The 57671-nt window shown below is 62.1% G+C and carries 46 protein-coding genes, 2 tRNA genes and 1 pseudogene (2 of these 49 running past the window's edge); 12 read left to right on the top strand and 37 right to left on the bottom strand.

What is annotated here, in order from left to right:
- Both AC1DD5_RS05120 and ffh read right to left on the bottom strand, forming a co-directional pair.
- Nucleotides 1-393 carry the 5' portion of an alpha/beta fold hydrolase gene (locus AC1DD5_RS05120; RefSeq protein ID WP_442017159.1) on the bottom strand. Its footprint begins 330 nt before the window's first position, so 393 of the gene's 723 nt are visible here — the first part of the coding sequence; its start codon is at nt 391-393; the stop codon falls past the left edge of the window.
- 108 nt (nt 394-501) lie between these two features.
- Nucleotides 502-2079: a signal recognition particle protein gene (gene ffh, locus AC1DD5_RS05115; protein ID WP_477520717.1), complete on the bottom strand. Its 1578-nt coding sequence runs from the start codon at nt 2077-2079 to the stop codon at nt 502-504.
- Nucleotides 2080-2250: 171 nt separating this feature from the next.
- Between ffh and AC1DD5_RS05110 the strand changes: the two genes are divergently transcribed.
- Nucleotides 2251-3651 (top strand): glucose-6-phosphate dehydrogenase, encoded by a 1401-nt coding sequence (locus tag AC1DD5_RS05110; protein ID WP_477520716.1) that lies wholly within the window; start codon nt 2251-2253, stop codon nt 3649-3651.
- Between the two features lie 110 nt (nt 3652-3761).
- Here the strand turns inward: AC1DD5_RS05110 and AC1DD5_RS05105 are convergent, their stop codons facing one another.
- Nucleotides 3762-4100 carry a P-II family nitrogen regulator gene (locus tag AC1DD5_RS05105; protein WP_442003949.1) on the bottom strand — a complete coding sequence of 113 codons (339 nt, stop codon included), beginning with the start codon at nt 4098-4100 and terminating at the stop codon, nt 3762-3764.
- A complete protein-coding gene (locus AC1DD5_RS05100) occupies nt 4097-5425 on the bottom strand; it encodes an ammonium transporter (protein ID WP_442003948.1) in 1329 nt (442 codons plus the stop codon). The genes AC1DD5_RS05105 and AC1DD5_RS05100 overlap by 4 nt, the downstream gene beginning before the upstream one ends.
- Nucleotides 5426-5649: 224 nt before the next feature.
- Here AC1DD5_RS05100 and AC1DD5_RS05095 point away from each other — a divergent pair, with 224 nt between their 5' ends.
- Complete coding sequence (locus AC1DD5_RS05095) at nt 5650-6870, top strand: MFS transporter (protein WP_477520715.1); 1221 nt, start codon at nt 5650-5652, stop codon at nt 6868-6870.
- Between the two features lie 65 nt (nt 6871-6935).
- On the opposite strand, the gene ftsY is transcribed toward AC1DD5_RS05095, so the two are convergent.
- On the bottom strand, nt 6936-8144 hold the full coding sequence (ftsY, locus tag AC1DD5_RS05090; RefSeq protein ID WP_477520714.1) for a signal recognition particle-docking protein FtsY: 1209 nt from the start codon (nt 8142-8144) through the stop codon (nt 6936-6938).
- A gap of 20 nt (nt 8145-8164) precedes the next feature.
- Nucleotides 8165-11746: a chromosome segregation protein SMC gene (gene smc, locus AC1DD5_RS05085; RefSeq protein WP_477520713.1), complete on the bottom strand. Its 3582-nt coding sequence runs from the start codon at nt 11744-11746 to the stop codon at nt 8165-8167.
- Nucleotides 11747-12112: 366 nt separating this feature from the next.
- On the opposite strand from smc, the gene AC1DD5_RS05080 reads away from it, so the two are divergent.
- Complete coding sequence (locus tag AC1DD5_RS05080) at nt 12113-16999, top strand: DUF4082 domain-containing protein (RefSeq protein ID WP_477520712.1); 4887 nt, start codon at nt 12113-12115, stop codon at nt 16997-16999.
- A 136-nt stretch (nt 17000-17135) separates the two neighbouring features.
- Here the strand turns inward: AC1DD5_RS05080 and AC1DD5_RS05075 are convergent, their stop codons facing one another.
- The 9 genes from AC1DD5_RS05075 to coaD form a co-directional block, all read right to left on the bottom strand.
- Nucleotides 17136-18173: a TolB family protein gene (locus tag AC1DD5_RS05075; protein ID WP_477518383.1), complete on the bottom strand. Its 1038-nt coding sequence runs from the start codon at nt 18171-18173 to the stop codon at nt 17136-17138.
- Entirely contained in the window at nt 18170-19489 is a 1320-nt protein-coding gene (locus AC1DD5_RS05070; RefSeq protein WP_477520711.1) for an MFS transporter, read from the bottom strand. The genes AC1DD5_RS05075 and AC1DD5_RS05070 overlap by 4 nt, the downstream gene beginning before the upstream one ends.
- 8 nt (nt 19490-19497) lie before the next feature.
- Entirely contained in the window at nt 19498-20202 is a 705-nt protein-coding gene (locus tag AC1DD5_RS05065; protein ID WP_477520710.1) for a hypothetical protein, read from the bottom strand.
- The gene (locus AC1DD5_RS05060) at nt 20199-20633 is read right to left on the bottom strand and encodes a hypothetical protein (protein WP_477520709.1); all 435 of its coding nucleotides are present in this window, start codon (nt 20631-20633) and stop codon (nt 20199-20201) included. The genes AC1DD5_RS05065 and AC1DD5_RS05060 overlap by 4 nt, the downstream gene beginning before the upstream one ends.
- 46 nt (nt 20634-20679) lie before the next feature.
- The gene (mutM, locus tag AC1DD5_RS05055; RefSeq protein ID WP_477520708.1) at nt 20680-21636 is read right to left on the bottom strand and encodes a bifunctional DNA-formamidopyrimidine glycosylase/DNA-(apurinic or apyrimidinic site) lyase; all 957 of its coding nucleotides are present in this window, start codon (nt 21634-21636) and stop codon (nt 20680-20682) included.
- 19 nt (nt 21637-21655) lie between these two features.
- Nucleotides 21656-22366 carry a ribonuclease III gene (rnc, locus tag AC1DD5_RS05050; protein WP_216923862.1) on the bottom strand — a complete coding sequence of 237 codons (711 nt, stop codon included), beginning with the start codon at nt 22364-22366 and terminating at the stop codon, nt 21656-21658.
- A gap of 23 nt (nt 22367-22389) precedes the next feature.
- On the bottom strand, nt 22390-22593 hold the full coding sequence (rpmF, locus tag AC1DD5_RS05045; RefSeq protein ID WP_011775139.1) for a 50S ribosomal protein L32: 204 nt from the start codon (nt 22591-22593) through the stop codon (nt 22390-22392).
- Nucleotides 22594-22626: 33 nt separating this feature from the next.
- Nucleotides 22627-23154: a YceD family protein gene (locus AC1DD5_RS05040; protein ID WP_224090813.1), complete on the bottom strand. Its 528-nt coding sequence runs from the start codon at nt 23152-23154 to the stop codon at nt 22627-22629.
- A gap of 183 nt (nt 23155-23337) precedes the next feature.
- A complete protein-coding gene (coaD, locus tag AC1DD5_RS05035; protein ID WP_477515146.1) occupies nt 23338-23820 on the bottom strand; it encodes a pantetheine-phosphate adenylyltransferase in 483 nt (160 codons plus the stop codon).
- 35 nt (nt 23821-23855) lie between these two features.
- Between coaD and AC1DD5_RS05030 the strand changes: the two genes are divergently transcribed.
- The gene (locus AC1DD5_RS05030; protein WP_477520707.1) at nt 23856-25106 is read left to right on the top strand and encodes an aminotransferase class I/II-fold pyridoxal phosphate-dependent enzyme; all 1251 of its coding nucleotides are present in this window, start codon (nt 23856-23858) and stop codon (nt 25104-25106) included.
- On the top strand, nt 25103-25912 hold the full coding sequence (locus tag AC1DD5_RS05025) for a spermidine synthase (protein WP_477520747.1): 810 nt from the start codon (nt 25103-25105) through the stop codon (nt 25910-25912). Before AC1DD5_RS05030 ends, AC1DD5_RS05025 begins: the two co-directional genes overlap by 4 nt.
- Here AC1DD5_RS05025 and rsmD read toward each other — a convergent pair.
- Genes rsmD through thiL form a run of 4 tightly spaced genes read right to left on the bottom strand, consistent with a single transcriptional unit; the run spans nt 25909 to nt 30905 of the window.
- Nucleotides 25909-26475 (bottom strand): 16S rRNA (guanine(966)-N(2))-methyltransferase RsmD, encoded by a 567-nt coding sequence (rsmD, locus tag AC1DD5_RS05020; RefSeq protein WP_442003936.1) that lies wholly within the window; start codon nt 26473-26475, stop codon nt 25909-25911. The genes AC1DD5_RS05025 and rsmD overlap by 4 nt on opposite strands.
- 54 nt (nt 26476-26529) lie before the next feature.
- On the bottom strand, nt 26530-28785 hold the full coding sequence (locus AC1DD5_RS05015) for an ATP-dependent DNA helicase RecG (RefSeq protein WP_477520706.1): 2256 nt from the start codon (nt 28783-28785) through the stop codon (nt 26530-26532).
- Nucleotides 28775-29836 (bottom strand): DAK2 domain-containing protein, encoded by a 1062-nt coding sequence (locus AC1DD5_RS05010; RefSeq protein WP_477520705.1) that lies wholly within the window; start codon nt 29834-29836, stop codon nt 28775-28777. The genes AC1DD5_RS05015 and AC1DD5_RS05010 overlap by 11 nt, the downstream gene beginning before the upstream one ends.
- Nucleotides 29837-29858: 22 nt before the next feature.
- The gene (thiL, locus tag AC1DD5_RS05005; protein WP_477520704.1) at nt 29859-30905 is read right to left on the bottom strand and encodes a thiamine-phosphate kinase; all 1047 of its coding nucleotides are present in this window, start codon (nt 30903-30905) and stop codon (nt 29859-29861) included.
- Between the two features lie 134 nt (nt 30906-31039).
- Between thiL and AC1DD5_RS05000 the strand changes: the two genes are divergently transcribed.
- Nucleotides 31040-31549: a DUF3515 domain-containing protein gene (locus AC1DD5_RS05000; RefSeq protein WP_442017147.1), complete on the top strand. Its 510-nt coding sequence runs from the start codon at nt 31040-31042 to the stop codon at nt 31547-31549.
- Between the two features lie 27 nt (nt 31550-31576).
- Here the strand turns inward: AC1DD5_RS05000 and AC1DD5_RS04995 are convergent, their stop codons facing one another.
- The 6 genes from AC1DD5_RS04995 to leuC all read right to left on the bottom strand — a co-directional run bounded on the left by AC1DD5_RS04995 (nt 31577) and on the right by leuC (nt 38202).
- The gene (locus AC1DD5_RS04995) at nt 31577-32716 is read right to left on the bottom strand and encodes a D-alanine--D-alanine ligase family protein (RefSeq protein WP_477520746.1); all 1140 of its coding nucleotides are present in this window, start codon (nt 32714-32716) and stop codon (nt 31577-31579) included.
- A complete protein-coding gene (locus tag AC1DD5_RS04990; RefSeq protein ID WP_477520703.1) occupies nt 32716-33768 on the bottom strand; it encodes an NAD(P)H-dependent glycerol-3-phosphate dehydrogenase in 1053 nt (350 codons plus the stop codon). Before AC1DD5_RS04990 ends, AC1DD5_RS04995 begins: the two co-directional genes overlap by 1 nt.
- Nucleotides 33765-34598, bottom strand: coding sequence for a lysophospholipid acyltransferase family protein (locus tag AC1DD5_RS04985; RefSeq protein WP_477520702.1), 834 nt, complete (start codon nt 34596-34598; stop codon nt 33765-33767). Before AC1DD5_RS04985 ends, AC1DD5_RS04990 begins: the two co-directional genes overlap by 4 nt.
- Before the next feature lie 11 nt (nt 34599-34609).
- Nucleotides 34610-35935: a UDP-N-acetylglucosamine 1-carboxyvinyltransferase gene (gene murA, locus AC1DD5_RS04980; protein ID WP_216923873.1), complete on the bottom strand. Its 1326-nt coding sequence runs from the start codon at nt 35933-35935 to the stop codon at nt 34610-34612.
- 206 nt (nt 35936-36141) lie between these two features.
- Complete coding sequence (gene leuD, locus AC1DD5_RS04975; protein ID WP_477520701.1) at nt 36142-36741, bottom strand: 3-isopropylmalate dehydratase small subunit; 600 nt, start codon at nt 36739-36741, stop codon at nt 36142-36144.
- A gap of 9 nt (nt 36742-36750) precedes the next feature.
- Nucleotides 36751-38202, bottom strand: coding sequence for a 3-isopropylmalate dehydratase large subunit (leuC, locus tag AC1DD5_RS04970; RefSeq protein ID WP_477520700.1), 1452 nt, complete (start codon nt 38200-38202; stop codon nt 36751-36753).
- Between the two features lie 167 nt (nt 38203-38369).
- On the opposite strand from leuC, the gene AC1DD5_RS04965 reads away from it, so the two are divergent.
- Together AC1DD5_RS04965 and AC1DD5_RS04960 are read left to right on the top strand one after the other, a co-directional pair.
- Nucleotides 38370-39089 (top strand): IclR family transcriptional regulator, encoded by a 720-nt coding sequence (locus AC1DD5_RS04965; protein ID WP_014922101.1) that lies wholly within the window; start codon nt 38370-38372, stop codon nt 39087-39089.
- Between the two features lie 27 nt (nt 39090-39116).
- Complete coding sequence (locus AC1DD5_RS04960) at nt 39117-39653, top strand: DUF1697 domain-containing protein (RefSeq protein WP_477520699.1); 537 nt, start codon at nt 39117-39119, stop codon at nt 39651-39653.
- A gap of 8 nt (nt 39654-39661) precedes the next feature.
- On the opposite strand, the gene AC1DD5_RS04955 is transcribed toward AC1DD5_RS04960, so the two are convergent.
- The 10 genes from AC1DD5_RS04955 to AC1DD5_RS04910 form a co-directional block, all read right to left on the bottom strand.
- Nucleotides 39662-41281: a GTPase gene (locus AC1DD5_RS04955; RefSeq protein ID WP_477520698.1), complete on the bottom strand. Its 1620-nt coding sequence runs from the start codon at nt 41279-41281 to the stop codon at nt 39662-39664.
- Nucleotides 41278-43077: a dynamin family protein gene (locus AC1DD5_RS04950; protein ID WP_477520697.1), complete on the bottom strand. Its 1800-nt coding sequence runs from the start codon at nt 43075-43077 to the stop codon at nt 41278-41280. Before AC1DD5_RS04950 ends, AC1DD5_RS04955 begins: the two co-directional genes overlap by 4 nt.
- Nucleotides 43078-43210: 133 nt before the next feature.
- Nucleotides 43211-43283 (bottom strand) — tRNA-Glu (locus tag AC1DD5_RS04945).
- Between the two features lie 127 nt (nt 43284-43410).
- A tRNA-Gln gene (locus AC1DD5_RS04940) sits at nt 43411-43482 on the bottom strand.
- A 137-nt stretch (nt 43483-43619) separates the two neighbouring features.
- A complete protein-coding gene (locus tag AC1DD5_RS04935; RefSeq protein WP_442003925.1) occupies nt 43620-44348 on the bottom strand; it encodes an HAD family hydrolase in 729 nt (242 codons plus the stop codon).
- A 12-nt stretch (nt 44349-44360) separates the two neighbouring features.
- A complete protein-coding gene (gltX, locus tag AC1DD5_RS04930; protein ID WP_477520696.1) occupies nt 44361-45881 on the bottom strand; it encodes a glutamate--tRNA ligase in 1521 nt (506 codons plus the stop codon).
- Nucleotides 45882-46002: 121 nt separating this feature from the next.
- A complete protein-coding gene (locus AC1DD5_RS04925; protein WP_477520695.1) occupies nt 46003-46779 on the bottom strand; it encodes a fumarylacetoacetate hydrolase family protein in 777 nt (258 codons plus the stop codon).
- A gap of 39 nt (nt 46780-46818) precedes the next feature.
- A complete protein-coding gene (locus AC1DD5_RS04920; RefSeq protein ID WP_477520694.1) occupies nt 46819-47655 on the bottom strand; it encodes an MBL fold metallo-hydrolase in 837 nt (278 codons plus the stop codon).
- 299 nt (nt 47656-47954) lie between these two features.
- Nucleotides 47955-49067 (bottom strand): branched-chain amino acid aminotransferase, encoded by a 1113-nt coding sequence (locus tag AC1DD5_RS04915; RefSeq protein ID WP_442017137.1) that lies wholly within the window; start codon nt 49065-49067, stop codon nt 47955-47957.
- Between the two features lie 117 nt (nt 49068-49184).
- Complete coding sequence (locus AC1DD5_RS04910) at nt 49185-50237, bottom strand: 3-isopropylmalate dehydrogenase (RefSeq protein WP_442017136.1); 1053 nt, start codon at nt 50235-50237, stop codon at nt 49185-49187.
- A 123-nt stretch (nt 50238-50360) separates the two neighbouring features.
- Here AC1DD5_RS04910 and AC1DD5_RS04905 point away from each other — a divergent pair, with 123 nt between their 5' ends.
- The 4 genes and pseudogenes from AC1DD5_RS04905 to AC1DD5_RS04890 all read left to right on the top strand — a co-directional run bounded on the left by AC1DD5_RS04905 (nt 50361) and on the right by AC1DD5_RS04890 (nt 55647).
- Nucleotides 50361-51545: a sensor histidine kinase gene (locus tag AC1DD5_RS04905; RefSeq protein ID WP_442017135.1), complete on the top strand. Its 1185-nt coding sequence runs from the start codon at nt 50361-50363 to the stop codon at nt 51543-51545.
- 3 nt (nt 51546-51548) lie between these two features.
- Nucleotides 51549-52262: a response regulator gene (locus tag AC1DD5_RS04900; protein WP_477520693.1), complete on the top strand. Its 714-nt coding sequence runs from the start codon at nt 51549-51551 to the stop codon at nt 52260-52262.
- A gap of 105 nt (nt 52263-52367) precedes the next feature.
- Entirely contained in the window at nt 52368-53162 is a 795-nt protein-coding gene (locus AC1DD5_RS04895; protein ID WP_442017133.1) for an ABC transporter ATP-binding protein, read from the top strand.
- Nucleotides 53163-53165: 3 nt separating this feature from the next.
- Nucleotides 53166-55647 (top strand): annotated as a pseudogene (locus AC1DD5_RS04890) (ABC transporter permease).
- A 119-nt stretch (nt 55648-55766) separates the two neighbouring features.
- On the opposite strand, the gene metG reads toward AC1DD5_RS04890, so the two are convergent.
- Complete coding sequence (gene metG, locus AC1DD5_RS04885) at nt 55767-57326, bottom strand: methionine--tRNA ligase (protein WP_477520692.1); 1560 nt, start codon at nt 57324-57326, stop codon at nt 55767-55769.
- A 103-nt stretch (nt 57327-57429) separates the two neighbouring features.
- Nucleotides 57430-57671, bottom strand: the final stretch of a protein-coding gene (locus tag AC1DD5_RS04880; RefSeq protein ID WP_224090846.1) for an ABC transporter ATP-binding protein. The gene runs 514 nt beyond the window's last position; only the last 242 of its 756 coding nucleotides appear in the window; its start codon lies off the right edge, out of view; it ends in the stop codon at nt 57430-57432.

Genomic DNA, 57671 nt, shown 5'->3' with positions numbered 1-57671 from the left:
GGCGTCCTTAACCTTGCTCCGCACATCAAACAGCGGCTCCATGAGCGAACGATGGAATGTCGTGGCAGGCAGCTCGGCCGTCAAGGATAAACAAGCCGGTTCAACAAGTGTCAGCGAGTGCACCAGGTCCGGGCGTTCAACTGCTGCGAGCATGGCAGAAATTGCACCTTGCTCATGCGCCACCACATGGCCTCCACCAGAATCCACCAGCGAAGCCACTACGATGCCTACATCCGCAGCGACGTCGGATTCCAACGGTTCAGCCACGGGATCAAAGCCGTGCCGGCGGAGGAAAAGTGCGTCATACGACAGGGCCATACCGTGCTGCTTGGGCCATGCCGAGGCGCCAAAGCTCCCCAGTCCGTGGACGAAGACTACGCGCTGCTTGTGCATGGATTCACCCTAGTCCAGAGCTCTGACATCCCAGCCAAAAAGCAGTTGGCGCCGTTATGGACATTCACAACGGCGCCAACTGTCACAGTATTGATTCGGAGGTTCCGCTTACTTACCCAGGAACTTCTCGAAGCCCTTGGGGAGGTTCAGCGTGGACGGATCGAAGTCCGGAGCGCCCTGGCCAAACGCCGCACCCGTCGGAGCTGCCGAGGCCGCGTTGGCACGCTTGGCCTCAGCCTCGCGGAGTTCCTGGGCTGCCTTTGCGGGGTTGCCGGAGCGCGCCTTCTTCTTGGGAGCGTTCTTGCCACCCTTGCGGCCGCCGCCTGGGCCGCCCATTCCAGGCATGCCCGGCATGCCGGGCATGCCGCCCTGGGCCATCTTTTTCATCATTTTCTGGGCTTGGGCGAAGCGCTCCAGGAGGCCGTTGACCTCCGAAACGTGCACACCTGAACCCTTTGCAATGCGGGCCCTGCGGGAGCCGTTGATGATTTTGGGAGCAACGCGCTCATGCGGAGTCATGGACCTGACGATCGCCTCAACGCGATCGATTTCACGTTCGTCGAAGTTCTCCAGCTGCTGGCGGATGTTTTGGGCACCCGGCATCATCATGAGCATCTTCTTCATGGAACCCATGTTGCGGATCTGCTGCATCTGGGCCAGGAAGTCGTCCAGGGTGAAGTCTTCCTGGTCGGCGAACTTCTTCGCCATCCGGGCAGCTTCGTCCTTGTCCCAGGCCTTCTCAGCCTGTTCGATCAAGGTCAGGACGTCACCCATGTCCAGGATGCGCGACGCCATACGGTCCGGGTGGAAGAGTTCGAAGTCGTCCAGGCCTTCACCAGTGGACGCGAACATGACTGGCTTACCCGTGACCGACGCAACCGAAAGTGCGGCGCCACCGCGGGCATCGCCGTCGAGCTTGGACAGCACGATGCCGGTGAAGTTGACGCCTTCGTCAAAGGCCATGGCCGTGTTGACGGCGTCCTGGCCGATCATGGAGTCGATGACGAACAGGACTTCGTTCGGGATGATCGCCTGACGGATCCGGCGTGCCTGATCCATCATCTCGGCATCCACGCCGAGGCGGCCGGCGGTGTCAACGATCACGACGTCGTGAAGCTTCTGGCGCGCTTCTTCCACACCTGCGCTGGCGACCGCCACAGGGTCACCAGCAGGGTGATCCAGCTCCGAGGTTGCTCCCGGGTGCGGCGCGAAGACGGGAACGCCTGCGCGCTTGCCGACAACCTGAAGCTGCGTTACGGCGTTGGGCCGCTGGAGGTCGCAGGCAACCAGCATGGGGCTGTGGCCTTGCGCCTTCAGCCACTTTGACAGCTTGCCGGCGAGGGTGGTCTTGCCTGCACCCTGGAGGCCGGCCAGCATGATGATGGTGGGGCCGGTCTTGGCCAAGCGGATGCGCCGGGTTTCACCGCCGAGGATCTCCACGAGTTCCTCGTTGACGATCTTGACGATCTGCTGGCTCGGGTTCAACGCACCGGAAACCTCGGCACCAAGAGCCCGCTCACGGATGCGGGACGTGAATTCGCGGACCACCGAAACGGCAACATCCGCGTCCAAGAGGGCACGACGGATCTCCCGGACGGTGGCATCGACATCAGCCTCGGAGAGGCGGCCCTTGCCACGGAGGTTCTTGAAGGTTGCTGTCAACCGGTCAGAGAGTGAATTGAACACGCGCCGTGCACTTCTTTCGATGGTCTGCGATTGGCGGCCAGTGCGGCACGCCAGAGTCTTGACTTGTTCTTGCCCCAACAAATTTGTCTCAACCCCAACAAATCTGCGTCAACCAAGGGACTCGACTATCTAGGGTACCAAGTCGCACCTGCAAGATGGCATGCTGGCACAATGACCAGCAAAACAACTGTAAAAACGTTGCTTATCCTTGGCGCCTCCGGTGACCTGACCGGCAGGCTGCTCCTCCCCGGACTGGCAGGGCTGCTCGCTACCGGTCGGGCGCCCGGGTTGCGGCTGGTGGGAGCCGGGTCCGACCCCTGGACGTTGAAGCAATGGCAAGAACGGGTCGAGGAAGCATTTGCGGCCGCATCAGAGGCCGCCGATGCAAGCGGGCGCAACGCTTTGGCAGCTGTGGCCGGATCCACCGAGTACCACCAAGTGGACGTGACTGCCGATGGGCCCCTGGCGGACCTCCTGGCACACTTGGAAGGGCCGATAGCTATCTATTTCGCCCTGCCGCCCCACATCAGCCAGAAAGCCTGTGAAGTCCTGCGCCGCGAGCAATTGCCCGCAGGTACTCGCCTGGTGATGGAAAAGCCCTTCGGTTCCAGCCTTGAATCTGCACGTGAGCTTAACGCGACACTCGCCGCCCTGGTGCCCGAGGACCACATCCACCGGGTGGACCACTTCCTGGGCAAGGCCACTGTCCTGAACATTCTTGGCTTGCGGTTCGCCAACCGGTTCCTTGAGCCTGTGTGGAACCGCGACCACATCGAAAAGGTGGAAATCGTCTTCGACGAGGACCTCGCGCTTGAAGGACGGGCACGCTACTACGACGGCGCCGGTGCGTTACGTGACATGATCCAAAGCCATTTGCTGCACATCATGGCCTTCATCGCTATCGATGCACCAGCCAGCATCCATGAACGTGACCTCCGTGACGCTGTGGCCACGGTCCTGAGGGCCAGCAGCATCAAGGCCCCTTACCACGATTCAACGCGCCGGGCCCGTTATACGGCAGGAACCCTCGGGGCACGGACGGTGACCGATTACACCGCCGAGGAAGGCGTCGATCCTTCCCGCAATACCGAGACGCTGGCCGAAGTCCGCGTAGACATTGATAACTGGCGGTGGAAAGGCGTTCCCTTCCTCCTTCGCTCCGGTAAAGCCATAGGGAGCCGAAGGAAGGAAGCCGTGATCACCTTCCGCCCGGTACCGCACCTGCCCACCGGATTCTCTGGCGTGGACTCCCCCAACCAACTGCGGATTGGATTCGGGCCGGACGTCCTCCAACTCGACGCCGACGTGAATGGTCCAGGCGACATCTTCACACTGGACCGGGCCAGCCTCGTCGCAGAGCTCAACGCGGCAGACATGCTTCCCTACGGTGAAGTACTTGAAGGCGTGCTCACGGGCGATCCCTTGCTCTCCGTCCGGGGTGACACAGCCGAGGACTGCTGGCGGATCGTTGAGCCCGTCCTTCGCGCCTGGGAACGGGATACGGTCCCCTTGGAGGAGTACGACGCCGGTAGCGCCGGGCCGGCGGACTGGCCCACCGCCGTCGAAAATTAAGACGGTCCGCGACGGCGCAGCAGCTACGCACAAAGCGGGCCGGGTACCTTGGCTGGTACCCGGCCCGCTTTCGCGTCAGGAGTGTGATGTCAGGATTGTGACCTCAGGACTTAGATGGCGGCAGAGCCGCGCTCCCCGGTCCTGACTCGAACTGCTTCGTAGACGTCCACGGTCCAGGCTTTGCCGTCTCCGGCTCGTCCGGTATTCGAGCTTGCGATCAGGACATCCAGGATGTCGTCTGCTTGCTCGTCTGTGGCAAGAACCTCAATGCGAATCTTTGGCAGCAGGTCCACGTTGTATTCGGCCCCGCGGTACACCTCGGTGTAGCCGCGCTGCCGGCCGTAGCCGCTTGCCGCGCTGACCGTCAGGCCCTGGACCCCGTACGCTTCCAGGCCTTCCCGGACTGCTTCAAGCTTTTCCGGACGGACAATCGCTGTGATGAGCTTCATGCCTGGACACTCTCCTTGCCTGATACTGCTGCTTCGGAATCGGCCGGTGCCTTGCCGGTGATGAGGTCATGAAGGGGCTGGAAGCTGCCGCCGTGTCCGCCGATGCCGAATTCGTAGGCCGTTTCAGCGTGGAGGCTGAGGTCCGCCCCGGCAATCTCCTGGCGTTCGCTGATACGGAAGCCCATGAGCTTGTGGATGGGGAAGGCGATGATGAACGTCATGACCCCGGTGAAGATGATCGAGCCAAGCGCCGCGAGGCACTGTGCAACCAGCTGGGTGGTTCCACCGCCGTAGAACAGACCGGCGGGGCCCTGGGTCGGGGTAGCGAGGAAACCGATGGCTACTGTGCCGATGACGCCGGACACCAAGTGCACGCCCACCACATCCAAGGAGTCGTCATATCCGAGCTTGAACTTCAACCCGACAGCGAGGGCAGAGGCGACGCCGGCTACGACGCCGAGGGCAATGGCGCCGAGCGGGGAAACGTTGGCGCAGGCAGGGGTGATGGCAACGAGTCCGGCAACGACACCCGAAGCTGCTCCGAGGGAGGTGGGGTGGCCGTCACGGATGCGCTCTACGATCAACCAGCCGAGCATGGCTGCTGCCGGTGCGGCGAGGGTGTTGATCCAGATGAGGCCAGCCTGCTCCACGGTAGCAGCTGCACCGGCATTGAAGCCGAACCAGCCGAACCAGAGGATTGCCGCACCGAGCATGACCAGGGGTACGTTGTGCGGACGGTGGTTGGGGTCCCTGCCGAAGCCCTTGCGGTTGCCGATGATCAGAACGAGGATCAGGCCCGCAACACCGGCGTTGATGTGCACTACCGTTCCACCGGCGAAGTCGATGACCGGTGCAAACGTCTGGCCGAACCAGCCGTCCTTGGAGAAGAGCCCGCCGCCCCACACCATGAAAGCCATGGGTGCGTATACCAGCGTGGCCCAGATCAAAGTGAAAAGGGTCCACGCCGAGAACTTTGCACGGTCCGCAATCGCGCCGGAGATCAAAGCCACGGTGATGATCGCGAAGGTTGCGGCGTAGCCAACGTGAAGGAGGTCCGCGGGATCCGTGAAGTTGTGCAGTCCGAAGTGGCTGAACGGGTTCGCGAAGATCTGGAAGAAATTGTCCGTGTTGCTGGTGGACATTGACGCGCCCCACAGCACCCAGACAATTGTCACCGTGCCGATGGCGATGAAGCTCATCATCATCATGTTCAAGGCGGCCTTGGCGCGGGTCATGCCACCATAAAAGAATGCCAGGCCCGGGGTCATGAACAGCACTAATGCTGAAGCGACCAGGAGCCAAACGAGACCGGCGGTGAAGTCCATGTCTGCGTCCTCTCTGCTTAAGATGCGGGCTAAGCCGCCTGTGCCAACGCATTTGCGTTCTACATAAGAGTTTTGCGGCGCAGTGTTTCGCCTGCGCAGGTTTTACATTGCAGGCTCGTTACAACAACCTCCCCAACGTAAATGGTGCATATCACCGTTGTTACGGATATGTTTCATGCGTCACACTTCCCCGCAAATACACAGAATTGAAGGACCCGCACCACATGACTGAGTCGCCCAGATCCGTTGAAGATCCAAGGATCCGGCGGGAGAAGGAACCGCTGCCCCGCGACATCAAGGTGATGTTGGCTGCCGCGTTCTTAATTGCGCTGGGCTTCGGGCTGGTAGCACCGGTACTCCCTCAATTCGCCACCACCTTCGACGTCGGAGCCACCGCTGCCGCCATCATTGTCAGCATTTTCGCTTTCATGCGGTTGGTTTTCGCCCCGGCAGGGGGCTCGCTCATCGGACGCTTCGGCGAACGGAACGTGTATGTGTCCGGCCTGCTGATCGTTGCCGCTTCCACTGCCGCCTGCGCTTTCGCCCAGAACTATTGGCAGCTGCTGGTTTTCCGGGGGCTCGGCGGAGCGGGTTCGGTCATGTTTACAGTCGCCGCCATGGGGCTGCTCATTCGTTTGGCACCGCCGGAACGAAGGGGCCGTGTTTCGGGCGCATACGCGTCGGCCTTTCTGATTGGGAGTGTCCTGGGCCCGGTTGTTGGTGGCCTGCTGGCTGGCTTCGGCCTTCGGGTACCGTTCCTTGCCTACGCGGCGGCCTTGCTCGTTGCAGCACTGGTGGTCCGTACAATGCTCAGCGGCGAGGGTACGCCCGGACAGGATGCCACCCACGCTCCGCCCATGACGTTGAAGGAGGCGCTGGCGGATTCCGCGTACCGGGCGGCTGTGTTTTCCAGTTTTGGTAATGGCTGGGTGACTTTTGGTGTGCGGATGGCCACGATTCCGCTCTTTGCCGTCGCGGCACTTCAGTCGCGACCGGAGACCGCGGCATGGGCTTTGGCCGTCTTTGCTGTAGGCAATGCCCTCGCTTTGACGTTCTCCGGGCGCCTCGCCGATGCCTGGGGAAGGAAGCCCCTGCTTATTCCCGGCCTTGTCATCACTGGCCTCGCCACTGGAATCATCGGTTTGACGACGGATCTTCCGGCATTCTTCGCCGCTTCCGCCGTGGCCGGCTTCGGTTCCGGCTTGCTGGGCCCGGCGCAGCAGGCTGCTGTCGCTGACGTCATTGGCCGTGGGCGCTCCGGTGGCAAGGTGCTGGCAGTCTTCCAGATGGCCGCAGATACCGGAGCCATCATCGGGCCCGTCGTGGCTGGAATCCTCGCCGATCGCTTCGGCTACGGACTTGCATTTGCTGTCACCGGCGGAGTGCTGCTGCTTACGGCCATGGCATGGCTCCTTGCGCGCGAACCCCTTAAAAGCAAAAACTGACTGACAGTAGTGGTTGCTTTGATCACTCAAAACAACCACTACTGTCAGTCAGTTGGGCGCCGGCGCTAGTTAAGCAGGGCGTCCACAAAGCCCTCAGCATCGAACGGTGCGAGGTCGTCGGGACCTTCGCCGAGGCCGATGAGCTTGACGGGCACACCGAGGGACTTCTGGATAGCGACCACAATGCCGCCCTTGGCCGTGCCGTCCAATTTGGTCAGCACAATGCCTGTGATGTTGACCACTTCAGCAAAGACGCGTGCTTGGTTCAGACCGTTCTGACCCGTGGTGGCGTCCAGGACCAGCAGGACCTCGTCCACCTCGGCCAGTTTCTCGATGACTCGCTTGACCTTGCCGAGTTCGTCCATCAAGCCGGTCTTGTTCTGCAGGCGTCCGGCGGTATCCACCATGACGACGTCGACCTCCTGGTCGATGCCCGCTTTGACAGCTTCGTAGGCAACGGAGGCAGGATCGGCGCCATCGATGTCTGACTTAACGGTGGGTACGCCGACACGCTGGCCCCATGTGGCCAACTGCTCAGCAGCTGCGGCGCGGAAAGTGTCCGCAGCACCGAGGAGCACGTCCTTGTCCTCGGCCACCAGCACGCGCGCCAGCTTGCCAACCGTTGTGGTCTTGCCCACACCGTTGACACCAACAACAAGCACGACGGCGGGTCGGTCACCCTTGCGCTCGATGTTGAGGGAACGGTCCATGGTGGGATCCACGAGCTTGATGAGTTCTTCACGGAGCATGGCCTTGACATCCTCGGGACTGCGGGTGCCCAGCACTTTCACGCGTTCCCGGAGGGCATCAACCAACTGCATGGTGGGCTCGGTGCCGAGATCGGCAAGAAGCAGTGTCTCCTCAACCTCGTCCCACACGTTCTCATCGATTTTGTCGCCGGACAGCAGAGCCAGCAGACCCTTGCCCAGAATGTTGTTCGATTTCACCAAACGGGCGCGGAGGCGAGTGAGGCGGCCTTCCACAGGCGCCGGTGTCTCTACTGCGATGGTCTCCAACCCGGCGGCGTCATCCGGAACATCGGCACCTTCGACTCGTCCGTCGAAGGTTGGGGCAGGAGGTGCTGTAACGGCGTCCGGCCGGTCCTCCACAAGGGTTCCGCTGCCTGCGGCCGATGACTGAACGGGGTCATTGGCGTCCCGCGTTCCAGGGTAGTTGGCGCCGGACTTCCGGGCCTTCATCAGTACCGGCACCAGCCCGCCGACCACGACGAGCGCAGCGAGAATGGACAGAATTATGGGTAGGAAATCGTTCACTCCCCTACCTTCTCATAAAGCTATGCCCCGGCACCGAGCCGTTGGCTGATGACGGTGGACACCCCGTCGCCACGCATCGTGACGCCGTAGAGGGCATCCGCGACTTCCATGGTGCGCTTCTGATGCGTGATGACGATCAACTGACTGGACTCCCGAAGCTCTTCGAAAATCGTGATGAGCCGGCTCAAGTTGGTGTCGTCCAAGGCCGCTTCCACCTCGTCCATGACGTAAAAAGGCGACGGCCTGGCTTTGAAGATCGCCACCAGCAGTGCCACAGCTGTGAGTGACCGTTCGCCGCCGGAGAGCAAGGACAACCTCTTGATCTTCTTACCTGCCGGCCTGGCTTCCACCTCGATCCCCGTGGTCAGCATGTCGTCCGGATCCGTCAGGACCAGTCTGCCCTCGCCTCCGGGGAAGAGCCGTGCAAAGACGCGGTCAAACTGCGCTGAGGTATCGGCAAAGGCTTCGGTGAAGACCTGTTGGACGCGGTTATCGACTTCTTTGATGATGTCCAGCAAGTCCTTCCGGCTGGACTTGAGGTCCTCCAGTTGGGAACTGAGGAACTGGTGACGCTCCTCAAGGGCGGCAAACTCTTCCAGCGCCAGAGGGTTGACCTTGCCCAGTGCCGCCAATTCACGCTCGGCCTTTTTTAGCCTTTTCTCCTGCTCCGCCCGGTCGAAGGGAATTCCTTCCACGAGCGGTACACCCGCTTCGTCTACCGGTGCGCGGAGTTCCGCCCATTTGTCCGTGGTTGCGGCTGCCGGCTGTGGGACAGGTTGATCGGGGCCGTAATCTGCAATGAGCTGTTCGGCCGATAATCCGAGTTCCTCGATGGAGCGGGCCTCCAACGCTTCGATGCGAAGACGCTGTTGGGTCCTGGCCATCTCATCCTTGTGCACAGAGTCGGTAAGTTCGGCGAGTTCCTTTGCCAGCGACTCGTTCCCGGAGCGTACGCCGGACAGTTCCCTCTCCAGTTGCTCGCGTGCTTGCTCGGCAACGTCGCGTTCACGGGCCGCGAGATCCACTGATATATCGATGAAACGAAGCGCTTGCTCAACGGCCGACACCACTGCACCAGCACGTTGGGCTTGGGCGCGCCGCCTCTGCGCCCGGCGCGCGGCTTCTTCACGGGCCCGCCGCTCCGTAGCTGCTGCGCGTTCCAGGGAGGCCGCCCGGCCAGCGATGGCCCCCAATTGCTCTTCTGCCGTGCGCAGGGCAAGACGGGCTTCCATTTCGTTCGAACGGGCCAACCTCGCCTGCGCCGCGAGTTCATCCCGCTGGTCGGTGGAGGGTTCCTCGTCGGGAGCTTCCTGGGCGGCGGCGAGCCGCTCGGCCGCGACTTCAAGGTCCAACCTGGCTTCTGCAATGTTCGCTTCCGCGCGCGCCAGCGAAGACTCCAGGCGTTCGCTTTCACCGACCGCGCTTCGCAGAAGTGAGTTCAAGTGCCCCAGGCGCTCTGCCACGGCGGCAAGGCGGGCATCGGATTCATGCAGCCTTTCCAAGGCAGCATCGGCCCGGTCTTGCGCCTCGGCCCGGCGGGCTTCAGCGCCAGCCAGGGCAAACCGGCCCCGTTCCAATCGGGCAGTTACCTCCTGAAGTCCGGCAACAGCCTCGTCCACTGCTGCCTGGATCTCCAGCAGGGAGGGCGCGGTGGCTGAGCCGCCCTGGGCGGTCAGCGACGTGAAAACATCCCCTGCGCGGGTGACCACCTTGAGTTGGGGGTGCCCACCAATCAGCGCTGCAGCACCTGCCGGATCATCGACGACGGCGATCCCGGCCAGCAGGGCCAAGGCACCTTGGACAGCCGGTTCCGTGACCTTGAGGACGTCCACCGCCCATCTGCAGCCAGCCGGGAGCTGTAAGGAGGACGCTTCAGTAGCCCCAGGCCAAACGTCAGCCAACAGCAGCGCGGCCCTGCCGGCGTCGTCCGCTTTTAACAGTTGGATCGCGGCCACGGCGTCAGCGGAGTCCCCGACCACGAGCGCGTCCGAAGCAGAGCCCAGCGCCGCTGCTATCGCGGCCTCATAACCTGGCTCAATGGCCAGCATCCCGGCAAGCGGCCCCAGGATCCCTTGGACATCTCCGGAGAGCAGGCGCTCCGAGCCGTCCTTGCGGTTGAGACCCAAAAGGAGAGCGTCCCGGCGGGCGGTCAGGGCATCCCGTTGGCGAAGTGCTTCCCGTTCTGCGGATTTCAGCTCTTCGATCTCCGCCAGCGCGGCGTCCAGGGCCTCAGTGGCATTCTCGTACTCGGCGTCAAGGCTCTCTTCGCCGTCTTCAACCCCTGCAACCTGGGATTCGAGTGCTGCGAATTCGCTCTGGGCGTGGCGGCGTCGCTCGTTGCCCGCGGCCAATGATTCGCGGAGTCGGCCACGCTCCGCCTCCGCCGCTTCTGCCCTGGAGCGTGCGGCCGCGACCTGGCCCGCGAGCCTGGCGAGCCCTTCGCGGCGGTCAGCTGCTGCCCTTAACATGGCCGTCAGCCGTTTGTCCTCGGCGGCTGCGAGCGCCTCCGCAGAATCCTTCGCCACTGTTGCTTCCAGGAGGGCGGCCTGCTTGGCAAGGATGTCGTGTTCCAAGACGGCCTGTTCCCCGCGGACCTTCGCCGCCTGGCGCTCCAGCTGTTCGGGGTCCCGACCGGCGTCCGGCAAGGCTTCTGATGAGCCCAGCAGCCGTCGACGCTCGGCTGCCAGGGAACCCAGCGAGCGGAGCCGCTCACGGCCTGCTGACAGCTGGTACCAGTTGTCCCGTGCTGCATTGAGCCGGGGGGTTGCTTCGGCTGCTTGCTGCTCCAATGCGGCCTGGCGTCGCCGGCCATCGCCCAGTTCTGCCTCGACCACCTGCCGGCGTTCCTTGAGGGCGGCTTCGTCTGCGACATCCTGTTCCAGGCTCGATGTCAGTGCAACGAGGTCGTCGGCGAGGAGCCGGGCGCGGGCATCCCTGACATCGAATTGGACTGTTTGTGCACGCCGGGCGATTTCTGCCTGCTTGCCCAAGGGGGTGAGTTGGCGGCGGATCTCTGCGGTGAGATCGCCAAGTCGGGCGAGGTTGGCCTGCATGGCTTCGAGCTTGCGGACGGTTTTTTCCTTGCGGCGCCGGTGCTTGAGGATACCTGCGGCTTCCTCAATGAAACCGCGACGGTCTTCAGGCGTCGCGTGCAGGACCCGGTCCAGCTGGCCTTGGCCCACTATCACGTGCATCTCGCGTCCCAGTCCGGAATCGGACAAAAGCTCCTGGATGTCCAGGAGCCGGCAAGGCGCACCGTTGATGGCGTATTCGGAGCCTCCCGTCCGGAACAGTGTCCGGGAAATCGTGACTTCGCTGTACTCAATGGGAAGCGCGTTGTCCGCGTTGTCGATGGTCAGGGAAACGTGGGCGCGTCCCAGAGGGGGCCTGCCCGACGTGCCGGCAAAGATGACATCTTCCATTTTTCCACCGCGCAGCGTCTTGGCGCCTTGCTCGCCCATGACCCACGCCAAGGCATCCACGACGTTGGACTTGCCCGAGCCGTTCGGACCGACGACCGCGGTGACGCCGGGCTCGAAGTCGAACGTCGTGGCCGACGCAAACGACTTGAATCCGCGGACAGTCAGACTTTTCAAATGCAAGGTGGTTGGTTCTCCTGGATGGCCCGTTGTCAGCCCCTGCGGGCGGCTGTGTCTCCCTAAATCTACTGCCGTTTGGTCGAAATCCATGGATCTGTAACGGGAAAGCCTTGCGGCAGGGATGCTGCGCCCCTACACTCCTGCCAAGGGTTACTTGGCGGATTCGCTCCGGTGATCCGGCTTCTACCTGAAGGTCCCTCGGGTAAAGGCTGGATACGGTTCAGATATTCGGAAACGATCATCCAAGTGCAGAACCCGTATTCCATAACTGAAGATCTTGGTTTGACCCTGGCTGGGGAGCGGCAAGCAGGGACCGTGCGCTAAACGCGGACCCATATTCGCAATTGGCGTACCACTCCAGGAGTTCTGATGACCGGTCCTTCAGCTACCCGACCACAGCAAGTCCTCAAAGGTTTTCTCTTGCCTTTGGTGATTGCCATGGTTGCAGCTTTGCTGCCTCTTACTGCCCCGGCGGCCGTCGCAGCGGGACCATGCGACCCTGGAATGAATCCTGTGGTGTGTGAAAATTCCAAACCCGGAAGTCCACCCTCGGAGTGGGACATTGATGGTGCCGGTGACGACAGCATCCAAGGCTTCTCCACGGAAATCAGCGTCAATGTGGGGCAGGCAATCAAGTTTAAGATCGACACCAGGGCTCCGAGTTACACCATCGGCATCTACCGCACCGGCTGGTATGGCGGCAACGGAGCACGCAAGATCGCCGATGTCACGCCCTCGGCGTTCCGCCAAACCCAACCAGCTTGCCGGAGCGATCTCACAACGGAACTCTATGACTGCGGCACGTGGGCCGTTTCGGCGACGTGGCAAGTTCCTTCGACGGCAGTCTCCGGCGTCTACATCGCGCTCCTCACGCGGCCCGACACAGGTGGGCAGAGCCACATCACCTTTATTGTCCGCAACGACGGCAATCACTCCGCCGTTGTCTTCCAGACTGCCGACGAGACCTGGCAGGCCTACAACACGTACGGCGGTTCAGACTTCTACCAGGGCGCCAACAACGGCCGGGCCTATAAAGTCAGCTACAACCGTCCTGTAGCCACCCGGGACGGGATTGGTGGCCGCGACTTCTATTTCGCCAATGAATATCCCATGGTGCGCTTTCTGGAGCAAAACGGATACGACGTCAGTTACATCAGCGGCCTCGACTCGGACCGCAACGGAGCCGAATTGCTCAACCATAAGGTGTTCCTGTCCGTGGGCCATGACGAATACTGGTCCGGCCCGCAACGCGCCAATGTCACTGCTGCACGGGACGCGGGCGTCAACCTCCAATTCCTCTCCGGCAACGAAATGTATTGGCGCACCCGATTCGAACCGTCCAGTGTCGATGGTGCGGCGGGGAGGACGTTGACCTGCTACAAGGAGACCTGGTCAAACGCCAAGATCGATCCCACTGCCCAATGGACGGGAACCTGGAGGGATCCGCGGTTCGCCTCGCAGGCGAATGGTGGTGGCCTCCCGGAAAACGGCGTAACTGGGACGCTTTACATGTCTAATTTCACTGATCTTCCCGTGACTGTCTCCGCTGCGGAGGGAAAGACGCGCCTGTGGCGGAACACGTCCTTGGCCTCACTTGCAGCAGGCTCTTCGGCAGTGCTGGCTCAGCACACCATAGGTTATGAATCCGACGAAGACTTGGATAATGGCTTCCGCCCGGCGGGCCAGATCCAGCTGTCAACCACCACTGGAGCCGTCAGCGAATACCTCCAGGATTTCGGAAACACAACCAAGCCCGGCACCACGACACATCACCTGACCCTCTACCGGGCTCCCAGCGGCGCACTGGTGTTCTCTGCCGGCAGCGTCCAGTGGACGTGGGGACTGGACCAGGAACACGACGGCACCGGCGCCCCCGCCGATGCCCGTATGAGGCAGGCCCAAGTGAACCTGCTTGCAGACATGGGTGCCTCGCCGGCCTCCCTTGCTGCAGGGCTCGTTGCAACTGCGGCCAGCGGGGACAAAACCGGCCCGACTGTCACCATCAACGCACCAGCCGATGGTGCCTCACTGGCTCATGGAACCAACGTGACTGTCAGCGGAACTGCAACTGACGTCGGTGGTGTGGTTGCCGGCGTCGAAGTTTCAACGGACGGCGGTGCCACGTGGCACCCAGCCAGCGGTAAAGCGACGTGGACTTACAGCTACATTCAGAAGGGCCTTGCCACCGCGACAATTCAAGTGCGTGGCATCGACGACAGCGCCAACATCGGTGCTGTGGCGACCCGAAACCTCAGCCTGAACGGCCCTTACAGCGTCTTTGGGCAAACAGTCCCGCCAACGGTGGACTCCGGCGACGCCGGCGCGTACGAGATGGGTCTGCGGTTCTCTCCCTCCGTTGACGGATTCGTCACCGGTGTCCGGTTCTACAAGAGCACGGCCAACACCGGAACGCACACGGGATCCCTCTGGAGCGCTACCGGTACCCGCCTGGCTACCGCGACCTTCGCCAGTGAGACAGCGTCCGGTTGGCAGACTGTGCTGTTCAGCCAACCCGTCCCCGTGACTGCGGGCCAGAAATACACGGTCTCCTATTGGGCGCCCAAGGGGCATTACTCCACGAAGGACTTCCAGTGGGCCTACACCGGATTCAACGACCCCCCGTTGAAAGTGGCAGGTGGCTTCGGCGCTGAAGCGGCCGGTGTGTACAACACATCGCAGGGCTTCCCCACCTCGAGCTTTAACGGCGGCAACTACTTTGTGGACGCGGTGTTCAGCACCACAGACACCTCACCACTCACTGTTTCCGGACAAACACCCATCCCCTCTTCCTCGAGTGTCTCCGTTTCGACCACGGTGAGCGGTGTCTTCTCGAAGGCCGTCACTGCTGCCACCGTCCAATTGACCGTACAGTCCTCTGCCGGCGCGGTTGCGGGCACCACCACCTACGACGCCGTGGCCCGGAAGGCGACGTTCACACCGACGTCCCAACTGGCGTTTAGTACCCAATACACGGCGACGCTTGCCGCCACGGCTACCAACGGCGGGCAAGTAACCTCGGGAGGTACGTGGTCGTTCACGACTGCTGCCACCATTCCACCCCCAGGGTCCTGCCCCTGCAGCCTGTACAACGATAGTGTCACCCCCGGCATCGCCGAGATCCAGGACGGCGTTCCCTTGACACTGGGTGTCCGCTTCTCCAGCGTGTCCGCGGGGCAGGTGACAGGAGTCCGCTTCTACAAGTCGGCAGGAAACACCGGCACTCACACTGGTGCCCTGTACTCCTCCAGCGGACAACAGCTGGCGACAGTGACGTTCGCCAACGAGAGCAGTGCGGGTTGGCAGACGGCTATGTTCAGCCAACCTGTCCAAATGGCTGCCAACACGGAGTACATCGCCTCGTACAAGTCGCTGACGGGTGCCTACTCCGCTACCAGCAACGGCTTTGGCTCGGGTATGAGTGTAGGCCCCTTGCGGACAGTGTCCGATGCGGGCGCGTACTCGTATAGCACCGATTTCCCGAGCTCCCGCTCTACGGCCAGCTACCTCGTGGATGTCGTAGTCATGGTCTCCGCACCGCCATTTACTGTGGGTAACCAGTCTCCGCTGCCAAACGCCTCCAGTGTGCCGTTGGATACGACCGTCAGCGGTGTGCTCTCCGAGGCTGCCGTAACTTCCAGCGTCGCGCTTTCGCTAAAGACTGCAGGTGGCGCTGCGGTGGCCGGCGCCACAGCGTACGACCAATCAATACGCAAGGTCACGTTCACTCCCAGCGCCCCGCTGGCTGCCGGAACGAGCTACACGGCCACCGTAACCGCAACTGCCGTGTCCGGGACGCCGATCTCAGGAAATACCTGGACGTTCGCCACCGTCCCTGCACCGCGCACCCCGGGCGTATGCCCCTGCACGCTGTATCAGGACACCACCACCCCCACCACTCCCGAAGTGAACGACGGCGCGGCACTGGCCTTGGGCGTCAGGTTCAGCAGTGATACGGCGGGCCAGGTAACAGGAATCCGCTTCTACAAGTCTGGCGGTAACACCGGGACACACACCGGTTCCCTCTACACGACTGCCGGACAACAACTCGCCACTGTTACGTTCACCAACGAATCAAGCATGGGCTGGCAGACGGCAACCTTCAGTCAACCCGTCAACATCCAAGCGGACACTGAGTACGTAGCAGCCTACAAAGCTCCCACCGGCACGTACTCATACACTGCAGGCGGATTCGGTGACGGCTTTGCGAGCGGTCCTTTGCGGGTGGTTACCGATTCCGGAGCCTACTCGTATAGCGGCGACTTCCCGAATACGGCATCCACTGCCAGCTATATGGTGGACTTGGTCTTCGCTCTGGCTCCGCAGCCACTGAGCGTCACGGCCCAGGTGCCGGCACCTGGAGCAACCGGGATCCCTACTGATGTGAAACCCTCCATCACGTTCTCCACCGCCATCAACCCCAGCGCGTCCTTCACGCTCAACGCCAGCGGAGCGTCGGTAGCGGGAACAGCAGCATTGTCCGCAGATTCCAGGACCATCACCTTCACACCTGCAGCTGCACTGCCTGCCAGCACTGTGATCACGGCCACTGCCTCCAATGTAGCGACACCCCAGGGACAGACCCTTCCGCCAACCACCTGGCAGTTCACTACGGCGGCGGCAACAGTGCAGCAGAGCACCATCTTCGGTTCGCTCCTGCCGCAAGTTGCGGCGGCATCCGAGACGAAGTCCGTGGAGCTCGGAACGGCGTTCAGCGTTTCGCAAGCAGGCAACGTAACGGGTATCCGCTTCTACAAGGGCACCGGAAACACAGGTACGCACGTAGGATCGCTGTGGAACTCGGCTGGCACCCGACTGGCACAGGTGACCTTTACCAACGAGACCGCTACGGGATGGCAAACTGCTACATTGTCGGCTCCGGTGGCCTTGTCGACCGGCCAGACCTACGTGGTGTCCTACCGCGCACCCAACGGCCGCTACTCCTACACGTCTGGCTTCTTCAACCAGACCTGGACGAGTGGTGTATTTACGGCTTCTGGACCTAATAACGGCGTGTACCGATACGGTTCCGGAGGTGTGATGCCTGCGAACTCATTCAATGCCACGAACTACTTCGTGGACGTGGTGTACTCCACCAGTGCTGCTCCGGCACAAGCGCAGACACAGACGCAGACCACGGCGACAGCAACTCCAACTCCAACTCCAACTCCAACCCCGACAGCGACTCCCACACCCAGCCCATCCCCGACTCCCACCCAGTCAGGTGGTTTGGTCTGCGGCCTTCTCGGGATCTGCTGAGGATCTGTTGACGGATTAACACGCCTCCGAACTGCTAACGTCCGGCCCCCTGAACTCCAGGGCCGGACGTTAGCATTTAACGTCAGAGTTAACCTCAGCTATTGCACGGGCACAGCACGCCGCTCACCATCCACGGTCAGCGGACTACGCTGGGCGACCACGCGTGGGGGATAAACAGGCTCGGCTGTGATGCCGGATCAGTCGCCAGCTTCCAGATGTTGCTGTCGCCGGGGGTGTTTTCGTCGGCCAATCCATAAAGCACGTTTTGGTTGTCCAACCATTCGATTTGGTCATCCACGCTTCGCTTCTCCGAAAGGACAGTTTCCTGTCCTGTAGCCAAGTCAAGCAGTGCTACCTTCCAGTGCGCAGTCAACGGCCCGGCGTCGTTCTTTTTATAGGCAATCCGCGTGCCATCCGGTGAGATGGACGGGCACTCAACGTTATCGTGGACCGCAGTCAGGGTCTTGGCCGACAAGCTGCCGCGAACAAGCCAGATACGCCCGGCGGACGCCGCAGTGGCGTAGAAAACATCACTTTGCCCGGGTACGAACGTGACCCCCCAGATGTTTCTGTCCGTGGCCTGCAAGCGCTCGCCGTTGACTATCAGGGAGAAATCCTCCAGATTCCCCGAACCACCTGAACCACTTGCAGTGAAGTTGATTTCAGTAGCGGTGGAGAACCCTGCAGTCGCATAGGAATGGCCTGCGACGAAGACAGTGGTGGCAATCATGGTCCCGTCAGCACTGATCCGCGTTCGGCTCGGTATTCCAGGAACGGGCCACGCCCGCTGCTGTTGCCAGTCGCGATCCAGGACAGCGGCTTCGAAGGCGGTCACGAGGCCGCGGTTCGTTTTGAGGCAAATTACCGTGGACGCGGTGCCGTAGACCCTGTCGCAGGCCTGCTCGCTCACTGCGCGTGTGCCGTCGGGAGAGGACAACGGTACGGTAGCGGCATTACCGTAACCCTGTCCGCCGGCTGTGTTCCGAAAAAGGACGAACGGAACAGCCGGCAACGGCTGGCCGGCACTGACCCCTACAGACGGGGCGGCAGTGCGGCTCTCCTCAAATCGCTGATAGGCGCCCACGGCATAAATGCCCGCCCCAGCAAGCACAACTGCCGTTACCGCAAGGAGAATGCCCCACCGCAGCCTCCCGCCAGTGAAGGTAGCGCTCATTCGTTGCCCAGCTTGGGCCTGGCTCCAGGCAGGATGAAGACGACTGCCACTACTGCACATGCCAACAACGCTCCGGCGGCAACCATGGCTGTGGAGGCACCTACTGCGTACCAGAGGACGCCAAAACCGGCCGAGGCCGTCATCCTGCTCAAAGCAACCACGGTCTGTGCGGAGGCGATGCCTGTGGCCAGCTTGCCTGGAGGAGTCAACTGGCTGGCCAAGGCCGCCAGCACCCCGTCAGTTGCTGCGTAGAATCCGCCAAGAAGGATCAGGCAGCCCACAGTGCTCCATAGGCCACCGAAAGGCGCCGCAGCCAGGAAGTAGCAGGCAAGCAGGGCAATGTGGCCGCCCACGAAGACCGGGACCCTGCCCACGCGGTCGGCCAGCCGCCCCAGTGGAATCGCAAACGCCAGGAACACAATGTTGGTTCCGACGAAAAGCAACGGAAACCACTGCACCGCAAAGGAATCCCGGTCCTGCAGTACCAGGTAGATGAAACCGTCACCAATGGTGAGCAAGCCAAGGAGGCCCGCAGAGATCAATAACTTGCCCAGGCCCGGCTCCCGCAGGTGGCTCCACGAGAACGCGAAGAGCCGAGGCCGTTGCTTCCGGGAGTCGGCTGTTTGTTCGGCGCCGCTGGTGGCTTTGATCCCTCTCAGCCCATCCGCCCGAAGGTCCGGCACCACCAGCCCCAGAACTGCAACGCCGATGATCGCAAAAGCCAGGGACACCACAAAAACGGTGCTGAAGCCATTGGGGATCATCAGCAGCACGAGGAAGGCAATCATTGGCCCTGCGGCGGCCCCGATGTTGTCCAACATTCTGTGGACGCCAAAGGAACGGGCCAGGTGTTCGGGTTGCGCTGAAACAGTGATGAGCGCATCACGTGGAGCCGTCCGCATGCCTTTGCCGATCCTGTCTCCGGTCACAATCGCAGCTACCGCCCAGAACCCTCCTGCGAACAGGAAACCTATCCTGGCGAGCATGGACAACCCATAGCCGGCCAAGGCGATGCGTTTCGGATGTCCGCTGCGGTCCGCGGCCCAGCCCGCCGCGATCCTGACAATTGCACTTGCGCCTTGGTTAATGCCGTCGATGAATCCGAAGGCGATGGTTGAAAGGCCCAGGAAGCCTGTCACATACAGCGGGAGGATTGCCGTCACGGACTCCGATGACACATCCGTCACCATACTGACCAGGCCGAGCCACAAGATGACCGGGGACAAACGAAACGGCACCTCGCTGGATAGTGCCGTCGTGGCTCCCCGCAGTTTTTCCCGTTTGCCACCGCTGCGATCCGAAAGTGAGATGTACATACGCGCCCCTAGTCCGCCGTCGTGTGCAGGCTGCCCAAAAGCTGGAAGCGTGAAACGCCGGTTCCGGTCACCGAAACTGACACCGTCACTGTGTCCGTGCCACGCACGAACCTCGCGGCTAGAGCTCCGTCCGGCGCGGGCGCATCCTCGGACCAAAAGCCTTGCCCGACCAACGACTGGCGGAAAGCGCCCAGAACGTCTTCCTGAGACGTGCCCACGATCCCGTCCGCCGTCAGCTGCAGGACGTTGCCTGAACTAGAGATGCTGGTGGAGCCCACCGTGGTCCCGACTGGCAGGGTCACCACGCTGCTGGGCCAGCCCTCGACCACCGAGCCCTTCGCTGTGCCCGATTTCGGCAATGGACCAGTGATGAGTGGGGCCGGTGCAGACGGTACCGGGAGCCCGGTGGGCGTGGCTGTCACGGGCGGCAGGACCTCCAGCGGCTTGGCTGTTGTTCCGCCGTCGCCTGAACCGTTGCCCGAACCGTCCGCTGGGCTGCTTGTCGAGCTGCCCGACGTCGGACTGCCGGACGGAGACGCACTCGGGTTGCCGGAAGAGTTGCCATTCGACGGATCCCCGCCAGGGCTTGGCGATACCGAACTCTGGGCCGTTGCCGGTCCCGGTTTCGAAGCCATCTGGTCCAGGACGAGAGCTACGGCGGCGATCAGTACGGCGAGGCAGATGCCCGCTATCACCAGGCGCCGCGCCATCATGGCTTCCCCGGACTTGCTGCGCCGCCGAGGAGCTCGTTCGCCTTCGCCTCGAGCCCGTCATCGACGAAATCGTAGATGAAGGATGCCAACCAGATCACCACGGTCGCTGCTATCCAGCCGATAATGCCGTTGATGGTGAAACCATTGGAAAAGAGGCTTGTCACCACAAGGATTGCAAAGGTGGCCAGCAGCCCTGCGGCCACCGTCAGGGCCTTGCTGAGGACCCACGTACGCCTGTCCGCCTGCTGCGCGTGGCGGCGGTGGAAAAGGACCAGAATCAAGGGCTTGACCAAAAGCGTGGCCGCCGTGAACACCACGACGGCCCAAAGAAACCCGGCTCCCAAACGGACCCCGGGAAGAACTGACGCCACCCACAACGTGATGGCGTTGAAAACCAATGCGATGGCGATCCGAATCGCCAAGCTTTTCATGGGGACAGTCTGCCATTGCGATCCGGATTCCGGAACAGTTTTGGCCCTACCAACGCCCGTTTCGCGGCCGTGGCTGACAAACGGGACATGTGTAGGAAGACCGGTTCATGAATTGCTCACGTTTGATGATCGTGTGCAAGCCCGCTGCCTCGCAACGGCTGCACAGCTCACCTGCGCGTCCGTAGGCATTCAGCGAGCGGGCGAAGTATCCCGAATCACCGTTGACATTGACATATAAGGAGTCAAAGCTCGTTCCTCCCGCAGCCAACGCCGCATCCATGACCTCTTGTGCGGCCTGCACAAGCCGGTCGGCATCACCGCGTCGCAACGTGTCCGTAGGCCTTGCGTAATGGAGGCGGGCGCGCCAGAGGGCCTCGTCCGCATAGATGTTGCCGATCCCTGAAATCACCGACTGGTCCAGCAACGCCCGCTTCAGGCCTGTTTTTCGGCTCTTGACCTTGCGGTAGAACGTGTCGAAGGAAAAGTAGGGGTCCAGCGGGTCCCTGGCAATGTGGGCGGCTTCCTCGGCGATCTCGGGCAGGGGCGTTTCCCCCAAGCCTCCAGGGCCGCCGTCGGGAGTTGGCACCAGGGACGTCACGAACAGGCCGCCGAAAATGCGCTGGTCCACAAATCGCAGTTGCTCCGGCATGCCGTCCACCGGGCTAAGGCAGATTCTGACTTTGAGATGCTTCTCGTCAGGGACATCGGGGTCTTGCATGAGCAGTTGTCCGCTCATGCCCAGATGAGCCATCAGCGCTACCTTGGGTAGCGTGCTGTCAACGGAATCCGAGCTGTCCATGGCCAACGGCATCCAGAGAAACTTGCCCCGGCGGACGACGTCCATCACCGTGGCGTGCTCAAGATTCCCAATGAAGTCCTCTGTGCCAAGGCCATGCCTGCGGATCGAGCGGGGGTCAAGGACGTCAACCCCAGTAATGGTGCGGCCACGGACCCAGCGGGCCAGGCCACGGCGAACGACTTCTACTTCGGGAAGTTCAGGCATGGGATTTGTGGACTCGGCTTCAGGCGGAAGCAGGTCCAGCAGGAGCTTGGTCCAGGGCCGTCAGGGCACGCCAGGCGTCGGCGGCAGCTTCCTGCTCCGCTTCCTTCTTCGAATGGCCAGCGCCGCGACCATAGGGAGTCCCGCCGATGTTCAGGACAGCTTCAAACGTACGCGCGTGGTCCGGGCCTGAGCCTTCCACGGCGTAGTGGATTGCCCCGAGTTGGCGGCTGGCGGTCAGTTCCTGGATGCTGGTCTTCCAATCGGTACCGGCTCCAAGGGCGCCGGCGTCCTTCAGGAGAGGGCCCACGAGGCGCATTACCAGCTGGCGTGCCGTCTCGATGTCGTTGGAGAGGTACGTGGCACCAATGAGCGCTTCCATGGTATCCGCGAGGATCGAGGCTTTGTTCTTCCCATCGGTGAGCTTCTCGCCCTGCCCCAGGTAGATGAACTCGCCCACGCCAAGCTCGCGGCCAATGCCAGCGAGGGCACGAGTACTCACGACGGCGGATCGCCGCTTTGCGAGTTCACCTTCAGGCAGCGCGGGGTTCTCGCGGTAGAGCGAATCGGTCACAGAGAATCCCAGGATGGAGTCGCCGAGGAACTCAAGACGTTCATTGGTGGGAATCCCACCGTTCTCATATGCGTATGAGCGATGTGTCAGAGCAAGACGAAGCGTCTCGGTGTCAATGGAGACACCGAGACGCTTCAGAAGCTCTTCAGTTGAAGACATCCTTTGTCAGCCTATTGGGCAGATTAGGCGTCTGCTACCTTGCGGCCCTTGTATTCAAGGAACAGCGCGGTGCCGGCAGAGTCAGTGACGACCTTTGCCTGGTGCGGCAGGCTGTAAGTAACCTGACCGTTTTCGATGGTCTTGACCAAGTTGGGGGCAGTTGCCTTCCACTGGGCACGGCGGGCGCGTGTGTTTGCGCGAGACATTTTCCGCTTGGGAACAGCCACGGCTATCTCATTTCTCTCTTAGTCCAACACTTACTAATCAGTTTGCCGGTCAGTCTTAGCCAGATCAGCTAGGGCAGCCCAGCGAGGGTCAATGACCTCGTGGTGGTGCCCCGGCTCGTCTTCCAGGCGTGCTCCACATTCGGAACAAAGGCCCTGGCAGTCTTCCCGGCACACCGGCTGGAACGGCAGCATAGTGACAACTGCGTCCCGCAACACCGGCTCAAGATCGATCAGATCGTGCTCGACTCGACGTTGCTCTTCATCGTCTTCTTCGTCCGAAAGCTCAACGCCTTCATAGAAGAAAAGTTCTTGCACATTGACTTCAAGGTCATACGCAAGGGGATCCAGGCATCGACCGCATTCGCCGGTTACTTCGACGATTACGGATCCTGATACCAGAATTCCTTCGTGTACGGCCTCAAGGCGAAGATCCAGCTCGACATCCGAGCCTTCCTTCACGCCAATGAGCGCCACACCAAGGTCACTTGGCGCAGGTACATGTTCGTTGAGTGTCCGCATGGTCCCTGGACTGCGTCCAAGGTCCTTGACTACCAGCGCCAAGGGCGAACTTGCATCTCGCTTAATGAGAACTCCTGTAGAACATATGACCGACGTACCATCTTAGCCTGATCAAGCCTGAGGACTCAAACCGGCGCCGGGCGCGCGAAGAGCGCCATGGTTTCAGCTGGGATCCACCGCAAGAAGCTGCGAGGTACCTATCAAGACTACCCCCTTGCGGGAGGCTTACGTTCCAGACTCGCCAGCGAGGAGCCGCTTCAACACAGATTTCGGTACGAAATCGGAAATGTCGCCGCCCAATAGATTGACCTCTTTGATCAAGGTGGAGGAAAGGTGCACGTAGTGCGCTTCTGCCGGCAGGAAGACAGTTTCGACGCCGGTAAGCTGACGATTCATGGTGGCCATCGGCAATTCATAGTCAAAGTCCGAGGACGAGCGGAGGCCCTTGACGATGGCCGAAACACCCCGATGCCGGCAATACTCGGCCAACAGTCCCTCCCCCATTGGCTCAACGATGATGCCTCGCAGGGACGCCAGCGTCTCCCGGGCCATCTCCATCCGGTCTTCGAGGCTGAAGCGGTACTTCTTGGCGTAATTGGTGGACACGGCCACGATGACTTCGTCAAACAGCCCCGCTGCCCGCGCGATGACTTCGAGATGTCCGTTGTGGATAGGGTCAAAGGATCCAGGGCATACCGCACGTCTCATGACACGAACCTACCCCATAGCTTCACCGGGATACCATGGCTGACATGTCACCAGCAGGCAGCACTTTACCGCTCAACACAACGGCTCATGCCTCCACGCCATGGCAGCGGGCCGCCACTGGCGCCAACCTGCTTTCACCTGACGGAAATCTCGGAGTGACCATCTTCGAGGAGATGACCACCTTGGCAATCTCCTCCGGCGCCATCAACCTCGGACAAGGCTTCCCCGACGAGGACGGACCTGTGGAGATCAAAGCCGCAGCGCAGGCAGCCATCGCCGCAGGAGCCAACCAATACGCACCCGGCAAGGGCATTGCGGAGTTGCGGGGAGCCGTCGCGGAACACCAACGCCGCTTTTATGGGCTCGCTCCGGATCCGCAGACGGAAATCATCATTACGACGGGCGCCACGGAAGCCATAGCTGCGTCACTTCTGGCCTTCATCCAGCCCGGTGACGAAGTCCTCACCTTCGAACCGTTCTACGACTCCTACGGAGCCATCATCGGGTTGGCGGGAGCGCAACATGTCACCGCTCCCCTGCTCGCTCCGGACTTCCTTCCGGACCTCTCCAGACTGGAAGAGGCCTTCAGCAGACGCACCAAGGTGGTGCTCCTGAACAACCCGCACAATCCCACCGGCGCCGTTTTCCCCCAGGAGGTCCTGGCAAAGGTGGTTGAGCTGGCCACAAAGTACGACGCCATCATTGTCAGCGACGAAGTCTACGAGCACCTCACTTTCGGCGTAACGCATATTCCCGTCGCTTCCCTTCCTGGTGCTGCCCAACGGACCCTCACGATCTCATCCGCGGGAAAGACCTTTTCCTTCACAGGGTGGAAGATCGGCTGGCTCAGCGGACCCGAGGACCTGGTTGCCGCGGTCCGCACCGTCAAACAGTTCCTGACATACAGCTCGGGCACGCCGTTCCAGAGTGCCATCGCCGTGGGCCTTGCGCTTCCTGACACCTTTTACGCGGACATAGCCCAGACGCTGCGACGCAAACGTGACATCCTCTCCGAGGGCCTTCGCGCTGCAGGATTCGACGTCTTTACGCCGAACGGTACGTACTTCGTTAACGTCGACACAGAACCCCTGGGCATCAAAGACTCTGTGGACCTCGCCCGCCGGTTGCCCGCGCTGGTCGGTGTTGCCGCGATCCCGGTGCCCGTTTTTTGCCATCCGGAAGGAGCAGAACGGACCCGCAGCCTGTTGCGTTTCGCCTTCTGCAAGAAAACCAGTGTCCTGAAAGAAGCGGCCGAACGACTGGCCGCGCTTAAGGACCTGCTCTGAACCGCAACGACGCCGGCCGCAAGGACTCCGGCAGCCATCACGCCACGCGTTTCCTGCGGACCACAGGGCAGCACGCAACTGTTGATGCCGATACGCTCATTGAAGGCAGCTATATCCTCAGCATCGGTGGCGCTGAACAATCCCATGTGAATCTGGCCAACCCCGGGGAGATCTTCTACGAGTATCTTCGCAGGATCGGTCATGTGGTGGATCTGGCTGCAGAGCCGGGTGAGCCACTCTCCGTGCTCCATCTCGGCGCCGGCGCCCTGACCTTGGCCCGTTACATCCAGGCCACGCGGCCAGGTTCGGACCAGTATGCCGTGGAACTCGAACGCGAACTGCTGGACTTCGTCCTGCAAAAGCTCCCCATGCCGGAGGGCACGCGGCTGCACACGCACATAGGCGACGCACGCGAGGCACTGGCCGAACTTCCCGCGAACCTGAGGTTCGACGTCGTCATCCTTGATATCTTCTCCGGGCCAGAAGCACCAGCCCACATCGCGTGCAGGGAGTTCTACGAAGAGGCCGCTGCCCGCTTGGGACCAAACGGCCTACTGATTGTGAACGTAGGCGATGAACCGGCGCTAACGCTGGTACGAAGCCAGGTAGCAGCCCTCCGGCAGGCAATGGCGGACGTTATCGCATTTGCCGAGACGGGAATGTTCGCCGGGCGCTACCCCGGCAACATCATCCTGGTGGGCGCCCAAACGCCATGGCCGGCAGCGTGGACCAGCGCATTACTCGCGCGAGGCCCGCACCCGGCAACAGTTCTCCACGGCGTGGACCTGGACAGAATTTCGGACTAGGACGGTTCAGCGAACCATAGCTTGGTCTCGCCGTACTTCTTGTCAGCGAAACATTCCAGCGCTTCAGGCCAGGCTGGTTCGGGACTCCTGGAGGACCTCTCCACCACCACAACCGCCCCTTCATCCAGATGGGGCGACAATTTGGCCAGCACGGCACTCAATGCTGGTTCGTCCAGTGGATATGGCGGATCCAGAAACACCAGGTCCCACACATCGCGCCCCGTGGCGCGCTCCAGGAAAGACTCCACCTTGGATCGATGGACTGAGACTTTCTTGCCGCCCAGGATTTGGTTGACCAAGTCCGCGTTGCGCTGGCAAGAGTCGCTGGCCTTGGCATCGAATTCCACCAGATCCACGCTGCGGGCACCCCGGCTGGCGCTCTCCACACCCAGGGCTCCGGAGCCCGCATAGAGATCCAGCACCCGGGAATCGTCGATGACAGCCAAGGACTCCAGCCGGGAAAACAGTGCTTCCTTAACACGGTCCGTCGTGGGCCGCGTTGCGGTCCCGGGCACGCTCGTGAGCGGATTGCCGCCAGCAACCCCGGCAATAATCCGGCTCACAGCGCCTCTCCGCTGCCGACGCCCGACTGGTCGCCGATACCATCTGGGGATTCTCTAACCGCGTTCAAGGAACGCCTCCTTTTCAGGGTTCAAGTATTCTTCAATGGCCGCGGCCAGGACCGGTTGGTGTCCCAATGCCGGGTCCTGGGCCACCATGTCCTGTGCGTCTGCACGCGCACGGGCAATCAGATCTTCATGCTCCAGGACGCGCAGCAGCTTAAGCGTGGACCGCCCACCTGATTGTGAGGCGCCGAGGATATCGCCCTCACGGCGGAGTTTCAGGTCTTCCTGGGAGAGCTCGAACCCGTCAGTGGTGGACGCAACAGCGTCCAGTCTTCGACGGCTCGGGTGCCCTGGCTCCAAAGTAGTGACCAGCAGGCAAGTCCCCGGCAGACCGCCACGCCCAACCCGGCCGCGAAGCTGATGGAGTTGGGAAATACCAAAACGATCGGCGTCCAGGATGACCATCAGGGTGGCATTGTGAACATCGACACCCACCTCGATGACCGTGGTGGAGACCAGCACCTTGGTCTGGTTTGCCGCGAACGATGCCATGGTTTCGGTTTTAAGCAGCGGCTCCTGACGGCCGTGGAGGGGCGCCACGGGCACCCCGGCCATGGACGGCTCCTGCACCAGGCTTTCGACGACGGCTGTCACCGAAGCGAGCTCGCGGGCTGGACCTTCGTCCGAGAGTTCGGCATCACTTGGTTCCGCCTCTCCTGGGCTGAAGTCGCCGTCGTCATCGGACCCGATTTTGGGACATACAACGTAAACCTGATGGCCGGCGTCGACTTCTTCCCGCGATCGTTTCCAGATTCGATCCGCCCAGCCGGGGTTCTCCGCAAGCCCCACAACATGAGTGGAAATGGGTGCCCGCCCAGCGGGGAGTTCATCGAGGATGGAGGTCTCAAGATCGCCGAACACGGTCATGGCCACTGTCCGGGGAATTGGCGTGGCAGTCATGACCAGCAGATGCGGCGGACGCATAGCCTTGGCACGCAGGGCATCACGTTGCTCCACGCCGAAGCGGTGCTGCTCGTCGACCACGATCAAGCCCAGGTCCTGAAAGCTGGTTTTGTCGCTCAACAGAGCGTGGGTGCCGATCACGATGCCGGCGTTTCCTAAAGCGGCATCGAGCATGGCCTGCTTTCGCGCAGCCATAGGCATGGACCCGGTCAGCAGGGTCACCTGGACGCCAGCCTGTCCGGCTTCGGCCCCCAGCATGCCGGTACCACCAAAAATGTGATCGCGGGCCAGCGGCCCCAGGGTCCTGCGGATAGAGTCGAAATGCTGCGCAGCCAAAACCTCAGTGGGCGCCAGGAGTGCCGCCTGTCCCCCCGCATCAACCACCTGCAGCATCGCTCGCAGCGCGACAATAGTCTTTCCCGAGCCGACCTCACCCTGCAGGAGCCGATTCATGGGGGTGTCCTGGCCAAGTTCTTCGGAAAGCGTCTTTCCCACCGCTGTCTGGCCAGCAGTGAGCGTGAAAGGCAGGTTCCGGTCAAACTCTTCCAGCAGGCCGCCGCTGACCGGACGTCGGGCAGTGGCTTCCTCTGCAGCAAGCTGGGCACGGCGTCTCGCCAATGCCGCCTGCAGCACCAGCGCCTCCTGGTAGCGGAACCGTTCCTGCGCCCGCTGCCAGTCCTTGGCGGTCTCAGGCGAGTGGATCAGGCGATAAGCATCAGCCACGCTGAGCAGTCCGTCCCTGCTGACGATTGACTCCGGGAGCGGGTCCGCCAGGGCGTCGAGGTCCAGGGTTTGCAGCAACGCCGTAATCACTTTGTGGATGGACCAGCTTGTCAGCTTTGCCGTTGCGGGATAGACGGGGATAGGCATGGCCGCCAGCTTTTCCGGGTCCATGGAGCCATCAGCATCCGGATCCTCATCCAGCAACAGGAAGTCCGGATTAGTCAGCCCCAAGGCGCCCCCGTATCGGGTCACCTTCCCGGAAAACATTGCACGGCGCCCCGGAAGGAGCTCCGCCTTGGCCCGGAATCCATTGAAGAAACTGACTTTCAACGTGCCAGGAACGTGGCTTCCACCGGCTTCATCGGTCACCACGACGTCAGTGATGGAACCCCGCCGGGCACGCATTTGACGGGTGCTGTTGGACAGAACCCGCGCAATCAACGTGACTTCCTCGTCCAGGGGAAGGTTGCTGATGGGAGTAAGTTCGCCCCGGCTCAAATACCTGCGCGGAAAGTAGTTCAGAAGGGCGCCGGTTGTCTTGAGGCCAAGGTGCTTGTCAATGACGGACGCCGAACGCTTGCCGATCCTGCGTTCCAGAGGCAGTTCCAGCTCAGTATTCATGCCGTGACTGGCCCGGAATGCTGCTGGGTTCTGCAGATTGTGTTGCTTCCTGGTCCCGGGACCCGTCTTCAGAGTCACGAGGCAGGGCAAGCTGACTGACTGCAATGTCCGTTGGCTCCCCCAGAGACCGGATGAGCGCCACTGCCGGCGCGGGATCAGGTACGTGGACATGAACCCGCCAACGATAACTGGCTTCAGCAGTGGATTCGTCGTCGTCGTCGGGATGGTGGCCTGTATTGCCAACCTGGCTCATGATGACGGAATCACCCATCTCGTCCAGGCGTTGGCGCAGCACGGCCGCGTCCAATGGCGAAAGGCTGATGGTACACATGACTTCCACGCCGTCGTCGGCCGGCATCTGCTGGTGGATGTGCGGATCCTGCAACTGGTAGCCGTGGAGGCCATCAAGGAGCTCATCCTGAAGTTCTTCGCCGAGCACTGCGGAACGGAGACAGTCCAGCACCAGCAACATACCTACACCGCCGGCGTCCACCACATGCGCCGCCTGCAGGGGTGCGAGTTCATCCTCGGTGCGTACGACGGCTTGAAAGGCAGCTTCCACCACAGCATCCAAGGCGAGGCCCAGTGCGTGGTTGCTGTCATCACCATTCTGGGAAGAATCCGCCGCTTGGGCTGCATGGGCTGCTGCTTCAAGGACGGACAGCATGGTTCCGGAGACCGGTTCGCTCAGGGCCGACCATGCCCGGATCTGGGCCCTATTAAGGGCCGTGGCCAGCAGCGGCGCGCTCAGGCGCGCTTTTCCGGCAAGCGGCTCCGCCGCAGCGCACAGGAAAACAGCAAAAAGGGTCCCGGAATTACCCCTTGCCTGTTCCATGGCGGCCTGACCAGCGCGTGATAGCACAGCACCGACGTCGTTACCGGTCTCGGAAGCGTCAGGAGCGGTGCCAGCCAACGCGGACACAGCTGCGCGCGCGGTGAGGTAAAGGTTCGTTCCGGTATCGCCGTCGGCGACGGGGAAGATGTTGATCGCGTTCAGGCGGTCGCTATGGTTGCCAAGGACCACCTCTGTTTTGCCGAGCCAACGTTTCATGGCGTGCGCATTCGCGGCGATCTTAGTCTGCAAAATGATCCCATCCCACGGTGTCAGCAGCTTGCCCGGCAATCCGGACGCCGCTGCCTTGAGACTGGACAGCGGCTTGAACTGAGCCTATCGCAATGAAGCCCTGCGGCAGCTGAATTCCCGCTGGGAACGTAGCAAGCAGCCCATGGTCTTCTCCCCCGCCCAGAACCCACGGCATGGAATCAACGCCCAGCAAGGCGGCAGCTGGTTCCAGCGGAAGTGCGTGCGTCTTCAAAGCAAGGACGTCAAAGTCCAGGATGACGTCGCTGGCAGCAGCGAGCCTTCCGCCGTCGCGCAGCAACCCATCCGAAATGTCCATCATTGCTGTTACGCCCGAACGTGCGGCAAGCGGCCCGGCAGCCAACGGCGGCAAGGGCCGGCATTGGCTATCCAACAGGGCACGCTGCTCAGCTGAGAGGTCGGTTAAGGTGACATCGCTTTCCAACAGCGCCAGACCGGCGGCAGCACGCCCGAGGGTGCCTGCCACTGCCACAACGTCTCCCGGTTTCGCCCCTGAACGCACTACGGGCGCCCGTCCAGCCAAAGTACCGACGACGGCGACAGTCACCGCGATCTCCCGGCCACGGCCCAGGTCTCCCCCGGCGACGGAGCAATCAGGAACCCCCAGCCCGATAATTCCAGCGGTGAGGCCATCCGCAAAGTCCTCAACCCACTCCACTGGTGTAGCGGGCGGCATGGTCAGGCTCACCACCAGCGAGGTTGCTGTTCCGCCCATGGCGTTGATATCGCTAAGGTTCTGCGCCGCAGACTTCCATCCGACGTCGTATCCTGTGGTTCGATAGCCGTTGTTCCACTCCAGCCGGAAGTCCTGGTCCTGGGTCTGGGTATCGATCGAAATCAGTGCGCGGCCGTCCGGGACGGCAACCAGGGCAGCGTCGTCGCCAGGACCCAGCAGGACGCTGGGGCTGCTGTTCAGGCGGGGGAAGATCCGGGCAAGGAGCTCGGACTCCGAGAGATCCGCGACTGTTGGACATTCTTCGGATGGATGTTTTACGTCGGATGGCTGTTTTGGGGGCACGGCTCTACGCTATCGCGGCACACCGACAAAACAGTGACGCAGCCTGTACAGCACAGACCACCGGCAATGTGACGCTCGCAACGGGTGCACCAACCGCACGTCAGGCGGCAGCGTGGGCGGGATAGGCTGGACTGATGCACCGAAAGACCCTTCCGCGGAAAGCCGTGGCCTTCAGCTTGGCCGCAGCGTCCGTCCTCGCAGTATCAGCCTGCGCCCCCATTGTGGACGTCACGCCGGCAACCGACGCCGCCAATCCGGCCTGCGCCCCCATGATGGTGGCGCTCCCGGACAAGATCGGGGATGCCGCACTCCGCAAGACCAACAGCCAGGCCACTGCTGCGTGGGGCGATCCCTCCCAGATCATCCTGCGTTGCGGTGTCAACGTCCCTGGGCCAACCACTGACCGCTGCGTCAGCGTGAATGACATCGACTGGGTGATCAAAGAAGACGATGGCGTCTACACCCTGACTACTTTTGGACGCGAGCCGGCGACGGAAATCCTCGTGGATCCGGTCAAATTGGAAGCCGCCAACATCAGCTCCGCCACAGTCCTCACCGAACTTGCGGCCGCCGCTGGCAAGATCAAAGCCACGCGCCACTGCGTAGGCCAGGAAGACCTGCAGAACCTGCCGACCACCAAGTAGCGGGTGCTCTGCCGCTACTTGTTGGGGTTACCGCAGGCCCGTTTTGCGGGTCAGGGCCAAGTGAATGAGTTCGTCGATCAGCTCGGAATACGCCAAGCCGGAAGCCGCCCACATCTGCGGATACATGCTCTTGGGGGTGAAGCCTGGCATGGTGTTGATTTCGTTAATGATCAGCTCCCCCCCGGGCGTGTAGAAGAAGTCCACACGGCTCAGGCCCTCCGCCCCCACGGCGTCGAAGGCGGCAGCGGCCAATTCCCGGACGCGGGCAATGGCCTCATCCGGCATATCGGCCGGGCAACTCAGCGCAGCAGCACCGTCGTCGACATATTTGGCAGCAAAGTCGTAGAACTGGTGTTCGCCGATAGCCACCGCGATTTCGCCGGGCATGGACGTACGGGGCGCGTCTGTGCCCCGGCCTTGCAGGACAGCGCACTCGATTTCGCGCCCGACGATGCCGGCTTCGATGACCAACTTCAAATCGTGGCGGCGGGCTTCCTCGATGGCCGTATCCAGGCCCTCCAAGGAATCCACTTTGGAGATTCCCATGGAAGAGCCAGCGCGGGCAGGCTTGACGAAGACCGGGAAACCGAGCTTGTCCACCCGCTTGCGGACAGCCTCGGCATCCGTGAGCCATTCACGGTCCGTGACAGCGATGTAAGGACCCACTGCCAGTCCGGCGGCTTCAAAAACCACTTTCATGAAGTGCTTGTCCATGCCCACAGCCGAGGCCAGCACTCCGGCACCAACGTAGCGGGTGTCGGATAGCTCCAGGAGACCCTGGATGGTTCCGTCCTCGCCCCAGGGACCATGGAGCAAAGGAAAGACGACGTCCACGGAACCGAGTTCCTCGGGGATGGCATTCGGCGCGGTCACGATGAGCTGGTGCTCGCCGCCCACCTCTGCCAAGGTGACAGTCCGGTCCGACGGCGATACCTCAGGAAGCGCCGTCGAGCTCAAGGACCACTGACTGGTGTCCCCCGAGGCAAGGACCCATTGTCCGGACTTGGCAATTCCAATGGGCACGACGTCGTACTTGCTCTTATCAATGGCACCCATGACGCCTGCCGCCGTCACGCAACTAACAGCGTGTTCGCTGGAACGTCCGCCGAAAAGCACCGCCACACGGGGTCGGCGGCCGGTCACGGGGGTGGATTCTTCAGTCACAATCAGTAGTCGCCTTCGGACTTCAGCGCCCGGGCCAGCAATCGCGGCCCCAGGTCATCAACGGACATTTTGCCTTCAAGCACCGCCACAACGGCGGCCGTAATGGGCATTTCGACATTCAGTTTGCCCGCCAATTCATGCACGGCAGGACCGGACTTAATGCCTTCAGCGGTTTGAGTCATCTGTTCGGCCACCTGCTCGAGGCTCAGCCCCTCGCCCAGCAGCCTTCCAGCTGTGTGATTTCGGGAAAGGGCAGAGGAGCATGTCGCAACGAGATCGCCCAGCCCCGCGAGCCCCGCCATCGTGTGGGCCTCTCCACCCAGGGCCAGGGCAAGCCGGGACGTCTCGGCGAGGCCCCGCGTGATGACTGACGCTTTGGTGTTGTCACCCATCTGGCGCCCCTCGCAAATACCCACTGCCAAGGCAATGACATTCTTGACGATCCCGCCGATCTCCACGCCCACAACATCGGTGCTGGTGTAGGGACGGAAGTACGGTGCGGTGCAGCAGAGTGCGACTGCGGCGGCGGTATCGGCGTCACTGCAGGCAACTACAGACGCAGTGGGTTGTTCCCTGGCAATCTCCATGGCGAGGTTGGGTCCTGAGACCACCACCACACGTGATTCGGGGATGCCAAGCTCTTGGGCGATGACCTCGCTCATGCGTGCGTCAGTCCCCAGTTCGAGGCCCTTCATCAGCGACACGACAATAGCGTCCGGTGCGAGCAGGCGCTTCCATTCCCCCAACTGGGGCCGCAGTGATTGGGCCGGCACGGCCAGGACCACGAGGCCGGCATCCTGCAGGACCTCTGCAACATCCGTGGATGCGGTGACGGCGTGGGGAAGTTCGATGTCCTTCAAGTACTGCTCATTGCGGTGTTCCGCGTTGATCTGATCCACTACTCGGGCACGCCGCCCCCAAATCCGGATCCTCCGCTCCACTCCGGTAGTGGCGGCGGCATCTGCGAGGATCTTGGCGAACGTAGTTCCCCATGAACCTGCGCCGAGGACGGCCACGGTATCCGGAGCAGGGACAGGGCTTTCAATAACCGTCATTTGCCGCCCTCCGATTCCGGATCCTCAAGAGATACTTCGTTGGCAGCGGGTTCTGCAGCCTTTTCAGGCACGGCGCCCCGTGCAGTGTTTGAACCGCGCTCCACGAACCGGCCATGTTTGGCCTGCTTATGAACGGCCGGATCCCAGCGTTCTGCGGGCGGCTCCTCACCGCGGAGGGTTGCCAGGAGCGCGGTGACCGCCTCCATGATGACGTCGGTAGCTTCGGACAGCGTGGCCCGGTCCATGGGCCGGTCCGCGAAAGCGCTCAGATCCACAGGCTCACCTACCAGAACCCTGACGGTCTTTCGAGGAAAGACGTGGAAGCGCTTGGCGTACCGGGGGAAAACCTCATGGGCCCCCCAGTGGGCCATCGGAACAACCGGTGCACCTGTCTGCAATGCCAGCCGGGCAGCTCCGGTGTGCCCCTTCATCGGCCACAGGTCCGGATCCCGGGTCAGGGTTCCCTCGGGGTAGATAATGATGGCGCCTCCGGCGTCCACCACCTCTTTGGCGATTTGCAGAGAGCGGTTCGCTCCCGCCGTCGAGCGTTCAACCGGAATCTGGTTCGTCGCCCGCAGCAAGGCTCCCAACACAGGTGCTTTGAAGAGTCCCGCCTTCGCCAGGAAGTGTGGAGGACGCTTCTGGTTGTAGAGCATGTGCCCGATCACGACGGGATCAATTTCAGTGCAGTGGTTCGGTGCTGCGATGAATCCGCCCGCGGGGAGCTTCCCAGTGCCCTCCCACTTCTTGCCCATCAGGAGGTTCATCAACGGACGCGCCATGCCCGCCAGGAGCATGAACGTAGCCCGGCTCTTCGCCGATTCCTTCAAAGGTTCCCCCGCTACTTGGTGGTGATGATGTCGAAATCGGCGCCCAGGCCAGCGAGCTTCTCCGTAAAGCGCTCATATCCGCGGTTGATGATATCGATGCCCGTAACCCTGGAGGTGCCGGTCGCGGCCAAAGCTGCAATGAGGTGGCTGAAGCCGCCACGAAGATCGGGGATGTCAATCTCGGTCCCCCGCAGCGGCGTGGGACCGGAGATCACGGCAGAATGCAGGAAGTTCCGCTGGCCGAAGCGGCAGGGGACGCTGCCAAGGCACTCACGGTGGACCTGGATGTTTGCACCCATCCGGGCCAGGGCATCGGTGAACCCGAAACGGTTCTCATAGACCGTTTCATGCACAATCGACACGCCCTCCGCCTGGGTCAAAGCGACCACCAGGGGCTGCTGCCAGTCAGTCATGAAGCCAGGGTGAACATCCGTCTCCAGGACCAGCGGGGAAAGCTTGCCTCCGGGGTGGTAGAAACGGATGCCGTCGTCCCCAATATCCATGCCGCCCCCCACCTTGCGGTAGGTGTTCAGGAAAGTCATCATGTCCCGCTGGGAAGCGCCTTCAACAAAGATGTCGCCACGCGTGACCAACGCGGCCGAGGCCCAGGACGCCGTCTCGTTCCGGTCCGGAAGCGCCCGGTGGTTGTAGCCGCCCAGGTCCTTGACACCCTCGATACGGATGGTGCGGTCAGTCTGGACGCTGATGATGGCGCCCATCTTCTGCAGCACGGCGATGAGGTCTATGATCTCCGGTTCCGTTGCAGCACCGCTGAGTTCCGTGATGCCTTCCGCGCGCGTGGCGCTCAGCAACACTTGCTCGGTCGCGCCGACGGACGGATAAGGAAGGGAGATTTTAGCGCCATGCAGGCCGTTGGGCGCGGAGATGTGGATGCCACCAGGTCGCTTTTCCACGACGGCGCCAAACTGGCGCAGGACGTTCAGGTGGTAGTCGATAGGTCGATCGCCAATTTTGCAGCCACCAAGGTCCGGAATGAAGGCCTCTCCGATCGCGTGGATCAGGGGGCCGCACAGCAGGATCGGAATGCGCGAATCCCCGGCATGCGCGTCAATGGCCGTACTGGATGCCGTTTTGGCGTCTTTGGGATTCAAGGTCAGATCGCCCGTGGCGGGGTCCTTGACCACCGTCACCCCGTGGAGCTTCAGCAGGCTGGTAACAACCTCCACGTCCTTGATTTCCGGCACGTTCCGAAGCACTGATGGTTCGCTGCCCAGCAACGCCGCCACCATGGCCTTGGGCACAAGGTTCTTGGCACCGCGAACGGTCACTCGCCCTGTCAACGGGACGCCACCGCGGATTGTCAGAACACTACTCATCTATACCGGTTTCCTCACGACTACTCGCCCCCCATACTTACAAAGGCTCCAGCTAAGCATAGAAGCTCGGGTTACCTAACCGAAATGGAGCCACCGCGTGCCGGGCAGATCCGGTGCGCATCAATCCTCCTAAAAAAGGACCGGTGAGCCCACCCTAAGGGGCCCACCGGTCCTGGTTCCGCAGCATTCAGCCGCCGACGAATTCGTCAGCTTTTCGCCGGAAGTGTCTTCGGTTTGAAGGAAGGCCGCGTGGCCTCATAGGCGGTGATGTCTTCCTCGTGCTGCAAGGTCAGCCCGATGTCATCCAGGCCTTCCAGGAGGCGCCAGCGGGTATAGTCGTCGATCTCGAAGGGAGCCACGACATTGCCGCATTCCACGGTCTTGGAGACCAGGTCCACCTTGACCTCAGTGCCAGGGCTGTTCTCCAGGACCTTCCAGATGAGCTCGATGTCATCCTGGCCCACCTGGGCTGCCAGCAGTCCCTGCTTGCCTGAGTTGCCGCGGAAAATATCGGCGAAACGCGAGGACAAGACAGCCTTGAAGCCGTAGTCCTTTAACGCCCAGACAGCGTGTTCACGGGAGGAACCCGTCCCAAAGTCGGGCCCGGCCACGAGGACGGAGCCGGACTTAAAGGGGGCCTGGTTAAGGATGAAGGACTCGTCCTTTCGCCATGCAGCGAAGAGGGCGTCTTCGAAGCCTGTGCGCGTGATGCGCTTGAGGTAGACCGCGGGAATGATCTGGTCGGTATCCACATTGCTCTGGCGCAGCGGAACACCGATGCCGGTGTGGGTAGTGAATGCTTCCATGGGATCCTCCTAGACTGCGATTCCGGTCAGTGCGCCTGCCGAAGCCGGCTCAAGGTCCGAGGGCGAGCTCAACGTTCCGCGAACAGCTGTCGCGGCAGCCACCACGGGTGAGACAAGGTGCGTACGGCCACCCTTGCCTTGGCGGCCCTCAAAGTTGCGGTTGGACGTCGATGCGCAGCGCTCTCCCGGTTCCAGTTGGTCCGGGTTCATGCCCAGGCACATCGAGCAACCGGCGAAACGCCATTCGGCACCGAAATCCTTGAAGACTTTGTCCAGGCCCTCGGCTTCGGCTTCGAGGCGGACACGAGCGGAGCCCGGAACTACGAGCATGCGAATATCCGGGTCCTTCTCGCGGCCACGGATGATGTCAGCGGCAGCACGCAGGTCCTCAATACGGGAGTTGGTGCAGGAGCCCAGGAACACCGTATCCACGCGGATGTCTTTCATGGGTGTGCCTGCCTCAAGTCCCATGTACTGGAGGGCGCGCTCGGCGGCAGCCTTGGCATTTTCGTCGCCAAAGTCCTCGGGGGACGGAACCTTGGCTGAGAGCGAAATGCCCTGGCCGGGGTTGGTGCCCCAGGTGACGAACGGCTCCAGGGTGTTGGCGTCAAGGTCCACTTCGACATCGAACGTGGCGTCGGCGTCGGTGTGCAGCGTGTTCCAGTACTCGACGGCGGCGTCCCAGTCAGCGCCTTCGGGTGCATGCGGACGGCCCTGCATGTAGTCGTAGGTGACCTGGTCCGGAGCCACCATGCCTGCACGAGCGCCGGCTTCGATGGACATGTTGCAGATGGTCATGCGGGCATCCATCGACAGCGCCCGGATGGCGGATCCGCGGTATTCCAGGACGTACCCCTGTCCCCCACCGGTACCGATCTTGGCTATGACGGCCAGGATGATGTCCTTTGCGGTAACGCCAGGGCGCAGCGTCCCTTCAACGTTGATGGCCATCGTCTTGAAGGGCTTCAAAGACAGTGTCTGGGTTGCCATGACATGCTCGACTTCAGAGGTTCCGATGCCCATGGCCAGCGCACCGAAGGCGCCGTGCGTGGAGGTGTGCGAGTCGCCGCACACCACCGTCATGCCCGGCTGGGTAAGACCCAACTGCGGACCCACGACGTGCACGATGCCCTGCTCCTTGTCGCCGAGCGAGTGCAGGCGGACGCCGAATTCCTTGCAGTTGGCGCGCAGCGTTTCAATCTGCGTGCGGCTGGTGAGGTCCGCAATGGGCTTGTCGATGTCCAGCGTGGGAGTGTTGTGGTCCTCCGTGGCAATGGTGAGGTCGGCGCGGCGGAGCTTGCGGCCAGCCAGGCGGAGCCCCTCGAAAGCCTGCGGGGAGGTCACTTCGTGGACCAAGTGCAAGTCAATGAAAAGAAGGTCGGGCTGGGCATTGGCTCCTTCGCCTTCACCCTTGCGCACTACGTGTGCGTCCCAGACTTTCTCGGCCAGTGTCTTTCCCACGGCCTTGCTCCCTTCACTGAAAGTTGGATGTTCATCCACTGAACTGTTCTTCTAACCACTGAACTCATCTAACCCACTGAGCTCTTCTAACCACTGAAGCAGCAGGGCCACAAAATAAGCCAGTGAAACAACTTGCATCTCAGATATTGAGACGGCAATATCATTACATGGACAATTCTAGTGGAGTCGGTGTCATTGATAAAGCGGCCCAAGTACTCGATGCCCTCGAGGCCGGCCCGACGACACTCGCACAACTTGTAGCGGCTACGGGCCTTGCCCGGCCGACCGTTCACCGGCTCGCGCTGGCCCTGGTCCACCACCGCCTGGTCAGCCGCGACATCCAGGGACGGTTCGTCCTGGGCAGCCGCCTGGTGGAACTCGCATCCGCCGCTGGTGAAGACCGGCTCATCGCTTCCGCGGGGCCAGTGCTCATCCAACTGCGGGACGCTACCGGCGAGAGCGCCCAGATTTTCCGCAGGCAGGGCGATTGGCGCGTGTGCGTTGCCTCAGCGGAGCGGCCGATCGGCCTGCGCGACACCATTCCGGTGGGAACCCAATTGTCCATGAAAGCCGGCTCCGCAGCGCAGGTCCTCCTCGCTTGGGAAGACCACGACCGGCTGCTGGAAGGACTCCAGAACGCCCGCTTTACGCCCACCGTCCTGGCAGGAGTACGACGCCGGGGCTGGGGTCAGAGCCTGGGCGAACGCGAGCCTGGGGTCGCCTCGGTTTCCGCTCCGGTCCGTGGGCCATCCGGAAGGGTCATTGCGGCAGTTTCCATTTCAGGTCCGATTGAGCGTCTCACGCGCCAGCCGGGACGCCTGCATGCGGAGGTCGTCTGCAATGCCGCACGGGTACTGACCGAAGCCTTGCGCAAGAACAACGACTAGGGCTTCTGTCTTTGAAGGGGGACATCCATGAACACCTATGCCGTATTCCTCAGGGGCATCAACGTCAGCGGGATCAACATCAAGATGGCGGACCTGAAGTCAGCTCTTAAGGCCTACCCGTTCTCTGACGTCAAGACGCTTCTGGCGAGTGGAAACGTTGTCCTGAGGAGCGACTTGAGTATCAAGGATGTAAAGGGCCAATTCGAAAAGTGCCTTCGTGAATCCTTCGGCTACGACGCCTGGGTTGTTGTCCTCACTTCTTCACGGGTGGCCGAACTCGTGGATGCCTGCCCGTACCCCGCCGATGACAAGGCCACGCACAGCTACATCACGCTCACCTCCGACGAAGCCATGCTGGACGAACTCTTTGAGTCCGGAGAGGCCCTTGGTGGCGTGGAACAGGTGCGGCTTGGGCCGGAAGCTTCGGCGTGGCTTGCACCCGCCGGAGGCACCTTGGATAGTCCTTTCAGCAAACTGTCCGCCAAACCGCGGTACAAGGCCAGCACCACTACGCGGAACCTTCGGACCCTTATCAAGGTCAGGGACGCTGCGGCCGATCTCTAGATGTATCCCTATCCTGTGCGCGCGGTTTTTAATGCCGCGTTGAATGCGGCCAAGCGCGCAATCTCCACCTCTACCGGTTCCACGATGCGCTGCTCAGCTACGCCAGCTATTGCTGCCTTCAGTCGTTTGGCCACGCCTTTGGCGCGCAGACGCGCGGCCCAGCCGCCGATGATTCTGCCCAAGACTGCCAGAACAATCCCCAGAACCACTCCGCAGGCCACCATCAACGTAGGCCAGGGCCACCCCTCGGTCCGGGGCACCTCCGGGACGGGCATTTGGAAATAGCCGAGCGCCGCCAAGACCCCAAGCCAGCCGAGGCCGCCGACTGCCAGGAGAAGTGCCAGCCATTGAAGTGTGTTGAACAACAGCCACCAGAACGGGCGCTGCGACGTTTTGAGATTCGTCCCGGCGATGGCTTGGTCCAGGGCATCCGGCAGGTGCTCGCGGCCTTCCCTCGCCACAGCACGGATGGACGCCCGCCACGGGCCCGGTGCGCCTTCGGAAGCCTCATCCACAAAATCACGCACGGCGGCATCTGTCCTCGCCCGTTCAGGTGCACCCGCTACCGGCAAGGAAGTCCGGTTGAGCTCGGGCCTGGTGTCCTGCCTGCCCAGGTTCAGCCTCCGCAGGGGATCAGGCCGGAAGCGCAGCAACCAGCGCGTCACGGGCCATCCAGTCCTGCGCGCCGATTCCCTCTTGAAGGATCGCGCCACCGCGTCAACCACCAGAGGTACGTTGGCCGCCGTCGACAATTCATTCGCGAGTTTGGCTTTGGTGTTTGCCTTGACGCCGCGGGCCTCGCCGTTGCCTGACACCTGGGCCAGTTCCGCAGCAGACTTGGCGACGTCGGCAGCCAGGCGCTTAGTCGCGGCCTCCCGCTGGACCACGACGTCCCTGATAGCACTACGGACGGCGTCGACGCCGTCGCCAGTCAGGGCTGAGGCGCCCAGGACCCGAACATTATCCAGACCGTCGCGCTGCAGGATGCCTTTCAGGGAATGAAGCACATCAGCGGTGTCGGCGTGATTGAGCTTATCTATTTGGTTCAAGACAACAAGGGTGACTGCTCCATGGGAGGCCATCGGGCGCAGGAAGTCGTTGTGCACCGCGGCATCTGCATACTTCTGTGGGTCCAGCACCCAGACCAGGACGTCCACCATCCCGACCATTCGCTGGACTACCTCCCGGTTCTCCACTTTCGTTGAGTCAAAGTCGGGAAGGTCCAGCAGGATCAGGCCGCTCTCCGCAGTGGCCAGGCCGGGCATCCCAGGCAGGCTGTGCCGCTCCTGCACACCGAGCCAGTCCAGCAACGGCCCGCTGCCTTCCTCGCCCCAGATTCCTGCCAACGGCGCGGACGTCGTGGGCCGACGGGCTGCCGCGGTTGCGAGATTGCTGCTGGAAACGGCATTGAACAAGGATGACTTGCCACTTCCGGTGGCCCCGAAAAAGCCCACCACCGTGTGCCCTGCCGACAACGAGCGTCTGGACGTGGCCCGTTCAAGCACTTCATACACCGAATCCAGTTCCTGCTCGGGCAGCACCCCTTCAGCCAGTTCGCGTGCTGTATTCAGCGCTTCAAGCCGCCGCTGGAGTTGAGACGATTCCCGGACTTGGCTGTGCCGGCTCATGCGGCCCCAGCCAAGCGGCGGAGGGACTTGGCGTGGCGGGCGAGGTCCATGCCGCTATGCACGGTGTCAGCGTCAAGACCAGTGGCCTCCAGCCGGCCGAGGAACCTGCCCCGCTCCTCGTCGAGAAGGCGCTGGCAGTACGTATGGAGATCGGCCCTGGCCTGCTGGGCCAGCCGACGCACGGCATCTTCACCGAAGACAGCTTCAAGCAGCTTCTGTCCAACAACGGCCGTTCCACCGGCAATGCCTAGCTCCAATCCGGTCAAACCGGCAGTCATGGAGAAAACCACCACCATCAGTGCTGCGCCGAGCCCGTTCACACCGAAGGAGAGCCAACGGGCCTGCGTGCGTTTTTCCTGACCTTGCGTGCGGATCAGTTCCATGAGTCCTTCCTGCCAGGAGCGGATGGCGGCAGCGGCCTTCGCATCAAAGCCGGGACTGGTCCCTGAAAGATCAGCTGCACCCAGGAGCTGGCGGCCTGCCGTATCCGAGCGCCACCGCCTGTCGACGTTTTCTGCGGCATTGGCGGCCTCGTCAAGAATCACGGCTTGCAAACCTGTCTCGATCGCGGTCTCGACTTTCACAGCTGGGGCGGGCTCACCTCTGAAGAATGCTCCCATCCGGTCCCGCATGCGCCCTATGTTCTGCTCCAGTGCGCGGAAGAATTCACCCGTGCCCACAAAATCCTGCCATCGTGCCAGCACTTCCCCACGGAGCAGCGCACCGTCCCTGGTTGCATCCAGAATGCGCAGCAGGGCGTCGTCGTATTCGTGAACGCAGACGGAGCGCAGCTCGTGGGCCGCAGCATCCTGGGCCGCAGCCGCAGCTGCAATACGTTCAAACCGGTTACTCACGGCGTTAACGGCACCATTGAGCGTGCGGCGCGCGACCTCCGCTCGCCCGGCGGCATCCGCCGCCAGATTCGCAAGCCAAAGGCGCAAGCCGCTGACAGCTTCGGCCGGCAGCATTCCCAAATCGTCCAAATCGCTTTCCTGCACCACGAAGAGTTCCGCACCAGCCAGTCCCTGGCGGTCCAACATTGCCTTAAGGTCCGTCCTGACTTCTTCCTCGGCTGCCTGTGGCACGCGGTCCAGCACCACGGCGACCGTGATGTCCCGCGACGCCGCATCCAGGAGCAGGCGCCACGGGACGGCGTCGGCGTATCTGTTGGCCGTGGTCACGAACACCCAAAGGTCGGCCGCGGCCAGCAACTGGCCTGCGAGCCTTCGGTTGTCATCTGAAATCGAGTCGACGTCGGGCGCATCCAGAATCGCGATGCCCCGGGGTACCTGATCGTGTGCCAGGAGCACCAGCGAGGCTATCGACTGGGCATCCGGTGTGACACCGGCTCGACGTGCAGGCAGCGGATCCGCGGACACTCGGCCCCTGACCCGGTCCAGGTTGGGAAGTATGCGCTGGCCCTCAAACCACTCCGCGTCCTGCGGGTGGTGAAGGAGGATGGGCTGGCGCGTCGTGGGCCTGATGGCCCCGGCGCGTGTCACCGGGTAACCCACAAGGGCATTGACCAGCGTCGACTTACCGGCACCAGTGGAACCGCCGACGACGGCCAACAGTGGAGCGTCCAGGCTGCGGTATCGGGGAATCACGTAGTCGTCGAGCTGTGCCAGGGTCTCTCTGATCCAGTGGCGCCCCTCTTCGGCGTCGGGCAGGGCGAGGGGCAACACAACGCCGGCAAGTTCCGTCCGCGCAGCTTCAAGGGTGTTGACAGCATCAGCCTGGGCTTTACTGGTGACAGGACTGACCCCTGCTCTTGGCGGCTCTTCATGTGCGGTCACAGCATCATCATGCCAGCCCGCAGACTGTCAGCGGGTCAGCCGGGGGTCGACTTAATGTGAATGTCGGGTTATAGGACAAAATGCGCTTAAACCAAGAATTCCCCCGGAACCGAAGTTCCGGGGGAATTGTTTGTGACCCCAGCGGGATTCGAACCCGCGTTACCGCCGTGAGAGGGCGGCGTACTAGGCCGCTATACGATGGGGCCTTGCACTTTTTTGTCGCCGTTTCCGGCGAACAAGCTGAATGAGTATTTCATACTTTCAGCTCTCTTCCAAATCGACTATGCGATGTGGAATTCCGATTTTCCGCTGCAATAACGCGGAATTTCAGAGCTGGGATACCAGGACTCGAACCTAGAATGACGGTACCAGAAACCGTAGTGTTGCCAATTACACCATATCCCAAAGTGACTTTCGGACCGGAGTTCGTCGCCGTGGTTTCCCTTGGCTTTTTCCTCCGTGCCCCTCAGCACGAGTAATGACTCTACCGGAGTCTTGTCACCTGCACAAATCGCCGGGCCGTTACCTGCATCACATGGATGTCAGGCGGCCGAGGGTGCCGTAACGAGCAGTCTCGACAACGAATCCACCTGACGCCCATCGAACCCTTCGACCTCTTCGCCGGTCCTGTTCAGCCAGACGCCAATCAGGCCGGCCGCCGTCGCGCCATCGGCGTCAAGAAGCCGGTTGTCCCCGACATAGAGTGTTTCGCCGGGTTCTGTCCCCAGCAGCCGCACGCCCTCCAGGTAGATGGCAGGATCCGGCTTCGGCACGCCCACCGTATCCGTTCCTACAAGGATCTTGATCCTGGACAAGCCCGCCCCATCCAACTTTGCCCGCTGGTAGTCGTGAACGTTATTGCTGACGGCGCCATACGGAATGTCCGCATCGTCAAGCGCATCGAGCACGCCAGCGACGTCGTCGAAAGCGCGCACATAGGCAGTCTGCCGCTGATGGTACTCAGCAACCCACGACTGCGATTCCTCACCGTCTCCGAGCTCCACGCCAAAGTGGCCCAAGGCTGCCCGGCCCCTCAAAAGGCGTTGCTCATTGAACGTCAATTCCCCAGCAAGGTAGCGGTCATAGAAATGCGTTGTTTCGTGGGTGAAGATACGGCCGAACTTCACCCACCCGGCCTGGTCAAGGCCGGGCAGGAGATGTTCGCTGACATCACGCAGAGCCGTTGTCATGGCGTACTCAAGGTCCACCAAGGTGTCGTCGATGTCGAACAGAACACCGCGGATAGTTCCGAAGGAGCTTGCAATAGCCATGACCTTTGCCGCCTAGCCCCGGAACGCGCGAACGCGGGCCAACGAGGAATCCTTACCCAGGATCACCATTGACTCGAACAGCGGCGGAGAAATGCGTCGGCCTGAAATAGCGGTACGCACCGGCCCAAAGGCAGCGCGGGGCTTAATGCCAAGGTCCTCGACCAAGGCCTGCTTGAGCGCCGTCTGAATGTTCTCAGCGGTCCACTCCTCTATGGGCTCCAGCGCAGCAAGTGCCGCGTCAAGCACTTCCGGCAGGTTCTCCGGCAACCCCTTGCGGGCGTCATCCGCAACATCAATCGCGTCGTCGGCTTTGAACAGGAAGGCCAGCATCTCGGGAGCTTCACCGAGCAGGGTAATACGCTCCTGAACCAGCGGAGCCGCCTCAGCGAGGATCTCCTCCTGACGAGTGGTGAGGATCTCCCCCACGAAACCTGCGGCACGGAGGTACGGGACCAGACGCTGCTTGAAATCCTCCGGCTCGAGCAGGCGCACATGGGTCCCGTTGATGGCCTCGGCCTTCTTGAGGTCGAAGCGCGCGGGGTTACCCAGGACATCGTGGATGTCGAAGTTAGCCACAAGCTGCTCAACGGAGAAGATATCCTCGTCCGCACTCAGGGACCAGCCCAGCAGGGAAAGGTAGTTGAGCAGGCCTTCAGGGATGAAGCCACGCTCGCGGTGCAGGAAGAGGCTGGATTCCGGATCCCGCTTGGAAAGCTTCTTGTTTCCCTGGCCCATGACGTAGGGCAGGTGACCGAACTCCGGCATGTACTCCGCCACTCCGATGGCGTAGAGCGCCCGATACAGCGCGATCTGCCGGGGGGTGGAGCTCAGGAGGTCCTCCCCGCGAAGCACGTGCGTGATGCCCATGAGGGCATCGTCAACCGGGTTCACCAGCGTGTACAGCGGAGCACCATTGGCACGAACCACTGCAAAGTCGGGAACGGAGCCCGCCTTGAAAGTAATCTCGCCGCGGACGAGATCGTTGAAGGTCAGGTCCTCGTCCGGCATGCGAAGGCGCAGCACGGCTTCCCGGCCTTCGGCCTTGAACTGGGCAAGCTGTTCCTCGGTCAGGTGGCGGTCGAAGCCGTCATAGCCAAGTTTGGGGTCGCGGCCAGCTGCCCGGTGGCGGGCTTCGATCTCGTCCGGCGTGGAGTAGGACTCGTAGACGTGTCCCCCGGCCTTGAGCTTGGCGATGACGTCCTGGTAGATGTCTCCGCGCTGTGACTGGCGGTACGGCTCATGCGGTCCGCCTACCTCCACGCCCTCATCCCAGTCGATGCCGAGCCACTTGAGGGCATCCAACAGCTGGTGGTAGCTCTCCTCGCTGTCGCGGGCAGAGTCCGTGTCCTCAATGCGGAAGATCAGCTTGCCACCGGTATGGCGCGCGTAGGCCCAGTTGAACAGGGCGGTCCGGATCAGGCCAACGTGCGGCGTTCCCGTAGGCGACGGGCAGAAGCGGACGCGGACTGGAGTCTCGGCGTTGACGGCAGGGATGGCGCTGGAGGCAGCGCTGGACGCAGAAGCAGTAGTCATAGTGCTTCAACTTTACCGCTTGATATCGCCCCGGTTCCCCGTCCGAAAGGCTCGACGACGGCCCGCGCCTTTCGTACGAAAGGCTCGTGCCGCCGTCGGGCCTTATGCTCTGGCCCGGCCGCTAGCGGCGAACCACCGGGTTGGACAAACGCCCGATGCCTTCGATCTCCACTTCGAAGCGGTCGCCCTCGCTGACCACGCCGACACCGGCCGGGGTTCCCGTCATGATGACGTCGCCTGGAAGCAGGGTGAACGCATGCGAAACGATCGAGACGAGCTCGCGCACGCCCCGGATCATCTGGCTGGTGCTGCCGTCCTGACGGAGTTCACCGTTGAGCCGGCCCTGGATGGACAAGTCCTCGTGGTCGAGATCGGTTTCGATCCATGGGCCCAGCGGTGCGGAGGTGTCAAAGCCCTTGGCGCGGGCCCACTGAAGATCGGTTTTCTGGACGTCCCGGGCTGTGAGGTCGTTTCCACAGGTGTAACCAAAAATGACGTCGTGGGCACGTTCCTCGGGAACGTCCTTGCAGATACGGCCGATGATGACGCAAAGCTCCGCTTCGAAGGAGACCTCATCGGAGAACTCCGGGAGGACGATCGGATCGTTTGGCCCGATGACCGAGGTGTTCGGCTTGAGGAAGAGCAATGGATGCTGCGGAACCTCATTGCCCAGCTCCGCAGCATGCTCGGCGAAGTTACGCCCAACGCCGATCACCTTACTACGCGGAATGATCGGGGCAAGGAGCCGCACATCTTCAAGCTTGTGCTTCACGTGGGTACGTTCGACGCCATTGAAGAAGGGGTCGCCGTTGATGACAGTGATTTCCTCACTGCCGGGCTCGCCTTCAACAACGCCATAAAGGGGATCAGAATCAACTACAAACCGGGCGATACGCATGGGCTCAAGCCTACCGTCCAGCGCTTGGGCGTTTGCCCGCTAGCTTCGAAGGTAATCCAACTGCGCCGCAACCGAAGTCTCAGCCGCCCATCTGACGGAAGGGTCGACGTCGGGATACACCGCATCCGTGACTGCGGCAATCGGCGCGTCCTGGCCGAGCCGTGCAAGGGCAGCCCGGATCTGGTCGAGCCGCTGGTGGCGATGTTCGCGGTACTCGCGGCATTTGGCGTCCAGGGCAGCGAGCACCGGGCCATGGGCGGGAAGGAGCGTAGCCGGGCCCAGCGATTCGAGTCGGTCCAGACTGGCGAGGTAATCGCCCAGGCGGCCATCGGGGTAGTCCAGCACCGTGGTGCCGCGGCCCAGGATGGTGTCGCCGGTGAGGACGGAGCCTGTGGGACCGTCTGCGGGGAGATGGAAGCAGAGGGAATCCGATGTGTGGCCAGGCGTTGCCAGGACACGGATCTCCACTCCGCCGGCGTGGAGGACTTCGCCGTCCACGAGGGGATCTCCGCCGTGGCAGTACTCCGCGGCAGCAGCCCTGACCGGAGCACCTGTCAGTTCATGGAACCTGGCTGACGCGGCTGTGTGGTCAGCGTGCCGGTGCGTAATAAGCACGACGTCCACCACGCCTGACGCTGCCAGCTCGGCCAAGTGCCCTTCGTCTTCCGGGCCAGGATCCACCACCGCAACGTGGCCGGAATCGGCGGTGCCGATGACGTACGAGTTGGTGCCATCCAGGCTCATCGGGCCGGGATTCGGTGCCAGCCGGAAGCGGGTGAGGCCGCTGCTCCGTTGCAGCGCAGAGGTGCCGGCACGTGAAGAGGTGTAGTCGCCGGCAGGTGAGTCGTTGGAAGTCTCCATTGATTCTGAAGTCACTGTCCCATCTTGCACCACTTCCGATCCTCTCTCACATCCGGGGCCTTTTCCGGCGATGTTCTCTCACATCCGGGGCGTTTTTCACCGATGCTCGCTCAATTGAACTTCGACGGCGGACCGGGCCTTTGGTGCCACCCCTGTCAGGATGTGAGCGAACATCCGCGCCAAACCGTCCGGAAGTGATAGAACGATCCCGCCAGACGGTCAGGATGTGAGAGAACATCCGGCTATGACGACGGCGGCCCTTCCGCTTGTCACCAAGCAGAAGGGCCGCCGTCGTTCGCTTCAGTTATGCCGTATTAGACCAGGCGGGTCAGCCAGCCGTGGGTGTCCTCCACGGTGCCGGTCTGGATTCCCAGGAGTTGCTGGCGGATGGCCATAGTGGTTTCGCCAGCCTTTGCGTCCTCGGATCCGATGAATTCCGTGGCGTCCTTGAGGACACCGATCGGGGTGATCACTGCTGCCGTACCGCAAGCGAAGACTTCAACAATGTCGCCTGAAGCTACCCCATCGCGCCACTCATCGAGCGTGATCTTGCGCTCGGAAACCTCGCGGTCCATGTCCTTGGCAACCTGGATCACGGAAGAACGGGTCACACCTTCCAGGATGGTGCCGGTCAGTGCGGGAGTAACCAGCGAGCCGTCCTTCATGACGAAGAAGACATTCATACCGCCGAGTTCTTCCACGGCGTCGTCGTTGAAGTGGTCCAGGAAAAGTACCTGCTTGCAGCCGTTGGCCTCAGCTTCCTGCTGGGCAATGAGGGAGGCGGCGTAGTTGCCACCGCACTTGGCTGCACCTGTTCCACCGCGGCCCGCGCGTGCATACTCACGGGAAATCCAGATGGAAACGGGCTTCAGTTCGCCACCGAAGTAGTTACCGGCGGGAGAGGCAATGACACGGAAGGACACTTCCCGGGCAGCTCGCACGCCGAGGAAGGCCTCGGTGGCAATCATGAAGGGGCGCAGGTACAGGGCTTCACCGTCGCCCGAAGGAACCCATTCCTTGTCAGCCTGCACGAGCTCGCGGATAGCACCCAGGAAGTATTCCTCGGGCAGTTCCGGGAGAGCCAGGCGGCGGGCCGATTTGTTCAGGCGTGCCGCGTTCGCTTCCGGCCGGAAGGTCCACACGGAACCGTCGGCGTGGCGGTATGCCTTAAGGCCCTCAAAGATCTCCTGGCCATAGTGCAGCACTGCAGCCGAAGGATCCAGGGAGATAGGTCCATAGGGCTCGATCCGGGCGTTCTGCCAACCGCCATTGCCATCGGCGTCAACTTTGTAGTCGACGACGGCGGTGTGGTCGGTGAAGTAATCGCCAAAGCCTGGGTTCGCCAGGACGGCTGCACGCTCCTCAGCAGACTTCGGGGTTTCCGAAAGCTGCTGGCTGAATTCGACGCCGTGGGCAGTCTGAGTCATGTTTCCTCCACAGTCAGCTACCTGGTGGCGCGAAACGGGTCCCGGAGGAAGCGGTTCGGCGGTGGACCAGGGAAGCAGGTAAATAATTCAACACAAGCTTACGCCTGAGAAATGGGCCTAAAGTGCGGCCGCAATGGCATCGCCGATGGCCGCAGTAGTGCGCGGCACGCCGGTGCGGCTTTCGACGTCGGCGACAACTGCCGCCTCGATCTTACGGGCCGCCGTGGTGTAGCCAAGGTGGTCCAGGAGGAGCACTGCGGAGAGGATGGCCGCGGTGGGATCGGCTTTCTGCTGCCCGGCGATATCCGGTGCTGAGCCGTGGACGGGTTCGAACATGGACGGTGCTGTGCGGTCCATGTTGATGTTGCCCGATGCCGCCAAGCCGATGCCGCCCGTAACGGCAGCCGCGAGGTCGGTCAGGATGTCGCCGAAAAGGTTGTCCGTGACGATGACATCGAAGCGCGAGGGATCGGTAACCATGAAGATGGTTGCAGCATCGATGTGCAGGTAGTCGTGCGTGACCTCGGGGAATTCGCTGGCCACAGCTTCAACGGTGCGCTTCCACAAGTGTCCGGCGAAGACCAGGACGTTGTGCTTGTGGACAAGAGTGACGTGCTTGCGTGGTCGTTCGCTGGCGCGGCGGAATGCATCCCGCACCACGCGCTCCACGCCGTGTGCAGTGTTAAGGGAGACTTCCGTGGCAACCTCATGCGGCGTGCCACCGCGCAGGGTGCCGCCGTTGCCGACGTAGGGACCTTCGGTGCCTTCGCGGACAACAATGAAATCGATGATGCCGGGGTTTGCCAGTGGGCTCCCGACGGTTCCGTACAAGCGTGACGGGCGCAGGTTCACGTAGTGGTCCAGGCTGAAGCGGAGCTTGAGCAGCATCTCGCGCTCGATGATGCCGGAGGGAATCCTGGTGTCACCCGGAGCGGCTCCCACTGCACCAAAGAGAATGGCATCACGCGTGCGGAGGTCTGCGAGGACCTCGTCCGGCAGGGTCTCGCCCGTCTCAAGCCAGTGCTGGGCACCGAGCTTGTAGTGGGTCTGCTCAAGGGCTACACCTTCTGCGGCGACAGCCTTTTCGAGGACCTTGACGGCTTCGGCGATGACCTCGGGGCCAATGCCGTCGCCGGGGATGACAGCGAGATTGATGGACGATGCACTCATAGGTCTATCTAGCCAAGCAATCCACATGCTGGTCAAAATCGTCTCACTCTTCGAACATTTGAACGGTGCGAATCAGACCAGGGCATGACGCCCGGGCCCATAGCCAGCACATAGAGTCTTACCGTGGATAGAAGGCACGAGATATACGAATGGTTCCGGATCAACCGCTTCAAGGTAGACATGACGGCCATGTGCTTGCTGGTCCTCTTATTCGGACCCGTCTATCTTGTGGCCGACCGCCCCTTGCTCTTTTTCATCTCCTGCGGCCTGCTGTTGCCCCTGGCGTGGCGACGCACGCGTCCCGTGGTCGCGGCCGCCGTCGTGGTTTTGGTGTGCCTGATCCAGTGGGCGATTGGCGCGGAGCCCGTGGCCGGCCAAATCGCCGTTCCCCTGGTCGTCTATGCCACCGCTGCCTATGGACCGGCATGGGCGAGCCGGACGGTCCTGCTGCTTGGTTTGCTGGGCGGCGTCATGCTCACCACGCGCGAATACTCGAGCCCCGCGGAGTCCGGCATCATGGGCCTAACGATCGGGGCCCTATACACAGTCCTCATCTGGATGCTGGTGCTGGTCAGTTGGACGCTGGGCGACCTTACCCGAGTACGGCGGCTCCAGCTCCAGGCCCTCGAGGACCGAACCCGACGCCTTGAAATCGAGCAGCAACAAGAGCGCCAATTGGCCGCAGCTGATGAACGCTCCCATATTGCTCGGGAAATGCACGACATCGTGGCGCATTCCCTGTCCGTCATCATCACCCAGGCCGATGGTGCCCGGTACGCTGCCGCCGCAAAGCCGGAACTGGCCACCGAAGCGCTGGCCACGATCGCTGCGACGGGCCGGGATTCCCTCGGTGAGATGCGACGGCTGCTCGGCGTGCTGCGCTCGGACCAGGAGGCGCCGACAAGGCCCCAACCGAGGCTTTCCGATCTTGATGAACTCCTTCTGGGCTTCCGTGCTGCCCGGCTCAAAGTCTCCTTCGAGCAACTCGGCACGCCTCGCCGGGCACTGCCGGCAGGTGCCGAACTCACGGCCTACCGGATCATCCAGGAAGCCCTCACCAACGTCGTCAAGCATGCCGGACCGCAGGCGGGCGCGAGTGTGATTCTCACATGGCAGAGTCGCGGCTTAGAGCTGAACATCGCCGACGACGGTCGCGGCGCCGCCGCTGATCCGCCCACCTCGGGTGGGGGAAACGGCCTCCGGGGCATGGCCGAGCGCATCTCGCTCTACGATGGTTCCTTGACCGCAGGCCCTTTGCAGGGCGGCGGTTTCCGTGTGTCCGCTTTCATTCCCTATTCGGAGGCCTAAGCCATGCTTGAACACCCCGCACCCATCAGGGTGGTGCTCGTCGATGACCAGCACTTGGTCCGCTCGGGGTTCGGCATGCTGATCAATTCCCAAGCCGATCTCCAGGTGGTGGCCGAGGCAGGCAACGGAATCGAAGCAGTCCAGGCCCTCAGCGCCACCACAGCGGATGTGGTCCTGATGGATGTGCGCATGCCAGGTATGGACGGCATCGAAGCCACCCGGCGCATTTTGGAACAGGCCGCCACCCAGCCATCGGGCTCCCAGCGGGCGGAGGTCAAAATCGTGGTCCTCACCACCTTCGACCTCGACGAATATGCGTTGGCTGCGATCCAGGCAGGCGCCAGCGGATTCCTGCTCAAAGACGCTCCCCCAGAGGAACTGCTGGAGGCCATCCGGACGGTCCACCGTGGCGACGCCGTCATTGCCCCATCCACTACGCGGAGATTGCTGGACCATGTCGCTCCGCTGCTCAGAAAGCAGACGTCGGAACAAAGCGGGCACGCGGCCGCAGTGGAACGCCTCACCGCTCGTGAACGCGAGGTTTTCCAACTGATCGCCCAGGGCCAGTCCAATCCGGAAATAGCCGCAGGATTGTTTCTGTCAGAGGCCACGGTGAAGACCCACGTGGGCCACATTCTGGCCAAGCTTGGAGCCCGGGACCGCGTGCAGGTGGTGGTCATCGCCTATGAGACAGGCGTGGTCGCCCCAGGAAGCTAGCGCATCGCTTTAAGCCTCGGTCTCAGACCACAGTATGAGCTGACCTTGCCTGGAATGGGTCCCTGGCCCGATCCAGCAGCGCATCCCGGCACATAGCGTGAAAACATGACAACTTTCACGCCCCTCCCCCACCCAACAGGCAACGGCCGTCCCGCTGAATCCGATGCAGCCAGGCCACGCGCAGCAGTTGAGGCTTTCGCCCTGACAAAGAGCTATGGACGCGGCGATACAGGTGTCATGGCCCTGAACGAGGTATCGGTGGGTTTCGCCGCCGGCAAATTCACCGCAATCATGGGACCTTCCGGATCAGGCAAATCCACGCTCATGCATTGCCTCGCCGGCCTTGATACGGCGGACTCCGGACGGATCGTCCTGGGCGGCACAGAGCTCACCGGGCTCAACGACCGCCAGCTCACCGCGCTTCGACGCGAGCGCATTGGCTTCGTGTTCCAGGCCTTCAATCTGGTGCCCACCCTCACAGCGGAGCAGAACATCACACTGCCGCTCGCTTTAGCGGGAACAACCGCCGACGCCGCGTGGCTGGATACCGTAGTCAGCACCCTCGGGTTGAAGGACCGGTTGAAGCACCGACCACACGAGTTGTCCGGCGGACAACAGCAGCGTGTCGCCGTAGCCCGAGCGCTGCTGACGCGTCCCGACGTCGTGTTTGGCGACGAGCCGACCGGCAACCTGGACTCCAAAGCCGGCGGCGAAGTGCTTGCGCTCCTGCGTCGCAGCAGCCAGGAGATGGGCCAGACCATCATTATGGTCACCCATGATCCCGTCGCCGCAAGCTATGCAGACCGCGTGGTGCTGATGAGCGACGGCGGCTTGGTAGGCGAGATCCAGGAGCCGACAGCAGAATCAGTTTTGACGGCCCTCGGCAAGCTGGGGGCCTAGGGCATGCTGCGCGTAGCTGTCTCCCAACTGACGACGCACTTCCGACGATTCGTCGCAATCGGGCTCGCTGTGATGCTGTCCGTTATGTTCCTCTCCGCCACTCTTATGGTGGGCGCGAGCACCAATGCTTCACTTGGCGCCAGCATCGGCGAGGCCTATCGAAACGCCGATCTTATTGCTACATCCAAGAACGGTGAGGCCTTCAGCCAGGCTGCGGTGGATGCCGCGACGTCTGCACCCGCAGTCAAGGACCACTACGCCGAACGCTCCACGTACGTGACGTTCGTCGCCGGCGGTGGTGAGCAGCAGGGCCGGCTGCGAAACACGGCACCGGCTTCCTTGGAGGGCGCCGTGTTGTCCTCGGGTTCCATGCCGTCGCAGGCCAAGGAAGCCGTCATCGACGTCAAGACCGCAGAGCATCTCGGACTCACTGTTGGAAGTACGCTTGAGCTGCACGGTGCCGGACCCGTCAAGAACGCCAAGAACGTCAAGAACGCCAAGGTGAAAGTTATCGGCCTGATTCAGGCCACGAATGATCCCTTCTCGTCCTCGGCGGCCCAGCTTGTCGCTTCCGAGTCTGTCCTGAACGCTGTGCAGGATGCCGGAGCAGGCTATTCGGGACTGCAATTCATCCTCGAACCCGGCGAAGACGTCTCCGCAGCGAAGGAGTACATCGCGCACCGCATGGAAGCGGCAGGCGCCGATGCCCCCACCCTGGAAACCGCGCAGGAGAAGGTCACATCCACGGTCGCCATGCTGAGCGCCGGCCAGGATCAACTCACAGTGGTACTGCTCGCCTTTGCCGGCGTCGCTATCCTCGTCTCCACTCTGGTGGTGGCCAATACATTCTCGGTGCTGGTAGCCCAGCGAACAAGGGAACTTGCGCTTCTTCGGTGCCTCGGAGCGGGACGGTCCCAGATCCGCGGATCCGTCATGCTCGAGGCCCTGGTGGTCGGCTTCATTTCCTCCGTGCTGGGCGTGCTTGCCGCAACCGCCCTCATGTACGGGCTCATCGCTTGGGCGAAGACACAGCCTGAACAGGCTTTTGCCACCCTGGCTGTACCACCGTCGGCAATCATCGCGGGCCTTGTGGCCGGAACGCTGCTGACCGTCATCGCAGCCCTCGTCCCCGCCAAAGCCGCTACCGCCGTCGCTCCCCTCGCTGCCCTAAGGCCCGCCGACGACGCTGCTGTTGGCAACCGGCGCGGCAAGGTCCGCCTGATTCTGGGTCTGGTGGCTCTCCTCGGAGGCGCGTCACTGCTGATTTTCGGCAGCACCACAGTCTCACTGCTGATTGCCTTGTTCGGCGGAGCCCTCTCCTTTGTCGGGATCCTGCTGTGCTCAACCCTGTTCATCCCCACGGTGGTGGCCGTGGCAGGCCGCTTGGCCGCGCCTGTGGGTGTTCCCGGGAAGCTGGCTGCAGTCAACGCCACGCGCAACCCCGCCCGAACGTCGGCTACCGCCGCCGCACTGCTGATTGGCGTCACACTGGTGTCCCTGATGATGACCGGCGCCGCAACCTCACGGCAAGCTTTCGACGATACCCTCGCTGAAAATTATCCGGTGGACCTCGCAGCGATGACCGCGGCGGATGCCATCGGCTCCGGCGATGCGGCCGTATCCCGCATCAAGGCAATCGACGGCGTCAATACGGCAGTCCTGCTCCCGGCAGTCGGGACTCTTGCGCAGGCCACCCCTGATGGCGGAAATACCATCTATGCAATCTCCGCGGCCGATGCCGCGTCCGTGCTGCGCGACGGCGCACTGCAGCCGGGGCCCGGTACCGTCTTCCTGCCCGAGGACTCCGGAGGCGGACCCGCGAAGATCTCGACGGCGGCCGGTTTCGTATCGCTGGATGCCAAAGTCCTGCGGACGCGCCATATTCCGCCATTCGTTGAGAAGTCCAGTCTTGCTTCCACTCCCCTGCTGGAAATGCCCGGCATGGTGTGGGTGAAACTGGACGACTCGGTATCGGCGGACCGTGTCCAGGCCATTCAGAAGGAAGTGGCCACAGCCTTGGGCGTGCAGGAACGCACTGTCAGTGGCGCTGCCATCGAGCGTGTGACTTTTAACAGCATCATCGATGTCCTGTTGCTGGTGGACAGGCTTGCTGGGCGTGGCCGTGGTGATTGCGCTGATCGGCGTGGCGAACACGTTGTCCCTCTCCGTCCTTGAACGAACGCGGGAGAGCTCCTTGCTGAGGGCACTGGGCCTGACGACGGGCCAACTCCGGGGAATGCTCGCGATCGAGGCCGTGCTCGTAGCCGGTGTGGCCGCAGTCCTGGGTGCGGGCATCGGCGTCGTCTATGGTTGGCTGGGCGCCCAGGCCGCTCTTGGCGGTGTGGCTGATGTTGTGCCAGCAGTTCCGTGGCTGCAACTCGCTACGGTGTTCGGCGTAGCCGTAGTGGCGGGTTTGCTGGCCTCCGTGATTCCTGCCCATCGTGCAGCGCGGCTGTCCCCCGTGGAGGGTTTGGCCACGGCCTAATCCCTCTCCCACATCAAACCTGCCCAATGAGAAATGCTCTCTCACTTCCTTCTCCTGAACGGGAGGATGTGAGAGAGCATTTCTGCTTTAAGGCTGCTATGTGAGAGAGCGAATGGTGCCTACGCTTCCGCTGGTTCCTCGTAGCGCGGGAAGATCGGGGCCGGAGCCGGAAGTTCAGTTCCCGGGACGATCGGCGTGGCGATGGCAGCAAACTGCCTGGCATCGCCTTCGGGCTGTCCGAGCACCTCAAGGAGCTTGGCGGACGAGGAAGGCATCACCGGCTGGGCGAGGATCGCCACGATGCGGACAACTTCCAAGGTGACGTACAGCACGGTATTCATCCGCTCGACGTCGGTCTTCCGCAGCACCCACGGGGCCTGATCGGCGAAGTAGGCGTTGGTGTCGCCCAGCACCGTCCAGATAGCTTCCAGAGCGCGGCTGAACTCCTGCTTGTCAAAAGCGCCCCGGGCGGTAGCCAGCAATTCTCCGGCCTTGGCGAGCAAGGCGTGGTCCTCGGCCGTGAACTCTCCGGGGACGGGAACCTTGCCTTCACAGTTCTTCGCGACCATGGACAATGAACGCTGGGCAAGATTGCCGAAGTTGTTGGCCAGGTCCGAGTTCATGCGGCCCACGATTGCCTCATGGTTGTAGCTGCCATCGGCGCCAAACGGGACTTCCCGGAGGAAGAAGAAGCGGCACTGGTCCAGCCCGTACTGCGCCACAAAGTCCTGCGGCGCGACAACATTGCCCAGGGACTTGGACATCTTCACGCCGTTGTTGGTCAGGAAGCCGTGGATCATGACGCGCTTGGGCAATGCCAGGCCTGCGCTCATGAGGAAGGCCGGCCAGTAGATCGCATGGAAGCGGGAAATGTCCTTGCCGATGACATGGACATCGGCTGGCCAGAATTTCCTGAAGGACTCGGACTCGACGTCCGGGTATCCGGCACCGGTGAGGTAGTTCGTCAAGGCATCCACCCAGACGTACATGACGTGCTTCTCATCGCCCGGGACAGGGACACCCCAGTCGAAGGTGGTGCGGCTGATGGAGAGATCCTCAAGCCCACGCTTCACAAAGCTGATGACCTCGTTGAACCTGGACTGCGGCGCACCAAACTCAGGCTGAGCCTCATAGAGGGCCAGGAGTTTCTCCTGGTAAGCGGACAAGCGGAAGAAGTAACTCTCCTCAGCTGTCCAGGTGACCAGGGTGTCCGTCTCCTTGGAGTAGCGCAGGCCATCTTCCTTGACGACGGTATCGTCCTCAACGTAATACGCTTCGTCGCGGACCGAGTACCAGCCCTCGTACTTTGACAAGTAGATGTCGCCGTTCGCTTCCATCTTCTTCCAGATGGCTTGCGACGCCGTGTAGTGGTCCGCGTCCGTGGTACGGATGAAGCGGTCATGGGAGATGCCCAGGTCCTGGCTCATCTGCTTGAAGGCCGCCGAGTTGCGATCGGCGAGCTGCTTGGCCGTAATGCCTTCCTTCTCGGCCGACTGCTGCATCTTGAGCCCGTGCTCATCCGTGCCGGTCATGAAGAACACCTCATGGCCGTCGAGGCGCTTGAACCGCGCCATGGCATCAGTCGCGATGACCTCGTAGGCGTGTCCGATGTGCGGCACGCCATTGGGGTAGCTGATAGCCGTGGTGATGTAGAACGGGGATTTCTCTGCAGACGTCACTCTAAGAAGTTACCTTTTTTTCGGATGGAATGACTGAACCGGCCGCAAATGACGGCCGGTCCGGTCTGTGCCGGATATCCCGGCAAAGGAGCAGTCTTGCGGACTAGTTCAGTTCGGTCAGCGTATCGCTGAGCCGGACCAGTTCGTGGTCGTGTGAAGCCACGAGCACGGCGATGCCATCGTTCGTTGTGTCCTTCAGGATGCCAATGATGCGGTTGGCTGCAGCACGGTCCAGGCTGGCGGTGGGCTCATCCACCACCAGCACGCGGGTACCCAGGATCAGGGCCCTGGCGATGGCCACGCGCTGCCGTTCACCGCCGGAAAGCTGGGCGGGACGGTGCCGCA

The organism is Paenarthrobacter sp. 10L420 (assembly GCF_056395385.1).
Note: the sequence above shows the minus strand (reverse complement) of the source record. Positions and strands in the feature narration are given on the sequence as shown.

What these genes read in the sequence shown, in the direction of transcription:
- AC1DD5_RS05080 (WP_477520712.1), top strand. Translation starts at nt 12,113, where the DNA reads ATGACCGGTCCTTCAGCTACCCGACCACAGCAAGTCCTCAAAGGTTTT.
- AC1DD5_RS05065 (WP_477520710.1), bottom strand. Translation starts at nt 20,202, where the DNA reads ATGATGGCGCGGCGCCTGGTGATAGCGGGCATCTGCCTCGCCGTACTG.
- AC1DD5_RS05110 (WP_477520716.1), top strand. Translation starts at nt 2,251, where the DNA reads ATGACCAGCAAAACAACTGTAAAAACGTTGCTTATCCTTGGCGCCTCC.
- AC1DD5_RS04925 (WP_477520695.1), bottom strand. Translation starts at nt 46,779, where the DNA reads ATGCGTATCGCCCGGTTTGTAGTTGATTCTGATCCCCTTTATGGCGTT.
- AC1DD5_RS04900 (WP_477520693.1), top strand. Translation starts at nt 51,549, where the DNA reads ATGCTTGAACACCCCGCACCCATCAGGGTGGTGCTCGTCGATGACCAG.
- AC1DD5_RS05105 (WP_442003949.1), bottom strand. Translation starts at nt 4,100, where the DNA reads ATGAAGCTCATCACAGCGATTGTCCGTCCGGAAAAGCTTGAAGCAGTC.
- AC1DD5_RS04990 (WP_477520703.1), bottom strand. Translation starts at nt 33,768, where the DNA reads ATGACGGTTATTGAAAGCCCTGTCCCTGCTCCGGATACCGTGGCCGTC.
- mutM (WP_477520708.1), bottom strand. Translation starts at nt 21,636, where the DNA reads ATGCCTGAACTTCCCGAAGTAGAAGTCGTTCGCCGTGGCCTGGCCCGC.
- AC1DD5_RS05010 (WP_477520705.1), bottom strand. Translation starts at nt 29,836, where the DNA reads ATGAAACGTTGGCTCGGCAAAACAGAGGTGGTCCTTGGCAACCATAGC.
- AC1DD5_RS05095 (WP_477520715.1), top strand. Translation starts at nt 5,650, where the DNA reads ATGACTGAGTCGCCCAGATCCGTTGAAGATCCAAGGATCCGGCGGGAG.
- AC1DD5_RS05015 (WP_477520706.1), bottom strand. Translation starts at nt 28,785, where the DNA reads ATGAATACTGAGCTGGAACTGCCTCTGGAACGCAGGATCGGCAAGCGT.
- AC1DD5_RS05075 (WP_477518383.1), bottom strand. Translation starts at nt 18,173, where the DNA reads ATGAGCGCTACCTTCACTGGCGGGAGGCTGCGGTGGGGCATTCTCCTT.
- AC1DD5_RS04910 (WP_442017136.1), bottom strand. Translation starts at nt 50,237, where the DNA reads ATGAGTGCATCGTCCATCAATCTCGCTGTCATCCCCGGCGACGGCATT.
- AC1DD5_RS04895 (WP_442017133.1), top strand. Translation starts at nt 52,368, where the DNA reads ATGACAACTTTCACGCCCCTCCCCCACCCAACAGGCAACGGCCGTCCC.
- coaD (WP_477515146.1), bottom strand. Translation starts at nt 23,820, where the DNA reads ATGAGACGTGCGGTATGCCCTGGATCCTTTGACCCTATCCACAACGGA.
- AC1DD5_RS05100 (WP_442003948.1), bottom strand. Translation starts at nt 5,425, where the DNA reads ATGGACTTCACCGCCGGTCTCGTTTGGCTCCTGGTCGCTTCAGCATTA.
- AC1DD5_RS05030 (WP_477520707.1), top strand. Translation starts at nt 23,856, where the DNA reads ATGGCTGACATGTCACCAGCAGGCAGCACTTTACCGCTCAACACAACG.
- AC1DD5_RS04965 (WP_014922101.1), top strand. Translation starts at nt 38,370, where the DNA reads ATGGACAATTCTAGTGGAGTCGGTGTCATTGATAAAGCGGCCCAAGTA.
- AC1DD5_RS04935 (WP_442003925.1), bottom strand. Translation starts at nt 44,348, where the DNA reads ATGGCTATTGCAAGCTCCTTCGGAACTATCCGCGGTGTTCTGTTCGAC.
- rnc (WP_216923862.1), bottom strand. Translation starts at nt 22,366, where the DNA reads ATGTCTTCAACTGAAGAGCTTCTGAAGCGTCTCGGTGTCTCCATTGAC.
- AC1DD5_RS05000 (WP_442017147.1), top strand. Translation starts at nt 31,040, where the DNA reads ATGCACCGAAAGACCCTTCCGCGGAAAGCCGTGGCCTTCAGCTTGGCC.
- AC1DD5_RS05060 (WP_477520709.1), bottom strand. Translation starts at nt 20,633, where the DNA reads ATGAAAAGCTTGGCGATTCGGATCGCCATCGCATTGGTTTTCAACGCC.
- leuD (WP_477520701.1), bottom strand. Translation starts at nt 36,741, where the DNA reads ATGGAAGCATTCACTACCCACACCGGCATCGGTGTTCCGCTGCGCCAG.
- gltX (WP_477520696.1), bottom strand. Translation starts at nt 45,881, where the DNA reads ATGACTACTGCTTCTGCGTCCAGCGCTGCCTCCAGCGCCATCCCTGCC.
- murA (WP_216923873.1), bottom strand. Translation starts at nt 35,935, where the DNA reads ATGAGTAGTGTTCTGACAATCCGCGGTGGCGTCCCGTTGACAGGGCGA.
- AC1DD5_RS04955 (WP_477520698.1), bottom strand. Translation starts at nt 41,281, where the DNA reads ATGAGCCGGCACAGCCAAGTCCGGGAATCGTCTCAACTCCAGCGGCGG.
- AC1DD5_RS05070 (WP_477520711.1), bottom strand. Translation starts at nt 19,489, where the DNA reads ATGTACATCTCACTTTCGGATCGCAGCGGTGGCAAACGGGAAAAACTG.
- AC1DD5_RS04960 (WP_477520699.1), top strand. Translation starts at nt 39,117, where the DNA reads ATGAACACCTATGCCGTATTCCTCAGGGGCATCAACGTCAGCGGGATC.
- AC1DD5_RS04915 (WP_442017137.1), bottom strand. Translation starts at nt 49,067, where the DNA reads ATGACTCAGACTGCCCACGGCGTCGAATTCAGCCAGCAGCTTTCGGAA.